At 41.1% G+C, this 54820-nt stretch carries 69 protein-coding genes, 1 tRNA gene and 1 riboswitch (2 of these 71 running past the window's edge); of the genes, 18 read left to right on the forward strand and 52 right to left on the reverse strand.

Annotated elements, in window-relative coordinates; translation table 11 throughout:
- From MHH54_RS11235 to MHH54_RS11245, 3 genes are all read right to left on the reverse strand, one after another.
- A protein-coding gene (locus MHH54_RS11235) for a Xaa-Pro peptidase family protein (protein WP_170966016.1) crosses the window boundary here: on the reverse strand, nt 1–442 show its 5' portion. Its footprint begins 623 nt before the window's first position; 442 of the gene's 1065 nt are visible here — the first part of the coding sequence; the start codon lies at nt 440–442; its stop codon lies off the left edge, out of view.
- On the reverse strand, nt 436–879 hold the full coding sequence (aroQ, locus tag MHH54_RS11240) for a type II 3-dehydroquinate dehydratase (RefSeq protein WP_003215787.1): 444 nt from the start codon (nt 877–879) through the stop codon (nt 436–438). Before aroQ ends, MHH54_RS11235 begins: the two co-directional genes overlap by 7 nt.
- A 108-nt stretch (nt 880–987) precedes the next feature.
- Nucleotides 988–1515 (reverse strand): YqhR family membrane protein, encoded by a 528-nt coding sequence (locus MHH54_RS11245; RefSeq protein ID WP_003215963.1) that lies wholly within the window; start codon nt 1513–1515, stop codon nt 988–990.
- Between the two features lie 222 nt (nt 1516–1737).
- Between MHH54_RS11245 and MHH54_RS11250 the strand changes: the two genes are divergently transcribed.
- Both MHH54_RS11250 and MHH54_RS11255 read left to right on the forward strand, forming a co-directional pair.
- On the forward strand, nt 1738–2694 hold the full coding sequence (locus MHH54_RS11250) for a DUF1385 domain-containing protein (RefSeq protein ID WP_003215983.1): 957 nt from the start codon (nt 1738–1740) through the stop codon (nt 2692–2694).
- Between the two features lie 38 nt (nt 2695–2732).
- The gene (locus tag MHH54_RS11255; RefSeq protein WP_003215754.1) at nt 2733–3128 is read left to right on the forward strand and encodes an SA1362 family protein; all 396 of its coding nucleotides are present in this window, start codon (nt 2733–2735) and stop codon (nt 3126–3128) included.
- Here the strand turns inward: MHH54_RS11255 and MHH54_RS11260 are convergent.
- The 3 genes from MHH54_RS11260 to MHH54_RS11270 all read right to left on the reverse strand — a co-directional run bounded on the left by MHH54_RS11260 (nt 3125) and on the right by MHH54_RS11270 (nt 5460).
- Nucleotides 3125–4000, reverse strand: a complete 876-nt coding sequence (locus MHH54_RS11260) for a patatin-like phospholipase family protein (RefSeq protein ID WP_003215585.1) — start codon at nt 3998–4000, stop codon at nt 3125–3127. The two genes, MHH54_RS11255 and MHH54_RS11260, sit on opposite strands and share 4 nt — an antisense overlap.
- A gap of 103 nt (nt 4001–4103) precedes the next feature.
- Nucleotides 4104–4538 carry a transcriptional regulator MntR gene (gene mntR, locus MHH54_RS11265; protein WP_003215946.1) on the reverse strand — a complete coding sequence of 145 codons (435 nt, stop codon included), beginning with the start codon at nt 4536–4538 and terminating at the stop codon, nt 4104–4106.
- An 85-nt stretch (nt 4539–4623) separates the two neighbouring features.
- The gene (locus tag MHH54_RS11270; protein WP_003216009.1) at nt 4624–5460 is read right to left on the reverse strand and encodes a biotin/lipoate A/B protein ligase family protein; all 837 of its coding nucleotides are present in this window, start codon (nt 5458–5460) and stop codon (nt 4624–4626) included.
- A gap of 220 nt (nt 5461–5680) precedes the next feature.
- Between MHH54_RS11270 and MHH54_RS11275 the strand changes: the two genes are divergently transcribed.
- Nucleotides 5681–6061: a rhodanese-like domain-containing protein gene (locus MHH54_RS11275; RefSeq protein WP_034620482.1), complete on the forward strand. Its 381-nt coding sequence runs from the start codon at nt 5681–5683 to the stop codon at nt 6059–6061.
- Between the two features lie 43 nt (nt 6062–6104).
- Here the strand turns inward: MHH54_RS11275 and gcvPB are convergent, their stop codons facing one another.
- From gcvPB to gcvT, 3 genes are read right to left on the reverse strand one after another with little or no spacing between them, the layout of a single operon-like run.
- Nucleotides 6105–7562 carry an aminomethyl-transferring glycine dehydrogenase subunit GcvPB gene (gene gcvPB / locus MHH54_RS11280; protein ID WP_003216118.1) on the reverse strand — a complete coding sequence of 486 codons (1458 nt, stop codon included), beginning with the start codon at nt 7560–7562 and terminating at the stop codon, nt 6105–6107.
- A complete protein-coding gene (gcvPA, locus tag MHH54_RS11285) occupies nt 7555–8901 on the reverse strand; it encodes an aminomethyl-transferring glycine dehydrogenase subunit GcvPA (protein ID WP_106033134.1) in 1347 nt (448 codons plus the stop codon). The genes gcvPB and gcvPA overlap by 8 nt, the downstream gene beginning before the upstream one ends.
- A gap of 16 nt (nt 8902–8917) precedes the next feature.
- A complete protein-coding gene (gene gcvT, locus MHH54_RS11290) occupies nt 8918–10015 on the reverse strand; it encodes a glycine cleavage system aminomethyltransferase GcvT (protein ID WP_342500259.1) in 1098 nt (365 codons plus the stop codon).
- 204 nt (nt 10016–10219) lie between these two features.
- Nucleotides 10220–10327, reverse strand: a riboswitch (glycine riboswitch).
- A 250-nt stretch (nt 10328–10577) separates the two neighbouring features.
- On the opposite strand from gcvT, the gene MHH54_RS11295 reads away from it, so the two are divergent.
- The 4 genes from MHH54_RS11295 (at nt 10578) to sinR (ending at nt 13776) form a co-directional block, all read left to right on the forward strand.
- Nucleotides 10578–12248, forward strand: coding sequence for an SNF2-related protein (locus MHH54_RS11295; protein WP_106035385.1), 1671 nt, complete (start codon nt 10578–10580; stop codon nt 12246–12248).
- A gap of 14 nt (nt 12249–12262) precedes the next feature.
- Nucleotides 12263–13060 (forward strand): YqhG family protein, encoded by a 798-nt coding sequence (locus MHH54_RS11300; protein ID WP_321999337.1) that lies wholly within the window; start codon nt 12263–12265, stop codon nt 13058–13060.
- Nucleotides 13061–13242: 182 nt separating this feature from the next.
- Complete coding sequence (locus MHH54_RS11305; RefSeq protein WP_003217357.1) at nt 13243–13407, forward strand: anti-repressor SinI family protein; 165 nt, start codon at nt 13243–13245, stop codon at nt 13405–13407.
- A 33-nt stretch (nt 13408–13440) separates the two neighbouring features.
- A complete protein-coding gene (gene sinR / locus MHH54_RS11310; RefSeq protein WP_012010555.1) occupies nt 13441–13776 on the forward strand; it encodes a transcriptional regulator SinR in 336 nt (111 codons plus the stop codon).
- Between the two features lie 67 nt (nt 13777–13843).
- Here sinR and MHH54_RS11315 read toward each other — a convergent pair whose 3' ends face one another.
- Genes MHH54_RS11315 through tapA form a run of 3 tightly spaced genes read right to left on the reverse strand, consistent with a single transcriptional unit; the run spans nt 13844 to nt 15853 of the window.
- Nucleotides 13844–14644, reverse strand: coding sequence for a TasA family protein (locus MHH54_RS11315; RefSeq protein ID WP_003217403.1), 801 nt, complete (start codon nt 14642–14644; stop codon nt 13844–13846).
- Between the two features lie 57 nt (nt 14645–14701).
- On the reverse strand, nt 14702–15274 hold the full coding sequence (locus MHH54_RS11320) for a signal peptidase I (RefSeq protein WP_003217306.1): 573 nt from the start codon (nt 15272–15274) through the stop codon (nt 14702–14704).
- Between the two features lie 51 nt (nt 15275–15325).
- Nucleotides 15326–15853, reverse strand: coding sequence for an amyloid fiber anchoring/assembly protein TapA (gene tapA / locus MHH54_RS11325; RefSeq protein WP_321999338.1), 528 nt, complete (start codon nt 15851–15853; stop codon nt 15326–15328).
- Between the two features lie 299 nt (nt 15854–16152).
- Between tapA and MHH54_RS11330 the strand changes: the two genes are divergently transcribed.
- Nucleotides 16153–16431: a DUF3889 domain-containing protein gene (locus MHH54_RS11330; RefSeq protein ID WP_003217457.1), complete on the forward strand. Its 279-nt coding sequence runs from the start codon at nt 16153–16155 to the stop codon at nt 16429–16431.
- 35 nt (nt 16432–16466) lie between these two features.
- Here the strand turns inward: MHH54_RS11330 and MHH54_RS11335 are convergent, their stop codons facing one another.
- The 9 genes from MHH54_RS11335 to MHH54_RS11375 form a co-directional block, all read right to left on the reverse strand.
- A complete protein-coding gene (locus MHH54_RS11335; RefSeq protein ID WP_034620826.1) occupies nt 16467–16661 on the reverse strand; it encodes a YqzE family protein in 195 nt (64 codons plus the stop codon).
- Between the two features lie 59 nt (nt 16662–16720).
- Entirely contained in the window at nt 16721–17104 is a 384-nt protein-coding gene (comGG, locus tag MHH54_RS11340; RefSeq protein ID WP_003217479.1) for a competence type IV pilus minor pilin ComGG, read from the reverse strand.
- The gene (gene comGF / locus MHH54_RS11345; RefSeq protein ID WP_226803663.1) at nt 17101–17631 is read right to left on the reverse strand and encodes a competence type IV pilus minor pilin ComGF; all 531 of its coding nucleotides are present in this window, start codon (nt 17629–17631) and stop codon (nt 17101–17103) included. The genes comGG and comGF overlap by 4 nt, the downstream gene beginning before the upstream one ends.
- Entirely contained in the window at nt 17540–17857 is a 318-nt protein-coding gene (gene comGE, locus MHH54_RS11350; protein ID WP_321999339.1) for a competence type IV pilus minor pilin ComGE, read from the reverse strand. Before comGE ends, comGF begins: the two co-directional genes overlap by 92 nt.
- The gene (gene comGD / locus MHH54_RS11355; RefSeq protein WP_003217424.1) at nt 17841–18287 is read right to left on the reverse strand and encodes a competence type IV pilus minor pilin ComGD; all 447 of its coding nucleotides are present in this window, start codon (nt 18285–18287) and stop codon (nt 17841–17843) included. Before comGD ends, comGE begins: the two co-directional genes overlap by 17 nt.
- On the reverse strand, nt 18280–18573 hold the full coding sequence (gene comGC / locus MHH54_RS11360) for a competence type IV pilus major pilin ComGC (RefSeq protein ID WP_003217322.1): 294 nt from the start codon (nt 18571–18573) through the stop codon (nt 18280–18282). The genes comGD and comGC overlap by 8 nt, the downstream gene beginning before the upstream one ends.
- Before the next feature lie 16 nt (nt 18574–18589).
- Entirely contained in the window at nt 18590–19630 is a 1041-nt protein-coding gene (comGB, locus tag MHH54_RS11365) for a competence type IV pilus assembly protein ComGB (protein ID WP_113387139.1), read from the reverse strand.
- Nucleotides 19611–20681: a competence type IV pilus ATPase ComGA gene (gene comGA, locus MHH54_RS11370; RefSeq protein WP_003217401.1), complete on the reverse strand. Its 1071-nt coding sequence runs from the start codon at nt 20679–20681 to the stop codon at nt 19611–19613. Before comGA ends, comGB begins: the two co-directional genes overlap by 20 nt.
- A gap of 177 nt (nt 20682–20858) precedes the next feature.
- Complete coding sequence (locus MHH54_RS11375; RefSeq protein WP_003217438.1) at nt 20859–21731, reverse strand: STAS domain-containing protein; 873 nt, start codon at nt 21729–21731, stop codon at nt 20859–20861.
- Nucleotides 21732–21829: 98 nt separating this feature from the next.
- Here MHH54_RS11375 and MHH54_RS11380 point away from each other — a divergent pair.
- Nucleotides 21830–21900 (forward strand) — tRNA-Gln (locus MHH54_RS11380).
- A gap of 54 nt (nt 21901–21954) precedes the next feature.
- On the opposite strand, the gene MHH54_RS11385 is transcribed toward MHH54_RS11380, so the two are convergent.
- Complete coding sequence (locus MHH54_RS11385; RefSeq protein ID WP_003217382.1) at nt 21955–22335, reverse strand: Spx/MgsR family RNA polymerase-binding regulatory protein; 381 nt, start codon at nt 22333–22335, stop codon at nt 21955–21957.
- A gap of 212 nt (nt 22336–22547) precedes the next feature.
- On the opposite strand from MHH54_RS11385, the gene MHH54_RS11390 reads away from it, so the two are divergent.
- Entirely contained in the window at nt 22548–22790 is a 243-nt protein-coding gene (locus tag MHH54_RS11390; protein WP_003217440.1) for a DUF2626 domain-containing protein, read from the forward strand.
- A gap of 244 nt (nt 22791–23034) precedes the next feature.
- Here the strand turns inward: MHH54_RS11390 and MHH54_RS11395 are convergent, their stop codons facing one another.
- On the reverse strand, nt 23035–23673 hold the full coding sequence (locus tag MHH54_RS11395) for an MBL fold metallo-hydrolase (RefSeq protein ID WP_003217463.1): 639 nt from the start codon (nt 23671–23673) through the stop codon (nt 23035–23037).
- Between the two features lie 157 nt (nt 23674–23830).
- Here MHH54_RS11395 and MHH54_RS11400 point away from each other — a divergent pair, with 157 nt between their 5' ends.
- Nucleotides 23831–24004, forward strand: coding sequence for a DUF2759 domain-containing protein (locus tag MHH54_RS11400; protein ID WP_003217333.1), 174 nt, complete (start codon nt 23831–23833; stop codon nt 24002–24004).
- 223 nt (nt 24005–24227) lie between these two features.
- On the opposite strand, the gene MHH54_RS11405 is transcribed toward MHH54_RS11400, so the two are convergent.
- The 11 genes from MHH54_RS11405 to rpmG all read right to left on the reverse strand — a co-directional run bounded on the left by MHH54_RS11405 (nt 24228) and on the right by rpmG (nt 34000).
- Nucleotides 24228–24542, reverse strand: coding sequence for an MTH1187 family thiamine-binding protein (locus MHH54_RS11405; RefSeq protein WP_342500260.1), 315 nt, complete (start codon nt 24540–24542; stop codon nt 24228–24230).
- A 78-nt stretch (nt 24543–24620) separates the two neighbouring features.
- Nucleotides 24621–25874, reverse strand: coding sequence for an MFS transporter (locus tag MHH54_RS11410; protein ID WP_003217413.1), 1254 nt, complete (start codon nt 25872–25874; stop codon nt 24621–24623).
- 351 nt (nt 25875–26225) lie between these two features.
- Entirely contained in the window at nt 26226–27350 is a 1125-nt protein-coding gene (locus MHH54_RS11415) for a M14 family metallocarboxypeptidase (RefSeq protein ID WP_003217367.1), read from the reverse strand.
- A gap of 86 nt (nt 27351–27436) precedes the next feature.
- On the reverse strand, nt 27437–29356 hold the full coding sequence (locus MHH54_RS11420; protein ID WP_003217406.1) for an LTA synthase family protein: 1920 nt from the start codon (nt 29354–29356) through the stop codon (nt 27437–27439).
- Between the two features lie 213 nt (nt 29357–29569).
- The gene (locus MHH54_RS11425) at nt 29570–30523 is read right to left on the reverse strand and encodes an ROK family glucokinase (RefSeq protein WP_003217302.1); all 954 of its coding nucleotides are present in this window, start codon (nt 30521–30523) and stop codon (nt 29570–29572) included.
- A gap of 13 nt (nt 30524–30536) precedes the next feature.
- Nucleotides 30537–30740 carry a YqgQ family protein gene (locus MHH54_RS11430; RefSeq protein ID WP_034620832.1) on the reverse strand — a complete coding sequence of 68 codons (204 nt, stop codon included), beginning with the start codon at nt 30738–30740 and terminating at the stop codon, nt 30537–30539.
- Nucleotides 30741–30810: 70 nt separating this feature from the next.
- Complete coding sequence (locus MHH54_RS11435; RefSeq protein WP_342500261.1) at nt 30811–32349, reverse strand: rhomboid family intramembrane serine protease; 1539 nt, start codon at nt 32347–32349, stop codon at nt 30811–30813.
- Between the two features lie 86 nt (nt 32350–32435).
- Nucleotides 32436–32609: a hypothetical protein gene (locus MHH54_RS11440; RefSeq protein WP_017367602.1), complete on the reverse strand. Its 174-nt coding sequence runs from the start codon at nt 32607–32609 to the stop codon at nt 32436–32438.
- Between the two features lie 89 nt (nt 32610–32698).
- Nucleotides 32699–33163, reverse strand: a complete 465-nt coding sequence (locus tag MHH54_RS11445; protein ID WP_003217369.1) for a hypothetical protein — start codon at nt 33161–33163, stop codon at nt 32699–32701.
- Nucleotides 33164–33241: 78 nt separating this feature from the next.
- Nucleotides 33242–33802, reverse strand: coding sequence for a 5-formyltetrahydrofolate cyclo-ligase (locus MHH54_RS11450; protein WP_106032759.1), 561 nt, complete (start codon nt 33800–33802; stop codon nt 33242–33244).
- A gap of 48 nt (nt 33803–33850) precedes the next feature.
- Entirely contained in the window at nt 33851–34000 is a 150-nt protein-coding gene (gene rpmG, locus MHH54_RS11455) for a 50S ribosomal protein L33 (RefSeq protein WP_012010579.1), read from the reverse strand.
- 421 nt (nt 34001–34421) lie between these two features.
- Here rpmG and MHH54_RS11460 point away from each other — a divergent pair, with 421 nt between their 5' ends.
- Both MHH54_RS11460 and MHH54_RS11465 read left to right on the forward strand, forming a co-directional pair.
- Complete coding sequence (locus MHH54_RS11460) at nt 34422–34769, forward strand: hypothetical protein (protein ID WP_003217285.1); 348 nt, start codon at nt 34422–34424, stop codon at nt 34767–34769.
- A complete protein-coding gene (locus MHH54_RS11465; protein ID WP_003217472.1) occupies nt 34766–35266 on the forward strand; it encodes an endolytic transglycosylase MltG in 501 nt (166 codons plus the stop codon). The genes MHH54_RS11460 and MHH54_RS11465 overlap by 4 nt, the downstream gene beginning before the upstream one ends.
- Nucleotides 35267–35309: 43 nt before the next feature.
- Here MHH54_RS11465 and pstB (MHH54_RS11470) read toward each other — a convergent pair whose 3' ends face one another.
- The 9 genes from pstB (MHH54_RS11470) to MHH54_RS11510 form a co-directional block, all read right to left on the reverse strand.
- Complete coding sequence (gene pstB / locus MHH54_RS11470; protein ID WP_342500915.1) at nt 35310–36092, reverse strand: phosphate ABC transporter ATP-binding protein PstB; 783 nt, start codon at nt 36090–36092, stop codon at nt 35310–35312.
- A 13-nt stretch (nt 36093–36105) separates the two neighbouring features.
- Nucleotides 36106–36909, reverse strand: coding sequence for a phosphate ABC transporter ATP-binding protein PstB (gene pstB / locus MHH54_RS11475; protein WP_003217465.1), 804 nt, complete (start codon nt 36907–36909; stop codon nt 36106–36108).
- A 32-nt stretch (nt 36910–36941) separates the two neighbouring features.
- A complete protein-coding gene (gene pstA / locus MHH54_RS11480; RefSeq protein ID WP_003217489.1) occupies nt 36942–37826 on the reverse strand; it encodes a phosphate ABC transporter permease PstA in 885 nt (294 codons plus the stop codon).
- A complete protein-coding gene (gene pstC, locus MHH54_RS11485) occupies nt 37826–38752 on the reverse strand; it encodes a phosphate ABC transporter permease subunit PstC (protein ID WP_342500262.1) in 927 nt (308 codons plus the stop codon). Before pstC ends, pstA begins: the two co-directional genes overlap by 1 nt.
- A gap of 79 nt (nt 38753–38831) precedes the next feature.
- Nucleotides 38832–39749 carry a phosphate ABC transporter substrate-binding protein gene (locus MHH54_RS11490; RefSeq protein ID WP_003217324.1) on the reverse strand — a complete coding sequence of 306 codons (918 nt, stop codon included), beginning with the start codon at nt 39747–39749 and terminating at the stop codon, nt 38832–38834.
- Between the two features lie 214 nt (nt 39750–39963).
- The gene (locus MHH54_RS11495) at nt 39964–42099 is read right to left on the reverse strand and encodes a penicillin-binding protein 2 (RefSeq protein WP_003217334.1); all 2136 of its coding nucleotides are present in this window, start codon (nt 42097–42099) and stop codon (nt 39964–39966) included.
- 122 nt (nt 42100–42221) lie between these two features.
- Nucleotides 42222–43508, reverse strand: a complete 1287-nt coding sequence (locus tag MHH54_RS11500) for an MFS transporter (RefSeq protein ID WP_003217361.1) — start codon at nt 43506–43508, stop codon at nt 42222–42224.
- 122 nt (nt 43509–43630) lie between these two features.
- A complete protein-coding gene (gene sodA / locus MHH54_RS11505) occupies nt 43631–44239 on the reverse strand; it encodes a superoxide dismutase SodA (RefSeq protein WP_003217313.1) in 609 nt (202 codons plus the stop codon).
- A gap of 187 nt (nt 44240–44426) precedes the next feature.
- Nucleotides 44427–44912, reverse strand: a complete 486-nt coding sequence (locus MHH54_RS11510) for a DUF456 domain-containing protein (RefSeq protein WP_003217408.1) — start codon at nt 44910–44912, stop codon at nt 44427–44429.
- Nucleotides 44913–45055: 143 nt separating this feature from the next.
- Here MHH54_RS11510 and MHH54_RS11515 point away from each other — a divergent pair, with 143 nt between their 5' ends.
- A complete protein-coding gene (locus MHH54_RS11515; protein ID WP_003217320.1) occupies nt 45056–45826 on the forward strand; it encodes a DUF1189 domain-containing protein in 771 nt (256 codons plus the stop codon).
- A 55-nt stretch (nt 45827–45881) separates the two neighbouring features.
- On the opposite strand, the gene MHH54_RS11520 is transcribed toward MHH54_RS11515, so the two are convergent.
- Entirely contained in the window at nt 45882–46427 is a 546-nt protein-coding gene (locus MHH54_RS11520) for a GNAT family protein (protein WP_034620838.1), read from the reverse strand.
- Nucleotides 46428–46617: 190 nt separating this feature from the next.
- Between MHH54_RS11520 and MHH54_RS11525 the strand changes: the two genes are divergently transcribed.
- Together MHH54_RS11525 and ispG are read left to right on the forward strand one after the other, a co-directional pair.
- Complete coding sequence (locus tag MHH54_RS11525) at nt 46618–46920, forward strand: hypothetical protein (protein WP_003217371.1); 303 nt, start codon at nt 46618–46620, stop codon at nt 46918–46920.
- A 105-nt stretch (nt 46921–47025) separates the two neighbouring features.
- The gene (ispG, locus tag MHH54_RS11530; RefSeq protein ID WP_003217392.1) at nt 47026–48138 is read left to right on the forward strand and encodes a flavodoxin-dependent (E)-4-hydroxy-3-methylbut-2-enyl-diphosphate synthase; all 1113 of its coding nucleotides are present in this window, start codon (nt 47026–47028) and stop codon (nt 48136–48138) included.
- Between the two features lie 43 nt (nt 48139–48181).
- Here the strand turns inward: ispG and MHH54_RS11535 are convergent, their stop codons facing one another.
- Nucleotides 48182–48544 (reverse strand): DUF308 domain-containing protein, encoded by a 363-nt coding sequence (locus tag MHH54_RS11535; RefSeq protein ID WP_003217474.1) that lies wholly within the window; start codon nt 48542–48544, stop codon nt 48182–48184.
- A gap of 139 nt (nt 48545–48683) precedes the next feature.
- Here MHH54_RS11535 and MHH54_RS11540 point away from each other — a divergent pair, with 139 nt between their 5' ends.
- Entirely contained in the window at nt 48684–49262 is a 579-nt protein-coding gene (locus MHH54_RS11540) for a nucleotidase (RefSeq protein ID WP_003217384.1), read from the forward strand.
- Between the two features lie 18 nt (nt 49263–49280).
- On the opposite strand, the gene MHH54_RS11545 is transcribed toward MHH54_RS11540, so the two are convergent.
- The 5 genes from MHH54_RS11545 to MHH54_RS11565 all read right to left on the reverse strand — a co-directional run bounded on the left by MHH54_RS11545 (nt 49281) and on the right by MHH54_RS11565 (nt 53389).
- Nucleotides 49281–50198 (reverse strand): ROK family protein, encoded by a 918-nt coding sequence (locus MHH54_RS11545; RefSeq protein ID WP_003217294.1) that lies wholly within the window; start codon nt 50196–50198, stop codon nt 49281–49283.
- 131 nt (nt 50199–50329) lie between these two features.
- On the reverse strand, nt 50330–50758 hold the full coding sequence (locus tag MHH54_RS11550; RefSeq protein ID WP_003217433.1) for a Fur family transcriptional regulator: 429 nt from the start codon (nt 50756–50758) through the stop codon (nt 50330–50332).
- Nucleotides 50736–51596 carry a metal ABC transporter permease gene (locus MHH54_RS11555; protein WP_003217436.1) on the reverse strand — a complete coding sequence of 287 codons (861 nt, stop codon included), beginning with the start codon at nt 51594–51596 and terminating at the stop codon, nt 50736–50738. Before MHH54_RS11555 ends, MHH54_RS11550 begins: the two co-directional genes overlap by 23 nt.
- On the reverse strand, nt 51596–52372 hold the full coding sequence (locus MHH54_RS11560; RefSeq protein WP_003217497.1) for a metal ABC transporter ATP-binding protein: 777 nt from the start codon (nt 52370–52372) through the stop codon (nt 51596–51598). The genes MHH54_RS11555 and MHH54_RS11560 overlap by 1 nt, the downstream gene beginning before the upstream one ends.
- A 135-nt stretch (nt 52373–52507) precedes the next feature.
- The gene (locus MHH54_RS11565; RefSeq protein ID WP_003217308.1) at nt 52508–53389 is read right to left on the reverse strand and encodes a YitT family protein; all 882 of its coding nucleotides are present in this window, start codon (nt 53387–53389) and stop codon (nt 52508–52510) included.
- A gap of 140 nt (nt 53390–53529) precedes the next feature.
- Between MHH54_RS11565 and MHH54_RS11570 the strand changes: the two genes are divergently transcribed.
- On the forward strand, nt 53530–53784 hold the full coding sequence (locus MHH54_RS11570; RefSeq protein WP_003217420.1) for a DUF2624 domain-containing protein: 255 nt from the start codon (nt 53530–53532) through the stop codon (nt 53782–53784).
- 48 nt (nt 53785–53832) lie between these two features.
- Here MHH54_RS11570 and MHH54_RS11575 read toward each other — a convergent pair whose 3' ends face one another.
- Together MHH54_RS11575 and MHH54_RS11580 are read right to left on the reverse strand one after the other, a co-directional pair.
- Nucleotides 53833–54726, reverse strand: a complete 894-nt coding sequence (locus tag MHH54_RS11575; protein WP_003217337.1) for a deoxyribonuclease IV — start codon at nt 54724–54726, stop codon at nt 53833–53835.
- Between the two features lie 9 nt (nt 54727–54735).
- Nucleotides 54736–54820: the final stretch of a DEAD/DEAH box helicase gene (locus MHH54_RS11580; RefSeq protein ID WP_065098411.1), read on the reverse strand. The gene runs 1235 nt beyond the window's last position; only the last 85 of its 1320 coding nucleotides appear in the window; its start codon lies beyond the right edge, outside the window; it ends in the stop codon at nt 54736–54738.

The raw sequence follows: 54820 nt of genomic DNA on the forward strand, positions 1-54820 counted from the left end.
AGGCGTGATCTGCAATCTTCGCAGCTTCCTCTAATATCTTAATCTCTTCACTAGACTTAATCAAGCGCAACTTTTCAACTGATTCTGAGACCGGAACAAGCTCAATATCACCTGCTTTACCTGCATACTGCTGGTAAGTGGCAAATGTCATATGGTTTTGTTCAAACCCAAGGCGTTTGATCCCAAATTCCTTTGCCGTTTGAGCTGCGGTTTCTACGATGTTTCCTTTATGTTCAATAATGTCGAAGCCTTTTACTTGGTCCTTCGCTTGCTCTGTATAACGGAAATCCGTGATAAAAGCTGCCCGGTCCTTTGAAACAACGGCGAGACCGGCTGAGCCAGTAAAGCTGGTCATGTACTGTAAATTAAAGCTGCTCGTAATGACTAGACCATCGATCTCTAATTCAGATAAAAGTGTTCTTAACTTTTCAAGTTTCATGATACTGCTCCCCCTTCACTCACTAAATAACGAATCGCCAATTTATACCCTTCTAAACCAAGACCAACGATTTGCCCTTGGCATACTGGAGCAAGTACAGAATGATGGCGGAATTCCTCTCTCTTATGAACGTTTGAGATATGTACTTCAACGACGGATAAAGAAATACTTGCAATGGCATCTCTCAGGGCATAGCTGTAGTGTGTAAAAGCCCCCGGGTTAAACACGACTCCATCGTACTGGTCTTCTGCTTCGTGGAGCGCATCAATCAAATCTCCTTCGTGATTTGATTGAAAGAACGTTAACTGGATATTGGCTCTTTCTGCAAACTGGAACAAATCTGTCTCTAAATCTGTCAGCGTCTTACTTCCGTAAACAGCCGGCTCTCTTTTGCCAAGCCTATTTAAATTGGGCCCATTCAGTACAAGAAAATGAGGCATACAACCACTCCTTCACCCTAATTCAATCTATATCGAGATCTGTTTCTTTTTCCTTAGAAACCTTTCGTTTCCAAAAATATTTTATCATATGAATAGGTGATTTACACTTTATTCTGTCTTTTTCCCGAGTGCCCTCGCAAGCTTTTGGCTCGTTAATTCATTATATTCAAACGAAATACTGTATCCGACAAACATGCCGTATAAAATATATAGGCAAAATGTTGTGACGATGGTGCTTTGCTGCAAATCCTGGACTTGCTTTACATCTGGGAAAATGGGATTAAATACGTAAAAAACGAGCAGCCATAAAAGCGCGCCATATATCAGCCCCATCCAATAGCCTTTGATCCGTTTCAAAAGCCCATAATAAATAAAGGCTGCTCCGATCGATAAAACCCCTAAAAGTACAATACTGATAAAAGTACCAAGTCCGCCCTTTTTCCACTCTCCGAGCACAAAAGGCTGAAGGAGCATATTGGGACTCACCTCTGAGAAATGAAACATATGGGTCAGAAACCCGATAAAGCCCCAAAAAACACCGCCAACAAAGCCTGTCGCAGCTGCTCTTGCCAACAGCGATGACGTTTGTACAGCCTGATTTTTTTCTTCTTGGTTTTTCTTTTCATCACGTTTCATTTGTGAACACCTCCAGCAAGTAGTATGTCCAAAATGTCATAAAAAAAAGGATTTCCATCCGTGAGTGTAAAATTTTTATAACAGGGTATACTGGCTAAAAAGAGGTAGATAGAATTCTAGTAGATAATCGACCTGTGCGCTAGTGATTTCCCCTCATTTCCTGTACAATAAAGGTATAAGGAAATGCATGTAAATTACAGGAAACAGGCAGGTTGATGAAATATGTCCAATCAAACAAAACCTCCAGCATATGGAGGGCAGGCAGTTGTCGAAGGTGTCATGTTCGGAGGTAAAAAGAACTATGTGACAGCGATTCGGCGTAAGGATCAGTCCATTGAGTTTTTAAAGCTTCCCCGGACCTCCAATAAACGAACCGCCTTTCTCAAGAAAATCCCCTTTGTCAGGGGTGTTGCTGCACTTGTTGAAGCAAGCGCAAATGGCAGTAAGCACTTGAACTTCTCCAGCGAGCGCTATGACTTAGATCCTTCAGAAGATCATACTCTTGAAAAAGAACAAAAAAGCTCGAAATTATCTATGATTTTCGGCATTGCTGTGATCGGAGTTCTCTCTCTTCTCTTTAGTAAATTTGTCTTTACCCTAGTACCTGTCTTTTTAGCTGAACTTGTGCGGCCCGTCTTTTCAGGGAATTTCGCACAAATCGCAGTGGAAACATTCTTTAAACTGGTCCTGTTATTAGGCTATATTTACTTTATTTCCATGACCCCTTTAATTAAAAGGGTATTTCAATATCATGGCGCAGAACATAAAGTCATAAACTGCTATGAACAGAATCTTGACATCACAGTGGAAAATGTCCAAAAACAATCACGGCTTCATTATCGATGCGGTAGCAGCTTTATTTTATTCACTGTCATTGTCGGAATGTTCGTCTATTTACTCGTACCGACAGATCCTTTATGGGTGAGAGTTCTGAATCGCTTGGCGCTCATTCCGGTTGTTCTCGGCATTTCATTTGAAGTGCTTCAGCTTACGAACAAACTCCGAGAAGTGCCTGTGCTGAAAGCGCTTGGCTATCCTGGCCTTTGGCTGCAATTGCTCACAACAAAAGAACCCTCTGACGATCAAGTCGAGGTAGCCATTGCAAGTTTTAATGAACTTCTTCGTTTAGAGGAAGCATCTGAGAAACAAGCGTCAGATTCTGCTCATCAAGTGATCTAACTTATAAATCCGGTAAATTCCTTCGGAGGTGGACAGTTATGAATCGCCGAGTACATCCTGCTTTTACCATTATTTTCGCTTTAGGTGTTTTGGGATTTGTGTATTTACTCACAACGAATCCAGGCAGACTTTTTACAATGCTGCTATCAGTTGTGATCATTGGAGCGGTTATGTTTTTCCTATTTAGATGGCTGATGAATCGAAGAACTGGAACAGAAGGCAATCTTTATCGTAAAGCAGTCAAACAATCAAAACGTCGCTACCAGCAGCCTAAACCAAAAACGAAAAGCCAGATGAAAAATCGGGTCACTCATTTGCGAAGCGTGCCGACTGACCACAAGTCTAAGCCCGTCCTTCTCAAAAAGAAAAGCCAAACACAGTTAACTGTGATTGAAGGCAAGAAAAACAAAAAGAAGAATCGCGCTTTGTTTTAAAATGTCCAGCTTTTTAAAAATTGCTCGGCCTTCTGTCTGCCTAGATCGACGAGCGCCTTTTTCTTTTCTGTCATCAGCTGAAAATCAGTGGCAATGACGTGTTCTACTGGAATAAAAATAACATGACGTTCGTGTTTTGTGGCAATGTGTCTTTCGTCATGAGCACCACGCATCGTTTCAAAAAGAGCGCCAAACAGTTCAAACGCATTGCGGATGGAGTGTTGAGGGCGTTCTTTTTCGTTTGGGGTTAATGTGACACCGACGAATGGTCTTTTTTTCTCTTCGGCAAACAACCAAATTGGAAAATTGCTAAGCACGCCTCCATCCACAATGGTACAAATGCCTTTCGATGACTTTAGTTTGACAGGCTCGAAAAAATACGGCAGACTGCAACTCATCCGGATTGCCCTTGCAACAGAAAAGCGCTCTGGATTTAAGCCGTATGAAGGAAGGTCGTCTGGCAGAACGAGGATTTTCCCATTTGTTAAATCAGAGGCAACAATTTTCAGCGAATCTTTTTTGAGATCCCCAAATACGGTGACCCCCTTTCGTTTCAACACATCTGTCAGCCATTTTTCCAGCCGGTCGCCTTTGTACAGACCGAGGCGCCAGTAAATGGAGACCCACCTAAGCATTTTAAACGGAATGAATTGACATCTCCTATCAAGCAAGTGATGTTCATCCATTTCATCTAAAAGCTCCCGAATCTCCTGACTTGTAAAGCCTGCTGCGATGAGTGAAGCAATGATCGCTCCAGCACTTGTACCAGCAAGGCGGACAAATTGATATCCTCTTGCTTCAAGCGCTTCATAGGCACCCGCAAGTGCTGCCCCTTTAATGCCTCCACCTGAGAACACACCATCTATCTTCATCAAGGAGCCCCCTTTGATATCACGCTATTAATAGTGTAAGAGCATATGCTTTCAATTAGAACTTTAATCAAAAAGGACACCCTCTGCATGGGTGTCCTTTTTCTTAAGATTCTTGATTTGTTTGTTCGTTTTTCTTTTGAATCGCTTTCAGCTGAACAGATCGCTCGTCGTTTTCTTCAAAGAATTGAACGAGATCGCCGATGCGGTCAATGCTGTTCCAGCTGAGATGATGTTCAATGCCTTCTACATCATCATAAATTTTCTCTTCGTCTACACCAATGATTCTTAAAAATTGCTCTAGCAGTTCATGTCTGTATACGAGACGTTTTCCAATTTTTTTGCCTTTCGGGGTTAAAATTAGACCACGATACTTCTCATAAATGAGGTATTCATCTTTATCTAGCTTCTGAACCATTTTTGTTACAGAGGAGGGATGGACAGCGAGTGCTTCTGCAATATCAGAGACTCTGGCATATCCTTTTTCTTCTATCAGCATATATATTTGTTCAATGTAATCTTCCATACTAGGTGTAGTCATAAAACCCCTCCATAATGCACCTTTACTTAATAATCATAACAATTCTACACCATCGCCCTTTAAAAAACAAGGAGTGTCCTTTGTCCTAACGCTTGTAATTCCACTCGTCTGAGGCATATTTCGTTTTGGCAAGATGGTGGACAAATGCTAACTCTTCATCTGTCAGCTCATAAGGCACAAGCTCAATATTTAATCCTTTTTCAAATCCTCGTTTAAACGCCACACGCGCATCGTCTATTGTACAAGTTCGGTCTGAGATTTCATTGATGGCGACCGCTTTGTTTTTAAAGCTTCTCTGCATCCGCTCTCTCACACGGTCGTTTGGATAAAGAAATAAATCGAACAGTTTGTCCTCATCAAGGTCAATTAAGATGGAGCCGTGCTGGAGGATCACTCCTTTTTGTCTCGTTTGAGCACTGCCTGCTACCTTTCTGCCTTCTACGACAAGCTCGTACCAGGAAGGGGCATCAAAGCATACAGACGATCTTGGATTTTTTAAGCTTTCTTTTTCTTTATCTGTTCGAGGAATGGCAAAATACGCATCGAGTCCCAGTTCTTTAAAGCCCTCTAAAATGCCTTCTGAAATGACGCGGTACGCCTCTGTCACCGTCGCCGGCATTTCTGGATGTTCCTCTGACACAATCACGCTGTAGGTCAGCTCCTGATCATGAAGAACCCCACGCCCTCCAGTTGGTCTGCGGACAAACCCAAGGCCATAGCGCTCGACTGCTTCCATGTTAATTTCTTTTTCAACATGCTGAAAATACCCAACAGACAATGTCGCAGGATTCCATCCATAAAAGCGGATGACAGGCGGGATCAGCTTCTCACTATGCCAATAAAGCAAGGCTTCATCCATTGCCATGTTAAAGGCAGGGTCTTGATTTCCTGTATCAATGAAACACCATTTCTCTTTTTGCATATAAAAATCCCTTCTCTTTTACGTAGTCAATGTTAGATGATGGTCATGACCACCGATATTCTCTCTCCATCAGTCTATCAAATAGGGAACGAATTGAAAATAATTCTTACCATTTATGATGACAAGTTTCTTTTGCTTTACTATAATAGTATTTGTCTAAAACGTACCATCAGACAGGCCACTGTGCTGATGCTCAAGAAGGAGTCGAGTTGTATTGTCAATGTTCAACTATATCGTCCTCTCACTTTGTGGACTTTTCGTTCTTTATTCTGTCGGCAGCTACATTTATCAGCAGCGTATTATGAAAACGCTGACGGAAGAAGAATTTATTAAAGGTTACCGCAAAGCTCAACTCATTGATGTGAGAGAGCCAAATGAGTTTGATGGCGGACATATTTTAGGGGCAAGAAACATCCCCCTTTCCCAGCTAAAGCAGCGCAAAAATGAAATTCGTCCTGACAAGCCTGTTTATCTTTATTGCCAAAACAATTTGAGAAGCGGAAAAGCAGCGCAAACGTTACGTAAAAACGGCTGTCGTGAGATTTATAATTTAAAAGGCGGCTTTAAAAAATGGGGCGGCCGCATTAAAACGAAGAACTAACAAAAAAGACTCTGGGAGCATGATCCCCCTGAGTCTTTTTTCTTTATCTTTCAAAAACGAGAACTGGATTCCGGGCAGCCTTTGTTTCGTCCATTCGTTTGACGACCGTTGTATGCGGCGCTTCCTGCACGACTTCTGGATTCTCTTCCGCTTCTTTTGCAATCTGAATCATCGCTTCGATAAAGGCATCAAGTGTTTCTTTTGATTCTGTTTCAGTTGGTTCAATCATGATGCATTCCTCTACATTGAGCGGGAAGTAGATCGTTGGCGGATGATAGCCAAAATCAAGTAATCGCTTGGCAATATCCAGTGTGCGTACACCTAATTTTTTCTGACGTTTACCTGAAAGGACAAATTCATGCTTACAGTGACGGTCAAATGGCAAATCGAAATGAGTACTTAAGCGGCGCATCATATAGTTCGCATTTAACACGGCATTATCAGTGACAGCCTTTAAGCCGTCTGGGCCCATAGAGCGAATATACGCATATGCTCTGACGTTAATGCCGAAGTTACCATAGAACGGCTTCACTCGGCCAATTGATTCTGGTCGATCATCATCGAAGTAAAAGCGGCCTTCTTTCTTCACAAGCACCGGCTTTGGCAAGTACGGAATCAAATCCTTTTTTACGCCTACAGGACCTGAACCAGGGCCTCCGCCTCCATGTGGACCTGTAAAGGTTTTATGAAGATTTAAGTGAACGACATCAAATCCCATATCCCCCGGTCTTGCTCTGCTCAAAACGGCATTCAAGTTCGCTCCATCATAATAAAGCTTGCCACCAGCTCCGTGAACGACTTCAGCCATTTCTAAAATATTTTCTTCGAATAGGCCGAGTGTATTCGGATTCGTCAGCATTAAAGCCGCAGTTTCTTCATTGACAACACGGCGCAGGTCCTCTAAATCAACAAGCCCATTCTCATCAGATGCGACGGTAATGGTTTCAAACCCAGCCACTGTCGCAGATGCTGGGTTCGTTCCATGAGCAGAATCCGGCACAATGACTTTTGTTCGTTTATGATCTCCTCTTGCTTCATGGTACGCACGGATCATCATGAGTCCTGTCCATTCCCCGTGTGCCCCTGCCGCAGGCTGTAATGTCACAGCGTCCATCCCCGTAATTTCTTCAAGATGATCACCTAGATCATACAGCAATTCTAATGCTCCCTGCACAGTGTCTGCCTCTTGTAGTGGATGGACTTGCGCGAAGCCTGCAAGGCGTGCAACCTTTTCATTAATCTTTGGATTATATTTCATTGTACAAGAGCCAAGAGGATAAAATCCGGAATCGACCCCGTGATTACGTCTTGATAATGCTGTATAATGACGCATAATATCAAGCTCAGATACTTCAGGAAGCTCAGCATCATCATGACGGATATACGTGTCATCAAATAAAGCTGGGATCTCCTGTTCAGGTACATCTAAATCAGGCAGGCTATAACCAATTCTTCCTTCTTTGGATAATTCAAAAATAAGCGGCTGATCTTGTTTATTCATGGCGATCCCCCAATTCCTTCATGAACGTATCAATTTCTTCTTTCGTTCTTAGCTCTGTCACGGCGACAAGCATGTGATGTTGAAGCTCTGGGAAGTCTCTCCCTAAGTCATAGCCGCCGATGATTCCTTTTTCAAGCAATCGTTTATTGGCTTCTTTTACAGGTTCTTGTAATTTGATTACAAATTCATTGAAATGGGCCCCTTCTACATCAGCAAGCAGTCCATATGCTTTTGCCTGCGTCTTCGCATAGTGGGCTTTTTGTACGTTTTGATAGGCGATGTCTTTGATGCCTGTTTTTCCGAGTGCTGTCATGGCAACGGAAGCGGCTAATGCATTTAATGCCTGATTCGAACAAATATTAGACGTCGCTTTATCTCTCCGAATATGCTGCTCACGCGCTTGAAGGGTTAGTACAAACCCACGAACACCATTTTCGTCTTCTGTCTGCCCGACTAAACGACCTGGCACTTTTCGCATCAACTTTTTCGTCACAGCAAAATATCCGCAATGCGGCCCGCCAAACGCTGCTGGAATACCAAACGGCTGTGCATCACCAACGACAATGTCTGCTCCAAGTTTTCCTGGCGGCGTCAGTAACCCGAGTGCAAGTGGATTACTAGAGACAACGAACAAACTTTTCCCTTGATGGGCAATAGGTTCAATGTCTTTTAACGGTTCGACGACACCAAAAAAGTTTGGATATTGCACAAGAACTGCTGCTGTATCTTCGCAGACAGCTTTTTCTAATGCTACTAGGTCCGTCTGCCCTTTTTTCGCAGGCACTTCAACAACTTCGATGTGCTGTCCTTTGGCATATGTTTTTAGCACGGCTCTTGCTTCAGGGTGAACCGTTTCAGAAACAACCACTTTTTTCTTTTTTGTATGCCCAGCAGCTAGCATTGCCGCTTCAGCTAATGCTGTCCCGCCATCATACATCGAGGAGTTAGCAAGATCCATACCCGTCAGCTCAGCAATCATTGTTTGAAATTCAAAAATGGCTTGTAGTTCACCTTGCGAAATCTCCGGCTGATAAGGTGTGTATGCTGTATAAAATTCAGAACGTGAGATGACATGATCCACAATGACAGGCTGGTAATGATCATATACACCGGCACCAAGAAACGATGCATAGGAAACCGTATCTTTATTCTTTGCAGCTAATCGGGATAATTCCCTTACAAGCTCTGTTTCAGATGCGGCTGGTTTAATGTTGTATGCTCCTTTAAATCTCACTTTTTCTGGGATATCTGAAAAAAGCTCATCAATCGACTGAACGCCGATGACATCCAGCATTTCTTTTTGATCTTGCTCGGTTTGCGGCAAATACCTATGCTTCATCCTCTATTCCCCCTCGTTATTTGGCTCTTTTATAAAATGGTGTTGCGACGATTTTCGCTTTTAGACGTTTTTTGCGAACTTGTACTTCTACCTCTGTTCCAAGCTGCGCCTGAGAAGATTCAATTAAAGCAAGCCCGACATTTTTCTTTAATGTTGGGGACTGTGTGCCCGTTGTGACTACCCCAATCTGCTTTTCTCCTGAAAAGACCGGATAGTCTGTGCGCGGAATCCCTTTATCTATCATTTCAATGCCGACAAGCTTTCGCTTCGGCCCTTCTTCTTTTTGCTTCTTGAGCGCTTCCTTGCCAATAAAATTGGCTTCTTTATCCGTTTTGACAGCAAAGCCAATCCCGCCTTCTAATGGAGAGATATCCTTTGATAGCTCTTGCCCATAAAGCGGAAGTCTTGCTTCAAATCTCAAGGTGTCACGTGCACCGAGCCCGCACGGTATTAATCCTTTTGATGCGCCTGCTTTTAATAAAGCCGACCAAATGTGGACCGCATCTTCTGACTGGCAGTAGATTTCAAAGCCATCTTCTCCTGTGTAGCCAGTTCTTGAAACAAGCACCTCTTTTTGAGCAACCTCAGCTCTTGATAAAAATGTAAATGGCTTGAGCGATGTCACTTCTTCATCCGCCACATCTTTCATGATGTCAGCGGCAAGAGGTCCTTGAAGGGCTAGCAAGGCGATTTGATCAGAGACATTTTGGATCAATACGTCGTTCTCACCTTGATGCTGAAGTAGCCATTCCACATCTTTTTCAATATTTGATGCATTAATGACAAGTAAATAATCGTTCTTTTCTTTTTGGTAGACGAGCAGATCATCCACTGTCCCGCCATCTTCATAGCACATGGCTGTATATAGTGCCTTGCCGTCTGTCAGCTTAGACACATCATTGGTTAATAACCTTTGTAAAAAAGGAAGGGCATCTTGACCTTTGATTTCCACCTCACCCATGTGAGACACATCAAAAAGCCCTGCCTTTGTTCGAACAGCTTCGTGCTCTTCTTTAATGGAAGAAAATTGGACAGGTAATTCCCAGCCCCCGAAGTCAATGGTTTTTGCGCCAAACGTTTCATACGCATGAAAAAGCGGTGTTCGTTTCAACATCAATCGTTTCCCCCTTTTTTCTTTCAGTGCAGATCACAAGCTGAATTTTCAGAAAAAAATCACAGCAAAAAAGGACAGAGCGCTCCCTTTTATCAAAAAGGAGTCTCTGTCCTTGCACCTGAAAGTTTACAGCACAACATCATTGTGCGTTTTCCCCTTTGGTGGTTTGCTAAAAAAACGATGAGCAAACACTCTCCAGAGTTGCGTCCGGTAAGAGTACTTTTGCCTGAGAGATTCACTGAAACGATTCAGCTTGCTCCTTCGGCGCCTGCCAGTGCTAAATAACCGCCAAGTCTCTCCCCATACCATCATCCGCTCATATTCTTCACATTTATTGGACATACTATCAAAATGGGTGACTTATTTGCTAGATCACTTACCAACATCCTACCATTAGAAACGGATGAAGAGCAACAGAAAAATCATTAACATTTTTTAAACAACCATTCATTATCGTTCGCTTTTATTCAAATATCTAGTCTTTTCAAGACCTCTTAAAAAATGAAGCGTTTAAATACAGAACAATTTTATCCTCAACCTACTAGAAAGGCAGGCGACCACATTGAATATTCAAACGATTTTTGATCAGGATTGGGCAAGTGAATTTCAGCAGCGGCTTGCAGGAGACGGACCCTGGGCGAACTGGGAAATGTACCGTTTAGCGACGCAGGTCCAAAAAGTCACAGCCATTGATTCATTTGAAGGACTGCAAGCTCCTGCCCATTTGCCTGCATTCACGCCTTTAAAACATCAGCTTGAAGTAGCCAGAAGAGTCGTAGAAGAGATGAACGGAAAAGCCATTTTAGCAGATGAAGTGGGACTTGGAAAAACCGTAGAAGCAGGACTTATTATCAAAGAATACATGATTCGTGGACTTGCCAAAAAAATTCTCATACTCGTCCCCGCCTCTCTCGTATCTCAATGGGTACAGGAGCTGCGGACGAAATTTTATATTGATGCTGTCGAACAAAAAAAGAGCTATGTGTGGGAGCAGTGTGACGTCGTGGTTTCCTCCATTGATACAGCCAAAAGACAGCCGCATCGAGACACTATTTTATCCATTGCCTACGATATGGTCATTATTGATGAAGCACACAAACTGAAAAACAATAAAACGAAAAACTATGAATTTGTGAGAAATCTAAATAAGAAATTCTGCTTGCTGCTGACAGCGACGCCTATCCAAAACCGTATTGGAGAAATATTTAATCTTGTCTCCCTTCTGAAGCCAGGTCACCTAGGGAATGAACATCAGTTTAAAGATGTCTTTGCCAAAAAGGATTTACAGCTAGAAGACCATGATCGTTTAAAACAGCTTGTGAATAAAGTAATGATTCGTAACCGAAGGCAAGACACGGGCATCGAGTGGACAAAACGGCATGTCAAAACGATTTCCATTGATTTCTCTCCGACGGAACAAGCATTATATGATGAAATCTGCAAGCTGAAAGAGAACCCGTCCTATACTAAACATATGTTTTCCATCATGACCTTGGAACGAGAATGCTGTTCAAGCCGCGAGGCGGTCTATATGACAATTAAAAAAATGCAGGAAGATGAAAAACATATCCTTGGATCCTCTGCTATAGCGGAAATTATGGAGAAAATCAATCAAGTGCAGCAAAACACAAAGGCGCTTGAAGTCGTTAGGCTTATTCAACAGTTAAATGAAAAAGTCATTATTTTCACCGAATACCGCGCGACACAAATTTATTTACAATGGTTTCTTCAGCAAAATGGCATCAGCTCCGTTCCTTTTCGGGGCGGCTTTAAGCGGGGCAAAAAGGATTGGATGAAAGATTTATTTAGAGAACGGGCGCAAGTGTTAATTGCTACAGAAGCCGGCGGCGAAGGAATCAACCTTCAGTTTTGTAACCAAATCATCAACTACGATCTTCCGTGGAACCCGATGCGTTTAGAACAGCGGATTGGACGTATCCACCGCCTTGGACAAGAGCGAGATGTCCACATTTACAATATGGCAACTAACGGTACCGTTGAGGAACACATCTTAAAGCTTTTATATGAAAAAATTCAGCTGTTTGAAAACGTCATTGGCGATCTAGATGATATTTTAACGCGAATCGATATCAAAGATGCCGAATCAGAACTGCATCAGATTCTCTTTCAGCACGAATCAGACGGTGACATGAAAAAGAAATTAACTCAGTTTGCTTCCTATTTAACAGAAGCAAAAACACCGCTTTTAGAAAAAAGACAGCAAGGCTCATAAAGGAGAGTTGATCAATGAAGCAGCGTGACATACATACCTTTCTTCTCCGTTTCTTTCAGGCAAATCAATGCGACATACTAGAAGAAAGTGCTGGACATATGACCGTACAACTAACCATCGATATGGATAAATTGATTATGAACCGCCCTTTTTATTGGCACTGGCTTGAAAAAACTGGTGGTGTTCCGGAGCCGCGGCAATTGACCCTCATCACCGATCAAAAAAAAGTGGATGATACCATTGAGGGTGAATTTATCCACTTCGGCTCCCCTCGTTTATTCCAAATTTTTGAAGCCATCAAGCAGCAGGGCCGATTTATCCGTCTCTATGAACGAGTCACCCCGCTCATGGCCAACCAGATCGCACTCGAGCCCTGGCTTGGTCTCAATGTGAAAATTTCTTATCTGGCAGATCGAAAGAAGGATAAGCTTTTATCACTAGGACTTCATCTAATACGCGGAGAAGTCGTTGAACAATTTCAAGAAAAGCTGGAAACCCGTGAGCTGTCATCTCAAATTCCCGATTACTGCTTTACGATGAGTACAATGATCAAGCCAGAAAGCGGCGTCAAACGGCTCTACAGTTTAATGGAGCATTACGCCCATGAGGAACCAGATGATTGGGCGGTAAGAGCTGTTCAAAAATGGAAAGAAGACACTGAACTTTTAAACCAATTTTATGAAGGGACTTCAGACACGTCTGTAGAATATGAAATAGAAAGACAAGCACTCAAAACTTTATACGAACCAAAAATCAGTCTAACGATTGAAAATGGCGGACTTTTTTACTTACAGCAAAAAAGAGGAGGTTGACCTATAGGTCCCCTCCCTTTCATGTGACGTACAATTTTCGATCAGCCAAAAGCAACGTTTGTCTGTTTGTATTGGGCGGAAAAATGACGCAAGCAAACTATGAGGTCTTACCACCTGTGTCTTTCCATTTCATGCGTTAAGTGCCTGAAATACATGATTCAGTATTTTAGGAGGGTATTTGTATGGAAAAGAAAACGAACATATTAGACAGTGAATGGGTTCAATTATTACTTGAAGCTCGTAAAGCAGGGCTAACAGTAGAAGAAGTCCGTCAATTCCTCAAATCAAGTGAAAAGTCCTCTGAGTCTCACCCTCTGGTAAGAAGTCATTCTATCAAACCTTTCTGAATGTGCTATAATATCGAAAGGAAGGTGATGACATTGATTGGCCAGCGTATTAAACAATACCGCAATGAAAAAGGCTACTCACTATCAGAACTGGCCGAAAAGGCTGGGGTAGCGAAGTCTTATTTAAGCTCAATAGAAAGAAACTTGCAAACAAACCCCTCCATTCAATTTCTTGAAAAAGTCTCCGCTGTTCTGGACGTCTCGGTTCATACACTGTTACACGAAAAAGATGAAACCGAATACGATGGTCAATTAGATAGTGAATGGGAAAAACTAGTTCGAGATGCAATGACATCAGGGGTTTCGAAAAAGCAATTTCGTGAATTTTTAGATTATCAAATCTGGAGAAAAAAGCAAGAAGAGGAGTAAAGCGCACATTTTAGCGCATACTCCTCCAATTGCTATGCAGAACTTGATATCAGTCTAAAGACTGACTTTATTTTTTATCTTCGCTGTGTGCTTTTTCGTTTTCTTTCACGTAGCCTTTTTCATCCGTATGCTTTTTGGGATTGATCGTTAAACCATTCCACTGAGTCGCTTCGAAGGAAAGATCAATTTGAATCGCATCGCCTTGGTATTTATTTTGGATATAGTGACCAGCTTTATCCTTCGTCTGGTCATTGACAAATTCAATGATCATTTCCATTTTATCGTAATCAAACGGGTTCTTTGGTATGCCGTCATACTCTGGAGCCACTGTTCCATCAACAGTTGCTACATTAATCTTCCCACTTTCATGTAAAAACTTCTCATCGACGGCATGACGAAGCTTTTCAAATGCAGTCTGATCCTGTTTTGCCGTTAGTTCATGCAAGTCAAGCAGGTTTGCAGCATCTAAGATAATATTTTTCGGATAACCATTTCCACCTTCGGCTCCAACCGTCAGAACACTCACCTGAAACTGACTGAGAAATTCTTCAGCTGTATTCTTACCGCCATTTTTCGAGGAAGCTCCATCTTGAAACTGGCTGTAATCAAGACTCATCAGCACTTGATTGATCGCAAGTGATCCTTTATTTTCAAAATTAAATTCTTTCTTGATGCGATCACCAGGTTTTAAGTTTGAAAGGTTGATGGCGCCGGAGTTCTCTTTTGCAGATAAATCCAGCTCTCCTGTCGAGTAGACCGCATTTGCCGTTTCTACATCGTTAAACGCCGCCCATGTCCCCCCACCAATTAATGCCAGGCCTAAAGCCCCTGATAATACACCTAAACGAATTGATCTTTTCTTTGCCATGAATGAACCCCCTAATAAATTGTTTTATTGAAACCTAATTAGGTTACAAACGAAAATTTAAGCTTGTTCCTCTGACATCTGTAAATCGGCCGTGTGTCTTCGGTGTTTTGCAGCGCCTACAAAATGAAGAGTCGAATAAACGAGCAGCATCACACCTGGTATAATGAGCAGCAACGCGGTTCCAGCCGAAGTCCCTGCATACGAAAGAAGCTTTCCTGCATATGGAATGGTCACACCCGTATACTGCGCAGCCACCTGATCCGCTTTTACTAGCGTGCCGTCCTGATACATATTGTGGTCACCTTTCGTCTCAAAGGCTTTATTTGCTCCCTTTCCTTTCACCCCAACAATTCGGTGGGTCACATAAGACTGGTCCTGCTTCGTTTGAAATGTGATAATATCCCCTTTTTTAAGTGCCTCCGGTGAAGTCACTTCTTTTACGACAATGAGTGAGCCAGTCGAAAATTCTGGTTCCATTGAGCCAGATAATACTTGCTTGAATTGATAACCGAAAATTTGAGGATCTCCCCCTGTAGTTCTTGATGACAATACGACAATAATACATGCAATCATCACCGTGAACACCACCACATAAAGAATACTTCCAGACATCTTCATCCATTTCTTCATGACCTCTTCTCCCCTTCGCCTATCATTGTTTCATTTAGAAGACAGCTCCATTTAGGATGCCTTTTCTTGACACTTTGCGAGCTGCATATGTTTAGACCATATAAATGCTTCTCCAGATCCTTCAAAACCTTTAGGGTAATAGATTTTAAACACATAGATTCCATTCGTTTTTGCTTTATCTGTCGTGACAGTCGTTGTTTGTTGAGAAAGAAGGGACTGTATAGAGCCTTTTTCAAGAATATGACCATCTTGTAACGGCTTCTGCTCACTTTTCACTTTATGTAATTCCCATTTCCATTCAGAGTGTGCAATAGGTTGTCCACTATTTTTTAATGTCATGCTCAAGCTTTGAGGCGCGCAGACTGTTCTTTTGATCATCGTTTGATCAATGAGCTCCAAATGACTTCTATCCCATTTGGAAGGCTGACAATGCTGGTCCGTCTGTTCAAAATTTTCGCATGTTTTCATGACAAAATTTGAGTGCTCAATATCGTTAAAAGAAGCGTTCGTTTTTGAGATCAAGAGTGACGTGAAAATCAAACAAATGGCACAAAAAAGTACAAAGAACGACTGTTTCATTCATTCTCCAACTCCTTGAACGATTGTTCTTTAATAAGAACGATTACATACAGTATAAGGAAATACCTATAAAACCCAAAACGTCAAATTAGTCCATTTTGTTCTTAAACAAGAATGATTACGAGAAAATTCTTCCATTTTCTCATTCTTTCGCCGTATTCAATATTTTTTTGTGTGACATTTGTACTTCTTAAAAATTTACATAAAAGTGCAGCATTTGGTCAGAATAATAGCAGGTGAGGTGATGTGAAGTGAAATATGGAAAGATGATAATCATGCTCAGTTTACTGTTGGGTCCTATGATACAAGACGCCAATCCTGCGGATGCGAGAGGTTTCACTGCCGCCGCAGATCAATGGGAAACGCGGGCAGTCAAAGAAGCAAAGAAACGATATCCGCTAACGCAAGTCTTATTCAAACAAAAAGTATGGGACCGTCATCGTGAGAAGGAATCTGTGAAACAGTATCATATTACGTTAAAAGACCACACCAAAGAATTTGGGGTATTTGTCACTATTTCTTATAACCCTTACTCAAACAAGGTCAATAAAGTGATTGTTGTGGAAGAATACAGCTAATGGGGCATAAAAAAACCGCCTCTGCTGGCGGCTTTTTACTTTTGTCGATGTCGCTTACGTTTTTTTAGCATCATTGAAAACCCAAACGGCAGAACCCCAAATAAACGCTGTGAAAATGGCGGTTTCGTTTCCATTCTCTCTTGTTTATGTTCTTTCCGTTCGTCACGTGGTGTATTCATATATTTAATGATTTCCTGTGTCATATATTTTACATAGTCATTTGTTTTCAAGCACATTCACCTCTTCTTTCTTCAAGTGTTACCAGGAAGAGGATCATTTTATACACTGGCTATTCACGGTTTGCCCATTTCATGATTTCACGGGTCTTCCAATTCAGCACGAGTTCCCGTTCATCTGATAAACCATCTTTTGTTTTCACCCTGACTAACATGTGGATACGCTTTTTCTTTTGATCGCATGTTATCTTCTTTAATGTCACGCGGCCTTCTTCAGTGTGAATATGAGTTTGCTGCTGTTCACACAAACGATGGAATGTACGGGCAGCTTCACTCGCACCCACCCTGAAAAGCTGCTGTTTTTTATAAAACGAAATCGTCAGCTCTGCACTTCTCAGCTCTTTTTGAAACCCTATCGTCATCGCCCCTAGGATCAAGAGAAAAAATAGAATTGCAGCCAGTACATGCGGATAGATAAATCCTCCTTCCCTTTTCACGATGTAGGAACCACCCCTTTATATATGAAAAAAACAGCTTCATACACCTTACCAGACTCATCTGTGACTTTAAGGATAGCTCTATGCTGATTTGTTCTCACGCGAAATTCTTTCACCTTTTGCAATAAAGGGAGATGGCCTGCTTGATCCATTCGCTTCCGAAGCATCTCTTGATATGGCTCAATCGTTACGACTCGCCCTTGATCAGATACATACTCTAACGCTTTACCTCCTTGCACCGATCGAACAGCCGTTGCTCGGCTTAATTCCTCATCTAATTGCAGAACAGTCTGTTTCCACTCCATTTGCGAAAATCGGTTAATCTCTTCAAAAGGACGGGCTTTCTCAGCTGTAGAAAAGATCAGTACACAGCCAAAAGAAAGGAACAAAAATAGCTGCAATTGCCATAAAGCCTGGACAAAGGTAAAACCTTGTTCACCGTTCAGCAACCTGGTGAAAGCATATGGTCTGCTTTTTTTGTATGTTGTATGATACACATCCCTTCTCTTTACTCCAATTGAATACATATGTGATGTCGCCTCGCTTCTTTTTGACAGAAGATCTTGTACCCTCTATGAACGATTCATTCATCTGTTCATGCAAAATTTGATAAGCCTCAAGTTTGGCTCTTACTTCATTTTTCCCTATTATGATTTTTTCATAGGCCGGCATAAGCACAAGGGCTGCAAATAGGAAGATATGACAAGCAAACAGCGCTTCTATCGTAATAAACCCTCTATTGCTTTTGAACATGGATTCGCCCGCTTCCTAAATAGATCGTGAGCTTATACGTTTGACTGCCAAATTGAATGATGAGAGACCCGCCGCTGCTTGGATGTCCGTTTACATTAAAATAGATACCTTGTGGAAATGTAGAAGCCTGAATGCTTCCCTTTTGTTGCTGAAAAGAAGCAATGACTTCGCCATCCTTTTGATCGATTACTTGATACGATACATGTGGCGGATGGAATTCAACATATACACGTGTTTTTTTGACAAATGCAGTATTAGCAGCCAATTGAAAATCTTGTTTCATGATGTTCACTTGTTTTTTGGCTTCAGCGTCTTCTATTAAATTTGGGATTTTTACTCCTATGATCGACAATAGAATTGATAGAACCAGTAAGATCATTAGCTGTTCTATGAGGGTAAAACCCTTTTCATGAAAAATTAATTTATTCATGCTTCACATGGCCGTTTTGAATGACAATCGCTTTTCCATTAGGACACGTTAATCCCTTTTTAACATAGCCTTCTTTTTCTAATTCAGCTAAAGATGGTGTCTTGCCATCGTGCTCTAATTCATATGCCATCACCTGAGTGCTCACCATTGATTTAAGCCCTTCACAGCCCTTTGCTTGAATCGTTTGGTGGTGACGAGTAATATTCGGAATGGTAATAAGTAAAAGAATCGAAATCACAAGCATGACAATTAACATTTCTAACAGAGTAAATCCTTTATCATTCATGTCTTTGCCCTCCTCCTTACACTTGCTCCATCAGTTGATACATTGGTAAAAGAATAGATAAATACACAATGAGTATAAGAATTGCCGTCAGTCCATAGATAACCGGCTGCAGCCACGACATCCATTTTTCAATTTTCAACTCTGCATTCTCTAATAGAAATTGACTGTACGTGTACATTTCTCTTGCAAGCATCCCGCTCGCTTCACCATGCTCGATGACGGCTGCAAAACGTTTTTCAAAAAAAGGAGACAGGCTCACTTGATGTGCCATTCTCTCTCCTTTTCTTAACTCTTTAATCATCTGTTCTGATATTTCTTGAAGAAAGGGTAAGTAGCTTTGCTGCTTAAAAGCTAGCAAGCTCTCGTACATCGATAATCCAGCCTGAAGCAGTCCGCTTAACTGTAGAGAGAAAAGATACGTATGCATCAGCCGCATTCCTTTATATAAAAAAGGAAACCTGCTGATCACCCTCAGCTTCTCAAGGGTAGATTTTTTCCTAAAAAAGAAAGCATAGTATCCAGTCAGACAGATACACACACAGCCGATGAGGAGGAGAGATACATGCAGCAATTGAAAGAGTCCAAACATACCTTGAATCAGCCATGACATTCGGGTATCCATCGAGGAGTACAAGAGAGAAAATTGAGGAATAATCATTTGCTGAACGAGTATGAGCACGATCAAAACTGTAAAGATGAGGAAAATCGGGTAACGTAATATGCGTTTAAACGTATCTACCTGTTTAATTTTTTTCTCTAAAAACCGTGCGCTTTGTTCAAGTGCTTTTGCTAGACTTCCATGCTTTTCGGAGAAGCTTAAAATGGCGATGACTTCCCGCTGAAAATGGAGTCTTTCTAGCACCACATAAAAAGGCTCCCCTTCGAGCAGCCACTGAATGCCCGGTGCTAATTGTTGCTGCTGCTTGTTCGACAACTGGATATTCAACATCGTTAATGCCTCAATCAGTGTATATCCAGCCTGAATCAATTGAGCAAGTTTTGATAGACATTCCGCTTGATCCTTTTTAGACCATGCTTTAGAGGCTTGCTTCTTCATAAACCCAGCGATGATAGGTGTTTTTCGATAAATAGCCTAGTGCCACTCCTTTACGAATTAATCTTTGCAGTGTTTCATATGACGAGTGAGCATATTCTCCTTTAGCCTCCTTGATACACTCACGAAGCTCCTTTCCGAACAGCAGTTCAAATACATTTGTTCGTCTGACCGGTCGATTTAATTTACAGTAAAGCTGGCATGTTTCTCCGCAAAAAGGACAGGTGAGCTCGATTAATCGCTGCGCAGCAATCGCCACCATCGTTTGTTCGAGTTCATTCATCGTGACACCAAATTCAAGCATACGATAAAGGGCTCCTTTTGCATTTTTCGCATGGAGTGTACTCATCACTAAATGGCCTGTCAGTGCTGCTCTAATTGCCGTTCGAGCCGTTTCAGCATCTCTTATTTCTCCTAGCACAATCATATCTGGATCATGTCTTAAAATAGCGCGTAATCCTGCGGCATATGTGATACCGGCTTTTTCATTTACTTGAACCTGCAGCACTTCTTCATTTCTCGTTTCCACAGGATCTTCAAGTGTAATAATATTTCTGTTGAAATTCTTTTTTGCAAACTGGATCAATGAATAAAGGGTTGTTGTTTTCCCTGAATTGGTTGGACCGGTAAATAAAATGAGCCCATGCGAATGATTCAAAAATGATAATAACCTGGTGGAGGCTTTCGGAAATAGTGACAGATGTTTTATTTTTGGAACATGATCCTGCGGTAATATTCTAATCACTAAGCTCTCATCATTTACAGTTGGTAGGGTAGACATCCGAATAAACACCTGACCCCTTCTTAGCATCACAGCTAATGACCCATTTTGCGGTCTCCGTTTTTCTCCGATATCCATGGATGATAAAAATTTAAAATGAGCAATGAGCCGCTCGCCGCTTTTTTTATCAATGGTTCGCTGCTGAATTAAATCTGAGTCTACGCGGAAAGATACCGACGCTTTCTTTTCCTTTGGAACAATGTGCACATCAGATGCTCTCATGCGGCATGCTTCTTCTAGCAGCTCTTGTCCCAAGTATTCAATCCCATACAAATGGTCCACTCCCTTCTCTGACCATATTGTAAGTCAGAGGAACCTGTCTGACAAAAGAGCAATTTATCATTTTAATGCCTAATCAATCGAAAAAATCATCAGCTTGCGATGGAAAACGTGGTTTTTTAAAAAAGTGCATATAAAAAAACCTGACTTTTACAAGTGCAGGTTTTTTAGTCATGTGGCTTCTTGCGGCTGTTCTTCAAAAATACGAAATCCTCTTTTTTCCAAGGCTTTTGCAAGGCTGTGTTCTGTATTTACTTTTGAGAAATCAATGCCGAGTTTCACAACGGTTTGAGCAATTTCTGGGCGGATGCCTGAAATAATCGTCTCAATGCCTAGAAGCTTCGCACTATCCACCACTTTAAACAGCTGATAAGCAACCATCGTATCAACGATCGGTACGCCTGATATATCAATAAACAAATGCGTTAGACGCAGTCTTGAAGCCTGTTCTAGCACGGATTCCAAAATAATTTTGGCCCGGTACGTATCAATCTCCCCGATGAGCGGCAAAATTCCGATTTCCTTTGAAACTGGAATAACAGGAGCACTCAGTTCCTGAATCATCTCTCTTTGTGCATTGAGCTGACTCAGTGTCACGCGGTCGTATTCCTCTGATAAACGCTCGATCATATCATCAAACGTTGAATGAAAATGCTGATTCCACCCGCATACATCTTGGAGCGTCACTTCAAGCTCAGTTTCTAGTATGAATTTCTCGATTCTCGAACAGAAAATCTGACGAAATATCTTAAATTGTCCAATGATTTCATATAAAGGCACTTCGTGAACGGCTCGATCACGTGCGATATCAACAGACCACTTTTTCAAATGATTTTCTACTTTGTCTGACAGCGTCACAAGCGTTGCTGCAATGGTTTGAATAAACGCTGTGTTCTGTTCCTTCAACTTCATTTCCGTTTCCTCTGAAGCATGTTTGGAATATAATGAGCCTTCTTCTGTTCTTGTTTTCAGCCATTCTTCGGTCATGACGGGGGCTTCTTTTAGGATAAATTCATATAATTGCTTAGATTTTTCATTTTTCATTTACTTCTTCCGCTCCTTTTTCACTTAAAACTCGTGACATACAACTTTTATGTATAAATGACCGCAGATGGTGAACAATATCATTACACGTTTGATATTGGGCTATAGCCAAGTGGTAAGGCAATGGACTTTGACTCCGTGATCGTTGGTTCGAACCCAGCTAGCCCAGTTCAGCACAAAAACGAAGACGGCTGAAGCATGTTTCAGCTGATCTTCGTTTTTATTAGGAAACTGATTGATGTATCGCTTTCTTTTTTGATAATTTCATGAGTTCGCCTGGATTATAGCCTACTACTAATTTATTTCCATCAATGATAATTGGTCTTCGGAGCAGTTTTGGTTTTTCAATAAGAAGCTGAAGAACCTCGTTTACTTTTAAATCATTAATATTTAAATTTAAGCTTTTAAAAGCCTGACTTCGTGTGGCTAAAATTTCATCCATTCCTTCTGTTGTTAAGGAAAGGATCTTTTTTAATTCTTCTAGTGTTGGCGTTTCTCTGAAAAGGTGACGCTCTTTAAAATCAATTTGATTCGCCTTTAACCAATGTTTTGTTTTGCGGCAAGACGTGCAGCTCGGGTATGAATAAAAAGTAATGTCACTCATTAGTCTTCCTCCTTAGGTCGTTAACCTTTTCTCTTATGGAGTAAGTACCCTCATGTATTTCAGCATAAACACGTTTTGATCACTTTTTCAAAAAAATTTTTCTACTCGTAAAATAAATGTTCACACGTTGTCAAAAATGTAAATGTTTACATAACAAGTGGTGATCAGCTATAATATGAATCAAAGGGGTTTTTTTAAGGGGAGGGAAAGAAATGAATCGCATGTTCCGCGTGCTTGGCTTTTGGACGGGTATTTTTGCTGTCATGTTCTATTTAGGGCATATGAAAGATGCATCGTTGCTGTTCTTCGGTCAAACCGTTCTTTTTGTATTTTTATCCTACTTGAATTTATCCGAAAGAATGTATATTTACATTTTCGGAGCGTACTTGACGATTTTCTTTGCCGGATTTACATATTATTCGATTTTCATCATGGTTCCCGGTACCGGACATTAATTGAAAAAAAGCATCGCTATAAAAAGAGATGCTCAGATTGTTGACAAAGGGCTAAAATGATTTTATTTTAGCCCTTTGTCTTCTTTTCAGCGTGATAGAAAACCTTTGAAGTCTAGGAAGGACGAGCATCGGAGCGGAGCGAATTTGACATTCGTGAGCACCGGAGCGCAGACCTGACAACGAATGCGAGGGTTTGTCTACACGCTGAGCATCTCTATAAAAAGAGATGCTTTTTTTCATACGTTTAAAGAGAAAAGCCATTGATAAATGGATTTTGTTCCTGCTCCGTAAGTACAGTGGTTTCTCCGCCATGTCCACTTAAAACAAGAGTTGATTCTGGTAAAGACAATAATTTGTTATGAATTGATTGAAGCAGCACTTCTTGACTGCCCCCTACTAAATCTGTTCTCCCGATGCCGCCTTCAAATAGCGTGTCACCAGAAATCACAAATCCTTCTTCCGCCGAATAGTAAGACACACTGCCTGGTGAATGCCCAGGAGTGTGGAACATCTCTAATGTAAACGATCCAATTTGAAGAGTTCCTTCTGACGTAATTAATTTTTCAGCTTCTTTGACCGTAATTCCATTTCCAATCAATCGAGCTGAACCGTTTAATTCAGCGTTCGTGAGCCATTCTTTTTCATTCTCGTGTACATAGAGTGGCACTCCCCACTCTGCGCGCACTTCATCTGCGGCACCGATATGATCAAAATGAGCATGTGTCAGTAAGACCGCAAGCGGTGTGAGCTGTTTTTCTTTTACATAGGAAATTAGCTTTTGTGCTTCACCGCCTGGATCAAAGATTAAACATTCTCCGTGCTCATTTTTCCAAATATACGCATTCGCTTGTACATAGCCTAGTGGCATTCTTCTCCAATTCATTTTCATCACCTACTTTATTCATTCTTTTTTATTATGAAGGCTACACAATAAAAATTCAAACAATCGTCAACTGGAATCTACTCGACAAGCTTTATGAAAACGGTTAAAATGAAAAGAAAGGAAATCAAGGGGATTGATGACAAAGGGGGACTTTCACATGATGCTCGTCATTATTTTTGGTCTAGTCACGATTTTAGCTGCACTCGGGATCTATCGCTCACTTAAAAAAGTGAACGTACTTGCCATCGCTTTTGCTGGCGCGACATTTTTGGTTTTTGGCTGGTTTACTGTCATGACCATCATCTATAGCGGTTATCCAACTGCACATTAAAAAGCCTGCATATGGCAGGCTTTTAGATTATTGACAAAGGGCTAAAATGATCTTGATTTTAGCCCTTTGTCTTCTTTTCAGCTTGATAGAAAACCTTTGCAGCCTAGGAAGGACGAGTACCGGAGCGGAGCGAATTTGATATTCGTGAGCACCGGCACGCAGGACTGACACCGAATGCGAGGGTTTGTCTACACGCTGAAAGCCTGCATTTAGCAGGCTTTTTTTATTGATTCAAGTGCTTATTCACGCTTTCTATTTTACTTGTAAGCGTTGTGGTTTGATCCCGCCTGTCATCAATGCGGATATTGGTCGCTACGCGGTGCAGTCCCTTTTCAAAAGGTGCTTCATGAATGTGCTGAATGACTTCAAATAAAACGGATAATTCACCTTCAATTAATGTATTCATTGGTGTTAGTTGATAATTAATTTTCCCTTCTTTTTGAAAGCCTTCTAAAATTCTTTGTACATTTGCTACATAAGCACTGACACTTGGTGTTTCCGTGCCTATTGGAATGATAGTGACATCTGCTATGGCCATGTTTATTGCCCCTTTCCACTCAAATCCTCATGTTTTCTCGTCCTCATTGTAACCTATTCGCAATCCATCATGCCATGCTCACGTTGCATTTAAAGAAGGTTTGTCCCGTTCTATCGTCAAATCCGCCCTCTCTACCTTCCCAATTTTTGTGAATAGCAGCAGGCATATCCCTGATACAGCTTCAATGATGCCTCCAGCCGCAATGACATATCCGGAACCAAATAATGTCGCCATATAGCCGCCAATGAGAGCGCCTAACGGGATCATGAAGAAGGAAATCATATTGATAATTGCATACACTTGCGGCTGATCCTCTGCTTTTACTGACAATTGAATCATTGTATGTTCAGGCACGTTGACTGCACTGATGGCGGCACCTAATGCAAAAGCTGATATAAACACAAGTGGTAAAAATGCGTTCATACCTGTGATGAAAAACGAGATTCCATCAACAATCCCGGCACCTATAAACAGCAGCCCATACCGGTTCACTTTTACCTTTGTCAAAACAAACCCCATCAAGAATGCACCTAGTGCCGTTGTGACTTTAATAAATGAATAGATCACGGGTCCACTATGTAAATCCTCTGTTAAATAAATAACAGACAATGCTTCCCATGGTGCGGCAGCAAAGTTTGAGCAGACACAAAAAATCGCCAATGGGAACAAAATATGATGCCTTCTCACAAGTGAAAATCCCCGAATCAATCTTTTGCCGTATGATACCCCTTTTTTGGCTTTATCAATGATGATTTCTGTTTCATATGTAATGATTAATACAAGTAAAGCGGACAAGAGATAAAGAGGAATAATCACAAGCATTGTATATCCTACCCCTACAAACGCAATCATGACACCACAAACCGTGACCGTCACAAGCCTGACTACATGACTTGCTGATTGAATAGTTGCATTCGCTTTTTGTATGAGGTCCTCATGGACAAGCTTTGGAATAATTGATACAGACGCCGGTTCGTAGGAGCCACCAGTTGCCGAATGAAGCAGCATACACCCAATAACAAGTGCTAATGGCGTGAAACCATAAAAGTAACTGACCACAATCACAAGAATTATCGCTCCTCTTGTTAAATCAGCAAAACACATCCAAAATTTCAATTGATGCGGCTTCATCATTGGGGTAATTAGCGGCCCAACAATGGCTTGCGGAACAAAGCTGACCGCAATAAAAAAGGCTGTTCCAATTGCCCCTTTTCCGCCTAGTACTAAAAGCCACAAGATGGTGTTGAAAGATAAACTATCAGCTGTTATTTTGCACATTTTAGACATAAATAAGTAAGTGAAATTCCTTTTCCACAGGCTTTGAGCACTCAATGATCGACATCTCCCTAAAACATATCCTTTTTTTTACATCCATACCTTTCACAATAGCTCACAATTTGGCCTTCGTCAATTGCCCTAACATTATTTTTATTGACAATAAGAAATTGCTTCATGTTCAAATGTAAAAAGCACCTGACAGGTGCTTTTAGATTGTTGACAAAGTGCTAAAATGATTTTTATTTTAGCACTTTGTCTTCTTTTCAGCGTGATAGAAAACCTTTGAAGTCTAGGAAGGGCGAGCACTGGCGCGGAGCGAATTGAACATTCGTGAGCACCAGCGCGCAGACCTGACAACGAATGCGAGGGTTTGTCTACACGCTGAAAGCACCTGACAGGTGCTTTTTAACACTTACATGCTTCCCATAACAACCGCTTTGTTTTCTCATAGATCGTGTCAAATTGATTCATGGAAAGAGGATTTTTTCCTAGGCCAAGCTCGACTGTATACCCCTCATTGTGACATTGATAAATAAACCAATCGCGATAGCCTGCATAGCTGTCAAGATATTGAACCGGTTTATAGCCGCTTACTTGTTCGAATCGTTTGACCGTTTCTTTTGAGATGGCTGGTTCATGACCAAGAAACCCCCAGTATATCTCTTCCCCTTGTGTATGGAGAGCAACAAGCCTGTCAAAGCGTTTTCGTAACGCTAGATTTGCCATCGCTTTCGCTTCTGGCTCTGTTAGCGGCTGATACCCAGGAAAACCTCGATTGGACGGAGCCTTAGTTTCATAACGGTAGTATTCGATCTCCCAATAAGCAGGAAATTGATTGTTCAAATCCACCCCTCGTATATTTGCTTTCCACTCCTGATAGTCAGCATATCCATCATGTAGCGGTGTGAATTCTTCACTGCTCAGACCAAGTGACTCTGGTCCATTTCGTACGAGGTCCACACCATCTGGATTCACCAATGGTACGATAGAGAGAGCTGTGGTTCGCAGAATATGAACGGCTTCATGATGCCTTGCTTGCACCGGGTCAGATGCAGCCAAACACAGCGATTTCAGCCATTTTATTAAAACAGACGTCGTGATCCATTCATTTGCATGAAAAGAGGCATTCAAATGAATAGAATGTAAATGCTGAACAGGCTCTGTTCGGATTTCATAAATAGGTGTATCAAGCACTGAATGACCTATGATGCTCATTTGAAGAAAAGGAAATGCGGCTTTCAAGTGGCTCAACTCTTCTTCTAATTGAGCACTATCATATTCAAAGGTTCCATTGATCCAATCATCGGATTGCTGCAGCCTGTATGGCGCAATAAATTTCTGCAGCTCACCTATGGAAGAAAATGAATGGATGCCTTCCGGAAGTCGATATCCCGGTAAAAGGAGGTACTCATTGCTGATTTGATTGGATAAATGGAAAGCTGCATTCCCTATCCCTAACTGCTTTGCTACATGATCCTTTTCCTCTCCATCTAGCTGCCATTCAATTTTCCCAAACGACGTTGTCTTCATTTACATCCCTCCTCTCATACTATATGAGCCGGCAGACCAAAAAAGAAAACCTCTGCATGTAAAAATAACAGAGGTTTTCTCGTATGTTAGGACGCCTTTTTTAGCTGAGTTTCATCTTCTTTTTTGGATGGAGAATGGTCCGGGCTATTCCGGTCATAAAATCTAAGGAGATCCCCATAGATGATTTGATCAGAGAATTGGAGCTCTTGCTTTGCCTTCTCTTCATAAGACTGACACACAGTCTCATCATCTCTTGGCTCACCCGTTTTTTTATTGTAGCAAACACCATCTGTGAACACACTGTCCTTCGTAATAAAACTGCCATCACGAAGCACGGTAAAATCATTCGTATCTTTCGATAAAAGGTCATGGCCAAATTGAATTTGTTTACTTGTATCAATTCCTAATAGATTGAGTACAGTTGGGCGGAGATCGACCTGACCACCTACCGTATCAATTTCTTTTGGATGTTGGTCTGTGATCCCTGGAATGTGTACAACAAACGGGACTTTTTGAAGCTGCACTTCTTCAAATGGCGTAATCTCTTTATTTAAAAATTGCCCCATGGCTTCGTTATGGTTTTCCGAAATTCCATAGTGATCCCCATATAAAACAAAGATGGAATTTTCGTACAAACCTGTTTCCTTCATTTTTTCAAAGAAAATCTTCAGCGCCTCATCTTGATATCGCACTGTAGGAAAGAACTTGTTTAGCGTTTTGCTCTTAGAATCATATTCATCAATGAGCTTATCTTCTTCATCTAGATCAAACGGAAAGTGATTCGTTAATGTAATCAATCTCGTATAGAAAGGCTGCGGGATCGATTTCATCAATTCCGCTGACTGTTCGAAGAATGGACCATCTTTCAGCCCCCAGCCAACTGAATTTTCTTCATTTACATCAAATGATTTAATATCAAAAAACTTATCGTAGCCAAAGCTATCGTAGATCAGGTCACGGTTCCAGAAACTTTTGTTATTCGCATGAATGACAGAAGAATGGTACCCCTCATCCTTTAACAGCTCAGGTGTGGCTGTAAACTCATTGCTTGGATTTGTGAAGAACACAGCCCCTCTTCCAAGTGGATAGAGAGAGTTATCAACAATAAACTCTGAGTCAGATGTTTTCCCTTGACCTGTTTGATGATAGAAATTAGTAAAGTTGTAGCTTTTCTTGATTAATTTGTTTAAAAACGGGGTGATTTCTTTCCCGTTTAGTTTTTCATTGATCACGAAACTTTGTGTAGATTCAAGTGAGACAAGAATGACATTTCGTCCTTTTGCTTGACCAAACGTCTTTTCATTACGGTCGGTTTGATTTGCACTTATATAGTTTTCAATTTCTGTTAAGCTATTGCTGTCAGCAAGGGCTCGTTGAGCAGACTGCTTCGATTGCAGCACTCCATCATAAATATGGAAATTATATAAGCTGATATTTTTCACCAGCATCTCACGGTCAAATGAGCGAGTGAGCAGTTCTGGTCTCTCTGTTTCAGCCAAACCAAGGTTAAAGAAGAAAGTCGCTGCCACAAATAAATAATAGGCTGCTCGTTCTTTTCGTGAAATGGTGACATCCGTTCTAAAGGAAGGCTGCTTTTTATAGAGCCACATTAAAATGATAATATCAACGAACATTAGAAAATCGACTGGTTCAATTAAAGAGGTAATACTTGACCCGAGGTCACCCATATTGTTTGTTTGAAATAGGACGGGGATGGTTAAAAAGTCACTATAGAATCGATAAAACACAATGTTAGCTAACAAAATAAATGTCAGAATAAAGCTCGTCACGATGATATATCGATTGCGATTTTTTTCTTTCATAAATAAACCGATTCCGAAGATAAACAAGATAAAGCTAAGCGGATTAATAAACAGGATGAACTCCTGCATGAAATTTTCTATTTTAATATTGAAGCTAGATTTATAGATAACATAGGTTTTGACCCACATGAGCAATGTCGCAATCAGTAAAAATGAAATCGCCTTTAATCTTTTCTTTCGCATTGTAACCTCCTTATGCTAAGCGAGCACTCAAGCTAGGGATACACCCTAATTATTGGTGCTTCTTCAAAAATAACTAAACTATATCTTATCCTGTATGTGCTGGAAAATCAATGTCTTTTTCCTCATGACAAACTTATGAATATGCTAAACATTTCATTTCATGCCCATCTATCGCTTTTTTTAATAAAAATGACATCATGATGACTTTTTTGTTTAAGACAACCATTTGTTTTTTGCCATCCATGCACCGCCGATGACTCCTGCATCGTTTCCGAGAGAGGCAATCACGACTTCGACATCATCAGCGCAAGGCGGAAATGCGTGATGCTTAACAACGCGTTCTACTTTACTGCGAAGGAGCTCACCTGCTTTTGAAACACCGCCGCCAATCACGATTTTTGTTGGGTTTAACGCACTGGCAAGATTCGCTAACACAAGCCCAAGATGAGTCGTCACTTCTTCTACGACACGCATGGCAAGATCATCTCCACTTTCAGCGGCCTTAAACACTTCCTTTGCAGTCAGCGAAGTGAGCGTGCCAAGTGAAGATGTATGCTGCTCTGTTACTAATTTATCCTTTGCAAGCCGGACGATGCCAGTCGCAGATGCAATGGTTTCAATACAGCCTGTTCTCCCGCAATTACACGGTGCTCCTTGGAATGGAACGGCACAAATATGGCCAATTTCTCCGCCAGCCCCTGTCTCACCTTGAACAACTTCACCATTTACAATAATGCCGCCGCCAACACCTGTGCCAAGTGTGACCATCAGGATGTTTTTTGCGCCATCGCCTGCACCCTTCCACATTTCACCGAGTGCAGCAATATTCGCATCATTTTCGATGACAGATGGAAGTCCGGTCTCTGCCTCTAGGTGATCTTTGAGTGGATAGTTTGTCCAGCCGAGATTCGTTGTTTTATAGACAATCCCAGATACTTTATCTACAGGCCCAGGTGCACCCATTCCAATCCCAATCAGCGCTGATTTGGGCATACTGATTTCGACTAGTTTGTGGTCAATTGATTTGGCAATATCGACTGTGATCGTCTGCCCTGATTTATCCGTAGGAATCTCCCACTTATGCTGAATTTCACCATATAGGTTAATGAACGCAAGCTTAATTGTCGTACCGCCAAGATCAACTCCTACAAACCAATCCCCGATCATATGCCCTCCACCTTCACATTGTTTTTCGATTTAATTTGGCTAGTTCCATTTGAAGAATCGTCATTGCGTTTAACCATTCTGTCCGGTCAATAATGCCCGATGTATACATTTCCTTCAGTTCATCTGCCATAAAATCTAATTCCACTTCACGATCTCCGAAATACACATAATTTCCAAATCTCATGAGCAGCTGCTGTACATCATATAACGTTTTCATTGTTTCCACCATTTCTTCTCATCAACAGATAGGATAAGCGTATTCATAAATGCGCTTTCAGTCAAGTCATTCAATGTGTTTGCGTGTTTTCAATATATTGTTTCAGCTTTAAAAATTGATCATTTTTTGGATCTTGGTCTAACCCTTTTTCTATTAGTTCCTCTGCTTTCGCTGTCTCTCCTTTTTCTACGTACAACAACGATAAATGATACAGTTTATTTGGATCATCTGGATTTTTTTTAAGCGACTTTTGTAAAAATCCAATCGCTTTGTCAAGGTGTCCGAGCTGGGCTTCCGATAGTGCATATATATGTAGAGCCTCAGCTGATGCATCCTTTTGATATACATATTCCTCTAGACGTTTACTTGCTTCGTTATAGTTCTTGTCATCAAATAAACTTGCTGCCTCACTTACTGCTGCCGCTTCCTTTTGATCGTCTGAATGAAACCCTGTATACAATCCAAAACCACCAATCAACAGTAGAACAATACTAGCAAGAAACATTTTGACAGGCTTCACCTGTTTAGGAAGCCGGACAGCTAAAGCCGCTAAAAAACCGCCAACCAGACCGCCAAGGTGCCCTGCGTTATCAATACCTGATACGGTAAAGCCGATCCCTAAATTGATGAGGATGATCACAATAATATTTGTCCCCATCGTCCGGAAGAAGAGCTTGCGGTTAGAAATTGCCAAATATAATAGTGCACCTAAGCATCCAAAGATCGCGCCTGATGCACCGGCTGCGATGGCCGTATTAAAGACAAAGCTCGCTATGGAACCAAAAGTGCCGGAAATGAAATAGATGAGCAAAAATCTCCATGAGCCATAAATTTTCTCAACAGCCGCTCCGACAGACCAAAGAGCAAATGTATTAAAGAGTAAGTGTGTCAAGCCAATATGCAAAAACATTGGTGTAATCAGACGCCACCATTCTCCATCTAAGATCAGCCCATTATTTTTAGCACCAAACGCTGTCAAAGTTGCCGTATTGGTACTTCCGCCAAATAGTTCAAGTAAAAGAAACATCACCACTTGAACAGCGATGAACAGGTAGGTGAAAATCGGTCTGCCATTTTGAAAAACGGCCCGTTCTCGTTCACGCTGCTTTTCCTGATCATCAAATGCTTGAAGTACGCTCACTTTAAGCTGGATGACATCTTCAGCTGTGTCTCTTTTTGCCTCTTCTACATCCACTGTCAGAGATGTATTGAGCCATTTTTGCAGCTCATTTACGTCGTGTTGAAGAGTGTCTGCATTCAGTAATACAGGTGTAACCGTCACCTTTTGCTTTTTTTGCGGTTGACCGTTTAGGTCCTCCCAATCATCTACAGGGTCGTCAGCTGTAAATTGGAGCTGTAAGAGATGCAGAGAACGTTTACGCATGGCCTCTCTCAGCTGATCCATCCGATACGTCTGTTCTTCGATATCTCGAACGATCTCCTGTTTAAAATTCACATCTTTTCTAGATAGACGGATGAGATCATACCCTGAGTTTCGTGGTGCTTCAAAAAATATTTCATCTTCTGGAAACGGACTTTGAATCATCTCGTACCCTTTTTGTCTTAATTCATCAACAACTCGCCAAAATAAACTATCTATGACATTCATTCATTCGCGCTCCATTTTTTACATTATTATAACAAGAATCGTTCTGATCCGCATTTCTGAACAAAAAAATCCCGGCGTCTGCGGGATTAGAATGCTTGGCGAATAAATTTCGTCCGAAAATATGGGATTTTCATCAGCCACTTAATAAAAAAGTGACGCACTTGATTTTGACCTAAGATCAAATTCATCAGCCGGTAACGATTTTGCACGAGAACGAATGCAAACAATGTGAACACAATGCTCCAAATCATTTTATTCATCATATTCCCTCCTATGTTCGTATCGTGGCTTAAATAGGATGTGTTTATGCATGAACCATCATTTTTATCGCTTACCATGTGATATGCTTTCACACTCTAATCCCTTGTTCTTTTGATTGAATATAATAGACCTCTTCACACTCAGATTGATCATAAGAAACGTCAAATTGATGAAGATCGATTAAATCCTTGAACGTATGAGGCAGCTTACAATTCTGCTCTACCTCTTCTATCTTGTGAGGGAAGTAATTGTCGTATGGATTTGGTGTATGAACATATACAGCGTCTAAACCAGGGTCATGTTCGTGAATACAAATCCATGTTTGGTATGGCTTTTCAAAGCCTTCAAGCTGTTTTAACAGCCTATGATATAAAGCGATATGGGCTTTGATATGCTCTCTTCTTATTTTTAAGCTATTTTCCCCGACCCCAAAAAAATCAAAGTGCGTATGCCAAAAATAAAACCATGAATCCTGATCGAGTTTTAGGTCACAAGTATTCACTTCCTCCCACATATTGCGGAAGTATCTTTTCTTTCCACGAAATTTTTTCAAAACGGACCTCCTATCAGCTAAAATGCCATGACCTTATGAAACAACAAAAAGCCCGTTCTTTGGACAATGAGCGGACTTTTACTTTTGATATAACGTGCCTTTTTCACTGACAATCATAGACACCGGTATGTCGTGCGCTTCAGTCGGCACATGCCTGATTTGCTGTAAAGACAGACAAAGTGCAATGGTTCCCCCGTGATAGTCAGCTAAGTAGCGGTCATAATAGCCGCCCCCAAATCCAATCCGGTAGCCTTTTTGATCGAAGCATACCCCAGGCACAATGATTAAATCAATGGTTTCTTTATGTACAGCTGTTGATACTTGAGGGTCTGGTTCCAATAGCCCAAAGTAGCTGGGTGTCATCTTTGTTTCGGGTGTATATTCATAAAACATCATCTCTTTTGTTTTCGGAAAACAGGTAGGGATACATACTGTTTTTCCTTCTTCCCACGCTTTTTCAATTAAAGGCATTGTCGGTATCTCTTTTCCTCTAGACATCGTCAAAGCGATCGTTTTCGCCTGTTTCCATGCTGGCAGCTGCAATAAGTGCTCATGAAGTAAAGCCGTGCTGCGCTCAAATTCTTCAGCGCTTATTTGATCAAGCTTGGCTAATGTTTGAAGGCGAAGCTCCTTTTTCATACAGATCATCTCCCATCATAAAAAAACAGCAGGAAAATTCCCTGCTGCTTACTTTGTTTCACGATGTACAGTTTGTTTTTTATCACGTGAGCAATACTTTTTGAATTCAACGCGATCTGGATTGTTTCGCTTATTCTTTTTAGTAATATAGTTACGCTCACCGCATTCAGTGCAAGCTAGAGTAATATTTACGCGCATATTTTTCCCTCCAAACTAAAATCAATTCACATTCAGACCTAACTATAATACCACTTCTAGCTTAGGAATGCTAGAATGTTTTTTCACCAATTTCAATTTGAGTGCATCCACTTACATATCGCATGCTTATGTCATGAAAAATCGTCTGCTCCCCTATAAAACCTGATCCTTTGTCGTACTGTATACATGAGAGACCCTCTTCTCCCCGCCGCTTTCATTTATTTTGACAGCGAAGCAAGGTTTTCATACCCGTTTTACATATAAAAAGAAAAAAGATGAAAAAAAGGTGATTTTCTTCAGCAATTCCTTTTGAAACTAGCTTTTTTATGGTATAAAAAAGAAGGGTCGAAAACTGTCTGAAACAATCTTGGAAGCCTTTTATGGCTTTCAGCATTAAAATATGAATAAAAGGTGATGAAACATGGAAATTGCAATTATCGGATTGCTTGTTGTCAGTATTGTACTGATCGCATTCTCATATTTTCAAAGAGAGCCGATTAAAGAAGTCGAGCAGGAACTTGAAACACTTCAACTATCTGCAATGCAAGAAATCTATAAACTGAAAAAGAAAATGAAAGTGCTTGAAGAAGAATTACTTGAAACAAACATCGTCGTCCGCAAGCATTCAGAAATTGATCCATCCATCGCAAGACAGATCATTTCAAAGCACCAAAATGGCATGTCTCCTGAGGCCATTGCGCGCGCTGAGCATGTATCTGTAGAAGATGTCAACATGATCATTAAAGACAACGAGAGGGTGCTTGTATGACGAAAAAAAGCATCCAAACGTTTGCAGCAGGTATGATTCTTGCAACTGGGGTTCTTGCGATTGTCTTTTTCCTCACTGGGAAAGACGAGGCAGCAGCTGATACAACAACAAAAGAAACCCTCGCACAGAAAGTAACAGACACTGACGTGAAAAACTATTTAGACTCCAAAAAAGAAGTCACTGTCAGCCGTGAAACGTACCAGCAGCTTCTTGACTATAAGGAAAAAGCGCTGAAGGCAAATGAAGACGGAGATTCTAAAAGTGATCAACAAAAAGAGGACAAGCCTAAAGGCAAATCGATCAAATTTGTGATTAAAAACGGTATGAGTACAAGTGATGTTTCAGACATGCTTGAAAAGGACGGCATCATCAACTCGTCTAAAGATTTTAATGATTACGTAATTGACGCCGGCTACCATAAAGAAATTCGTGCAGGCAAGTTCAATTTAAAAACAGGAATGACATTCAAACAGATTGTCAAAGCCTTAACAAAATAACAACAAAACCCCCCTGGCGGCACTGACCTCCAGGGGGGTTTCCTTATCCAAATCGACCAGATATATAATCATTCGTTCTTTGATCGTTTGGCTCAGAAAACATCACATTCGTATCATTGACCTCAACAAGCTCCCCCATTAAGAAGAATGCCGTTCGGTCTGATACCCGAGCCGCTTGCTGCATGTTATGCGTCACAATGGCAATCGTATATTTCTCTTTCAATTTCATAATCAATTCTTCAATCTTTAATGTTGAGACAGGATCAAGCGCTGATGTTGGTTCATCCATTAATAAGATGTCTGGGCTTGTAGCAATGGCTCTTGCGATACAAAGACGCTGCTGCTGACCGCCAGAAAGGCCTAGAGCGGGAGCACTTAATCGATCTTTCACTTCATCCCATAGGGCAACATCTCGAAGCGCTTTTTCCGCGATTTCTTTCAATTGCTGCTTGCTCTTAACTCCATGAATTCTTGGTCCGTATACGACATTACCAAAAATTGACTGAGGGAATGGATTCCCTTTTTGAAACACCATGCCGACATTTTTACGCAGCTCCACTAAATCGACACGACCTTTTAAAATGTTGTCATCTTTATACATCATATCCCCAGTGATTTTCACACCTGGCACTGTTTTGACCATAAGATTTAACGTTTTAATAAACGTTGATTTTCCGCAGCCGGACGGGCCGATAATCGCTGTAACTTCATGCTCTCTAATCGCTAAGTCAATATGCTTCAATGCATGATGCTGTCCATACCAAAGATTCATATCATTCACACGAAACACTTCTTTTTTTGCTGCTTTAGTTGCTACTGCATTCATCAAATCACCCGCCTTATCCAAATCGACCATTGATATAGTCTTCTGTTTTTTGCTGTGCAGGACGTGTAAAGATACGTTCTGTGGCATCATATTCTACTAGATCTCCGTTTAAGAAAAAGGCCGTACGATCTGATACACGGAGCGCTTGCTGCATGTTGTGTGTCACAATGACGATTGAATAATCATTTTTTAATTCGCCTAATAGCTCTTCAATTTTCGCATTTGAGATAGGGTCTAGGGCAGAAGCCGGTTCATCTAATAATAAGACACTAGGTTTCATCGCAAGTGTACGTGCAATACAAAGTCGCTGCTGCTGACCGCCTGACAATGACAAAGCAGATCGGTGCAGACGATCTTTGACCTCATCCCATAACGCCGCCTTTGTTAAGCTTTCCTCAACCGCATCATCAAGCACAGATTTTCTTTTTTCCCCGGCATACTTTAACGCATGGGTGATGTTATTGTAGATAGATTTAGGAAATGGATTTGGTTTTTGGAAGACCATGCCGATTTCTCTTCTTAAATTCACCACATTAATACGGTCATCCAAAATATTTAATCCTTCGTACATGATCGCCCCTTCACTTCTCGCACCTGAGATTAAGTCGTTCATGCGGTTAATACTGCGTAAAAAGGTAGATTTCCCGCAGCCGGATGGGCCGATTAATGCGGTGATTGCATTCTTCTCAATCTCGAATGAAATGTGATTGACCGCTCTTTTTTCACCATAATAAATGCTTAAATCCTGCACCTGTAAAATCTGTTCCGCTTGAAGTGGAGCCTTTTTCGCTGCAATCTCTTTTTTTTCTGCTAGCATTTGAACCATATCCCCTTCACACCTCTCTCACATTATTTTGACGTAAGCTTTTTATGAATAAATGAACCAAGCCATCTAGCAGCTAGGTTGAACAATAAAACTGAAAGCACAAGTACAGCTGATGCACCATTTGCAATGGCCTCTGCATCTGGAATGATTCCTTGTGTATTGACGTTCCATATATGAACGGCTAATGTTTCTGCCGGTCTAAACACATTCAGCGGTGACGTATCAGAAAAAGGACTCCAGTTTGTGAAATCAAGGCGCGGTGTGGAGAGACCTGCTGTAAAAAGAAGAGCAGCCGCCTCACCAAAGACTCTTCCTGATGCTAAAATCGCACCAGTGATAATAGACGGAAGCGCACCTGGAATAAGGACCGTTTTGACTGTATGCCACTTCGTTACACCAAGCGCTAGTGATGCTTCCTTTTGATCCTTCGGTACAGAGCGCAGCGCATCTTCTGTCACCCTGACCATCACCGGCAGGTTAAACACAGTGAGCGCAAGAGCTCCTCCAATAATCGTATAGCCCCAGCCTGTTAAATTCACAAACATGAGTAAACCAAACATACCAATGACGATAGACGGAAGTGAAGACAGCACTTCGATACATGTACGAATAAAGTCTGTGACTTTGTTTTGAGGAGCGTACTCTGCCATATACACTCCGCCGCCGACGCCAAGCGGTACTGTAATCAGCATCGTAATAAACAAAATATAAAACGAGTTAAACAGCTGATCCCTGATGCCGCCGCCAGAGCCAATCGCACTTGAGCGGGTTGTCAAAAAGTCGAAATTTAATTCTTTTGCACCGTTGAAAATGATATAAGAAAACAAACCAACGAGAATCGCCGTAATAATGGCAGCACATAATCCAAATATAAATGTGGCAAAACGATCGGTCATTTTGCTATTCATTAAATCTTCCTCCTAGACGACAAGTATCTGATAATGAGTATGAACATAAATGATACAACTAGAAGGACAAGTCCCATTGACCAAAGTGTATTGTTCTCAACACTTCCATACGTTGTGTGACCCATGTTTAACGTAATAATGGTTGTTAATGTACCAGCTGTATCCATAATGCTCTCTGGTAAATTACGCGTGTTTCCAATGACCATCTGTACAGCAAGGGCTTCTCCAAATGCTCTAGCCATGCCAAGAACGACCGCTGTCATTAATGTTGGCAGAGCTGCTGGGACAAGCACACGTCTAATCGTTTGCCATCTTGTTGCACCTAATGCGTACGATCCCTCTCGTAAACTTTTTGGTAGTGAACCCATTGCATCAGTCGCAATGGATGTAACGGTTGGCAGGATCATAATAGACAGGACAATCGTTCCTGCTAGCACGCTATGCCCTGAGCCGCTTGACTTAAAATGTCCGATAAACGGCACCAATACTGTAAGACCTATGAATCCGTAAACAACGGATGGAATCCCTACAAGCAATTCAATGACTGGCTGGAGGATTTTACGTCCCCAAGCAGGTGCAATTTCTGTCATAAAGATTGCGCCTGCGATGCCTATCGGCGCTGCAATGAGTGCCGATAGGAGCGTGACGGCGATTGATCCGAAAATAAAAGGAAATGCGCCGTACTGCGGGTTTTCTGCTGTTGGGTTCCAATTGATACTGGTTAAGAACTCAATTGGGCTTACACCATTTACGATGAAAGATTGTAAACCCTTAATGCCAAGGAAGATGGTAATGGCGATAGATACAGCAATCATTAAGAATGCGCAAAATCTCACCAAAATACTTCCTCTTACTTCATCCATTTGCCTATTTTTCTTCGAGCTGATCAGTCGATCGCTCGCTTCTGTATGTTCTATCTGCTTCATCTTTTTCTACACTCCTATGAATGTCATAAAAGGAAAAGTGAAAAGCTCCACTTTTCCTTCATCAGCAATTCAAGACCTCTTACTTATCTGTTTGTTTGCCTGTTGCGTCTCTTTCTACTTTCATATTAGCAACTGAGATGTAGCCTTGGTCTTTGACGATTTCTTTTTGTACTTCATCACTCATGAGGTAATCTAAGAATTGTTTTGCTAGACCATCTGGCTCACCTTTTGTATAAGAATGCTCGTAAGCCCAAATTGTATATTTACCGCTTTCTACATTGCTTTCTTCCGGTTTCACACCATCAATGCTAAGCGGTGTAATTTTGTCATCTGTTAAATAAGAGAATGCTAGGTATCCAATCGCACCTGGCGTTTCTGCAATCAGTTTTTTCACTGTGTTTGAAGAATCTTCTGTGATTCCTTCTGCAGGTGTTGCTCCATCAAGTGCATATTTCACAAATGTTGCACGAGTTCCTGAAGAGTCAGGTCTGTTGACAAGAGTGATTTTTTGGTCTTTCCCGCCAAGCTCTTTCCAGTTTTTGATTTTACCAGTGAAGATTTTTTTCAATTCGTCCTTTGTGATGTCCTTGACACCCACTTCAGGGTTTACAGCTGCGGCCATTCCAACAACTGCTACTTTGTGGTCTGTTAAAGCTTTTGCGTCGATTCCGTCTTTCTCTTCTGCGAATACATCTGAGTTACCAATTTGTACAGATCCTTCTGACACTTGAGAAAGTCCTGTTCCTGAACCGCCGGCTTGTACTTGAATATCGGCTTTTGGATGTTTATCCATGAATTTTTCTGCTGCCGCAAGAACTAAAGGCTGCATCGCAGATGATCCTGAGATGGTAATGGAACCTGATGCCTCATCTTTGTTTGAAGCATTTCCTTTACTGTCTTTTGAATCTCCGCTTGAGCTGCTGTTTCCGCATGCTGTGACGAATGCTAACAATGCGATAGTAAGGAAAGTAAGCAGCCATAATTTGTTCTTTTTCATTTCAAGAATACCCCCTGAATAATTTGTCCTACGAGTAATACATTAAAGGTTCTTTATTAATTTCGTTTAAATGGAATGTTAAGGTTTTGTAAATGTCGAAGTTTTGTAGAGATCTTGCGATGTTTTTTATGTATTTTGTCAATTTATCTCGAAAATTTTGAAGAAAACGTAAAAAAACGCCCACAAAAAGTGAGCGTTTTTACCTAGAAAAGGTCTAGTCATTTGTTTCTGCTTCATTTTCAATTTTATTTTTGTTCTTCGCTTGTGTATCATTGCTTTCCTGTTTTGATTTTAGCTCAAAGTATTTGTCTAATACTTGTTCACCGATATCATTTGTAATTGGATAGCGCTGATTGTAGTCTTGATACACCCATGGTACAACGACGGAAATGGCCACTTCTGGATTATCAGCAGGCGCATACGCCACAAGTGTTGTGTTATATGTTGGTGTGCCGCGTTTGCTTTTAATTGGGCCGTCATAGAATGATTGAGCGGTTCCTGTTTTGCCAGCTGGGTTATACTTTTTGTTACCAAAGTTCGAGTAGGCCGTCCCTCTTGGGTTCTGCATGACAAGCTTGAAGCCTTGCTGAACACGCTTGATCTCATCACCTGTCATGTCTAGCTTATTCAATACGTCCGGTTTGACGGATTCTGTTACAGCACCAATGCCGCGCTGCGGATCTGGCTCTCTCACTTCTTTAACAAGCTGCGGACGTAAACGATATCCGCCATTGGCAATCGTTGAAACGTATTGCGCCATTTGCAGCGGTGTAAACGTATCATACTGTCCAATTGCATAGTCAAGCAGGAGACCAGATTGTGTAGACGTTCCCCGGTAGCCTGTCGCTTCGTTTGGCAGGTCAATCCCTGTTTTGACACCAAGACCAAATTTACTGAAATTATAACGGAATGTATCAAAAGCTTTCGGATCGATTGGGAGCGGCTGGTTCTTACGATACTCCCCTTTTCCAACGGCAATCGCTGTTTTAAACATATACACGTTAGATGAACGCTCGAGTGCCGTTAAATCATTAATGAGTCCCATATTTTGATAGGATTTCTTAGGCGGTGACTGCGCGATATACAGCGGTTCATCGTACTGGGTACTTCCAATATGAATCACGCCTGTTTTATATCCCGTCAGTACAGTGGCCCCTTTTACAGCTGAGCCCATCGCATAGGATGAAGTCATCGTTCCTAATGCGTAGTCATCAAATTTGTATTTTCCGTTTTTGTTTGAAATCTGTTTCCCCGCAACGGAGAGAACTTCTCCATTTCTAGGGTCCATCATGACAACAAACGCACGATCAAGAAGCTCTGTCCCGCCTCTTTGTTTCGCACTTCTTAAGTTCTTTTCAACGATTTTTTCTACTGCTTTTTGCAGCTGAATATCAATGGTGAGCACTAGGTCTTTCCCGCTCTTTCCTTCTGTTAGCACTTTAGAGCTTGTCACATTGCCCTCTTTATCAGTTGTACTCTGCTCTTTTTCCTTTTGGCCTTGCAGGACATCTTCATATTGATATTCTAGATAGCTTTTTCCTACACGGTCATTTCGGCTGTAGCCGAGCGATAAATAATGTTCAAGAAGTGACTGCGGAAGTCCTTCATCACTTGAGGACACGCTGCCGAGCATACTGCGAAGCAGTCCTTTATACGGATAGCTGCGTGACCAGTCTGTTGTGACATCCACACCTGGCAGCTCGTCCAAATGCTCAGAGACGTAAGCAATTTCGCTTGGCTTCACATCATCATTTTTAATGAATTGAGGCGTAAGTGCATAGCCTGCATCCATTTGTCTTTTAATCGCAAGCACTTGTAAGTCTTTTTTCGTCAGTTGATTTAATTCCTTGTCCGTGATGCGTTTCAGCTGAAGCTCATATAATTTATCATCAGCGACCTTATCGTCACCCTTTAATTCCGATTCCTTTTGAACAAGCTTTTTCGCTTCATTCGGGTGCGTTAAAATCCAGAAATCTTTTTTGTCACGATCTGTGATTTTTTTCGTACTCACATGAATCATATCCGCTAATTTTGTAGCCACTTTGAGCCGCTCTTCTTGTGAAGTCGTCGAGGTTCTCGTATATGTAATGGCATTTAGCGCTTTATTGTTGACAATCGTATTATAGTTTCGATCGTAAATTTTTCCGCGCGGAGCAGATGAGCTGACATTCACATCCTCTTGTTTTTCTGCCTGCTTTTTATAATCTTCTCCATTGACAATTTGTACAAATCCGAGTCTTACAACAACACCGGTAAAAATAATAAACGCAGCTAAAAATAGTAAATTCAGCCGAAGTGGAAGTGTTTTGCGCCCTTCCTTCGCGTCTTTTTTGTTTTTCTTGTTTCTCATCACATCACCTTTTCTATCAAGAAAGAAATGGCACCCCTTTTTGTGTATAAAAGGTGCCATCATCATTTTAGCGGTTTTTCTATTATTTATCTAGAAATTTGATGTTCCATTGGTAAGAAATTTTACCTTTCTCCCTTAATAAGGTTCGTCTGAGAAACTGGCTTTTGACCGTCTGCCTCTTTCATATCAGCAGTTTTTTCTTTCAAATGAATATCTTTTACAAAGAAATAAATGAGGGTATGTCCCGCTCCAAGCACAACAAGAGATGCAGGTATCCCGAGCTCATCACCAAGTAAAGTGACAGACAAAAGAAACAACACAATGGAACAAATACGGCCAGCATTTAAAAACAGCTCCCTGACCACAATATATTCAATTCGGGCTTTCCTTGCATACCTTGCATGACCGATGACATCGTATGTTAAGGATACATATGGAACAAGCAGAAGCGGATATCCTATCGCGATGGCTACCGCATACATGAGAAGTGATACATAGGACAAGTGAAAGACGATTAAGAACAAGGCGCCGTATAAAATCAGCCCGCCAAGCATAATGGCTTTCTTACGCCATTTTTTCTTAATCAAACGCGTAGCGAAGAAATAAGCGAAAAAGGCAACACCTGAGTTCACCAAACCAAATGTCCCGAGAGCAAGCTCACTGTTTGTTGCGATAAACACAAAGACACTGATTAAGAAGACAAAGACCCCTTCACGAAGCCCTTGAAAAAAGTGAGCTGTTGTAATCTTACGCCAATTCTCGTCGGCATGGCGTTCTTTCCATATTTGCTTGATGATAAATTTTCCTTTGGACTGCCTTCTCTTGAGGAAAAAGCTCATCACAACCGCTAATGAAAACAAAATTAGCGATAAAGTAAAAATCACTGTATAGCCCGTATCATCTGTTAATTGAGAAATGACAATACCCGCGATCAGTGGACCGATCATGCCAGCTGTAGAGGTGAGGACTCCGAGAAACCCATTAAAGAAATCTCTTGTTTCAGGCTCGGTGATCTCAAAGGTAAGTACGTTAAAAGCAAGCCAGTAAAAACCATAGCCGATCCCAAGGACACTCCCTAATAAAACAAGCCGCGCGGCCGCGTGCTCTCCTGCTATTAAGACAATTAAGTAAAAAGCGGCTAAGAAGATCACGCCGAAACGAAGGACAAACGCCCGGTCTATTTTTTTAGCAAGCCGGCCTGCGAATAAAAATGTAATGGGCTGAAGCACAACAATAGCCAGATTGTAAATCGCAAGATCTGTGAATTTCCCAGACTGTTTCCATAAATACACGTTTACAAACGTATTAGAAAGTGCAATGGCAAGTGCGTATAATCCGCCAATCGTGAGGAGGAGCATTAAATCTCTTGTAACATCCATGTCCCCGAACATTTTCTTTAATCTGCTCATATATTTCATTCTCCTTTTCTACACAATAGTCTGTCTCATCAAAAGGCAGATATGTAAAAAAAGGAGGGAAAATATAAAAAGACCTGCTTCTCTAAAGAGCAGGTCTTTTCAAATCAAATGGTTTATTTAGCTTCGCTGTAAAGGCGAGCCACTTCATCCCAGTTCACAACATTCCAGAAAGCTGAAATGTAATCAGGACGACGGTTTTGGTAGTTTAGGTAGTAAGCATGCTCCCAAACGTCAAGTCCTAGAATTGGTGTTTTTCCTTCAGTTAAAGGAGAATCTTGGTTTGGCGTGCTTGTGATTTCAAGTTTGCCATTGTTCACAACAAGCCATGCCCAACCAGAACCAAAGCGTCCTGCAGCTGCTGCAGCGAAATCAGATTTGAATTTTTCAAATCCGCCTAATTCTTTTTCGATTGCATCTGCAAGTTCACCAGTTGGTGCACCGCCACCGTTTGGTGAAAGAAGCGTCCAGAATAATGAGTGGTTAGCATGTCCTCCGCCATTGTTACGTACAGCTGTACGAACGTTTTCAGGTACAGAGTTTAGGTTAGCCACTAGCTCTTCGATTGATTGATCTTCAAGAGCTGATACACCTTCGATTGCTTTGTTTAAGTTTGTTACATATGTGTTGTGGTGTTTTGTGTGGTGAATCGTCATTGTTTCCTTGTCGATATGTGGTTCTAATGCATCGTAAGCATATGGTAATTCTGGAAGTTTAAAAGCCATGGTTAAATTCCTCCTTAGAAATGTATGTACTGAAATGCTTCCTTAGGTCGTAAGCAAGCAATTCATCCTACTCAAAGAGTATCAAAAGAATTGGCTTGTTTCAACGTTATTGCTCATGATCTGAAACATTTCAGTGTTTATTTTGTATTTAGCCCTTTAGAAAGAGTTTTAAACGCCCTTTTTCTATTTATCGAAGGACATAAAATAAAAAGATGCCCAGCATCAGCGCTTGAATCAATCCTTTGGCAAATACACCTGATATAAATCCGATTAACGAGCCTAATCCTACTTTCACACTTGTCTTCACATCTTTTTGATGAACAAGGAGCTCTGCTATAACACTTCCGATAAATGGACCAATGATAATTCCTGCAATCGGAATCACAAAAGGACCGACTAATAACCCAATGGTGCTTCCCCAAATAGCTGCACGGCTGCCGCCAAAACGCTTGACCCCAATCAGGTTCGAGACATAATCTGCCGCAAATAATACCGCGGTAAATACGGCTTGAATGAGCCAAAACGTCAGTGTCAGCGGCTCGAAGCTGAAAAAGAAACCATATAGAATAAATCCGAGAACCATAAAAACCACACTAGGGATAATTGGATAAACAAGTCCAACAAATGCAATGATAAATGCACAAATGATGAGAATCCAATACAGCACGTCCAAGTCACAGCCGCCTCCTTTTTATTTGCTGTATACATTATGCCTCATTCCCTCTATCTTAACCAGCAATGAAGGCCATACTTGTACTTGTTAGATAGACATTGATACAATATGAGAAATAGAAAAGAATGTAGGAAGTGAATTGATTGAACGTATTTAAACTATTATTAAAAGGCATTTATTCACCAAAAGATATTGCGAAAGCACGGTTTACAGGGATTGGCAAAGCGATTTTATTCATTTTTATCCTTTCGATCATCGCAGCAGTTCCTCAGGGTTATCATATGAGTCAAGAGATCTCGAATGCGATGTCAGGATTTCAGCATGTGATCAAAAAAGATTTACCTGATTTCTCAATCGAAAAAGGAAAGCTTCAAGCGGATCAAAGTGAACCGATAGAAAAAGAAGAAAACGGCATTACGATCATTTTTGATCCTGCTGAAAAAATAAAAGCAAGTGAGCTTGAATCAAAGCAAACGGCCATCGCATTATTAAAAGAAAAAGCTGTGATTGCCATTGATGGGCAAATGACAGATATCCCGTATCAGCTGCTTGGTGGGACACTGACAAAAGACGAACTTGCCCGCGTCACAAATCAGAATCAAGCGATTATTATCCCAGTCATCTGTGTGCTGTTATATCTATCAACTGCGGCTCTCATGTTCATTAGCGCAACTTTCCTTGCGATGCTTGGTACATTTATTAAACGCATGCAGCAAAAAGAGCTGTCCTTCCAAATGCTATGGAAGCTCTCTGCTTACTCACTCACATTAACAACAGTCTTTTTCGCCATCATGAGTGCATTAAACACGCCTGTTGCGAATTCATTTTTATTAAATTGGGTCATTAACTTTATCTTCTTATACCTTGTTGTAAAGGAAATACCCGCTAAACATAAACCACTTGTCAAAAATTAATTTAGTGTATGAAAGCTCCCCCAACTTGGAGGAGCTTTTTATGTATGTGCATGCTCTATGATTCATCCGGATGAATGATCGCAAACAAATAATGATCTTCCCATACGTCATTAATCTTTACTTTTTTACGATTGAGTCCCTCATTTTCAAAACCTGTCTTTTCAAGCACACGAATGGAACCTATATTACTCGGCTTTACTCCAGCTTCAATACGATGCAGGTGCAGCTCATCAAAGGCATAATCGATGATTAAACGAATGGCTTCTGTCATATACCCTTTCCCGCCATGCTTTTCATCAAGTACATACCCCAGCCAAGCTCCTTCTACCGGGCCTCTTACGACAGAATTTAATGAGATTGTCCCAATTAAGGCATCTGTTTCATTTAAGAAAATACCGTGCATGTAGGCTTCATCCTGTACGCATTTTTCCACACTGCGCTGAATTCGTTCAATTTGACGAGATAACGTGAAAAAATCATCTTTGACCAAAGGTGTAAATTGCTGAAAATATGAGCGATTCTCAAGTTCAAGTGCGAGTAGTGATTGTGCATCTTCTTCTGTTAGCGCTCTCACATATATATGCTGACTGATTTTCTTCATAAACTCTCCCCCCTGCTTTTATTTTATCATAATCGTGATAGAAGCTTGAAAAAGCACCGCCGAGCGTAAATTCAATACAAGACACACTAGAACGAACTAGAACCTCCCTTTCCAGCTTTTCTCCTCATGTTGGTTCTATCATTTCGGGACATGCATAGACTGAAGTAAACTCTTAAAAGCGGTGAGTGAAATGCGGCGTATTATTTTTTTGCTAATCAGTTTGTTTGTCCTCTTTATTATCTTTTTTGATTTAAAAAATGGCACCATTCCCGTTGAAGAAGGTCCAGCTGTCCCTGCAAATGCCTTTCAAACACCTGAGAAAAAAGCATATAAGAACGTCACAGTGAAACAAGGTGAAACTGTCGTCTCTATCGTCCATACAAGCAAGCCACTTGATGAAGTCATTGAGGATTTTGAAGAGCTGAATCAAGGCGTCAAAGCAAACGAAATTCGGGCAGGCAGCACATATAAGTTTCCGGTATATAAGAGATAAAACGTTAATTCCTTGTCATTCATACAAAGAGACTGTTACAATATGAACTGTAAAACAAGACGTACATGGCAAAGAATTGCTTGTACACTAAGGAGCGATTGACAAGTGAGTGAAGTCACACATCGTACTAAAACACGTCCCGTCAAAGTGGGACCTTTAACTATAGGTGGAAATAATGAGGTTGTCATTCAAAGTATGGCAACAACCAAAACACATGATGTCGAAGCGACAGTAGCTGAAATTAAGCGTCTTGAAGAAGCTGGCTGTCAAATCGTGCGTGTCGCATGCCCAGACGAGCGTGCAGCAAATGCGATTGCAGACATAAAAAAACAGATCAACATCCCGCTAGTTGTCGATATTCATTTTGACTACAAGCTTGCACTGAAAGCGATTGAAGCAGGTGCAGACAAAATTCGAATCAACCCAGGAAACATCGGAAGACGAGAAAAAGTCGAAGCGGTTGTGAAAGCAGCAAAAGAAAAAGGCATTCCAATCCGTATTGGGGTAAACGCTGGTTCATTAGAGAAAAAAATTCTTGATAAATACGGCTACCCAACAGCAGATGGTATGGTCGAAAGTGCACTGCACCACATTAAAATTCTTGAAGATCTAGATTTTCATGATATCATCGTCAGCATGAAAGCATCTGATGTCAACCTAGCGATTGAGGCGTACGAAAAAGCTGCAAAAGCATTTGACTACCCTCTTCACCTTGGAATTACAGAATCAGGTACATTATTTGCAGGTACGGTCAAAAGTGCAGCTGGTCTCGGTGCTATCTTGAATATGGGGATTGGGAATACACTCCGCATCTCATTAAGTGCTGATCCAGTTGAGGAAGTAAAAGTAGCACGTGAACTGTTGAAATCATTTGGTCTTGCAGCAAATGCAGCCACACTGATCTCTTGCCCAACTTGTGGACGAATCGAAATTGACCTCATTAGCATTGCAAATGAAGTCGAAGAATATATCTCCACGATTAAAGCACCGATTAAAGTAGCTGTTCTTGGCTGTGCTGTAAACGGTCCAGGTGAAGCGCGTGAAGCTGATATCGGAATTGCCGGAGCTAGAGGAGAAGGCCTATTGTTCCGTAAAGGTGAAATTGTTCGTAAAGTGCCAGAAGAAACAATGGTCGAAGAACTGAAAAAAGAAATCGATAAAATTGCTGAAGAGCATTATGCAAAAATGGAAGCTGAAAAAGCAAAAGCCAACGCATAACAAAAAACGCCTGACGTCACTGTCAGGCGTTTTTCTGTTCTTGTTAAAAGAACGGGGTGATAAATATGCCAAGGATGACGGAAACAATTCCGATCCCGATTGACCATGCGCCAAGCGCATGTGCTCCTTTTCTTCTTGCAATATAACCAACGACGATTGCCGCTACTCCTAATAGCACCGGCAAGACAAATAACGAGATAATCGCAATCGCGAGTGCTGTATAGCCTATCCCCTTACTGCCTGAATCGTCACCAACTTGGTCACGTTCTCGTCTGTCTACTCGATCTCTTGAAGCCTGATATGGCTCTGCAATTTCAGCAGCTGTTTCCTCTAGATAGCCATCATCATTACTAAAGTGTGTGTCGATTTCACGATCATTTCTTCTGAAATCTTCGTCTCTTTCCATGATCAATTCCCCCTTTTGGTTAATAGAAAGGAGCTTTTTTAGTATGAGCAAAAATGTCTGTTTCATGTTTGCTAAAACTTGCTGGAATTGTGAATTGATTATGTTACACTTTAAGAGTATAAAAATGAGGAGTGTGGGCATGTTACATTTAGGAATTGATATAGATGGCACAGTGACGGCGCAGGACACCTTTGTTCCCTATTTAAATGAGTCGTTCCAATGTGCCATGACACTAGATGATATGACAGAATATGATTTGACGAAGCTTTTAAATATTTCTCAAGAAGAGTTTTGGGGCTGGATGAATCAGCATGAGCCTCTTATATATAAACAGGCAAAGCCTGCTAAGGACGCAAAAGAGATGCTTGATCAAATGAAACATCAACACAGGCTGATCTATATTACAGCGAGAAGGCAGCATCATGCGGATATCACCTACGAGTGGTTTCACAAACATCACGTGCACTATGATGACATTGAGCTGGTTGGCGGTCATCATAAGCTCGAAGCTGTTCAAAAGCACAAAATTGATGTGTTTTTCGAGGATCATCATGGAAATGCCACAATGATTGCAAAAGAGGCTGACATCCCGGTTATTCTTTTTAACTCCCCATATAATCAAATGCCCATTGACGACAGGATTATACGTGTCAACAACTGGCAGGAAGCATCTCAATGGATTAAACAATACGAGCAGCGTTTGGAAACTGCTTATTAATACAGAAAAGCCGATACTCTAATGTATCGGCTTTTTTGATGGAGCAAGCTTCCCTTCTGTCATGAGAAAATGGTACAGCGCTCCCTTCATGCCTGCCTGATTCAAGTAATAGCACGTTTCCACCTTCACTTGAATGTTCTTCCACGCAGGCAGAGTATGTAAATGTTTCTCAATATTTGATAGCAAATCTGGTCTTGCACTTACACCGCCACCAATGAGGATTTTCTCAGGATTAAGGACAGTTGCTACATTGTAAATACCAATGGCGATTCGCTTGTACCACTGATCCACTAGCTTTTCAATGGACGGATCATGCTTTGCCTTTTCAAAAATGGCTTGACCGTCTATTTGCGTACTTTGCGGAATTCCTTGCTTTTCTTTATAGCTCCGAATTAAACCAGCTGTTGAAGCACTGCTGTTGAGTGTTGTAAATTGTCCATTGTCTGTCTCTGTCAGCATCATGCCAAATTCACCGCCGCGGAAGGAAGCCCCGCGTACAAGCTGACCGCCAGCGAAAATACCACCGCCAACACCTGTGCCAAGCGTCATACAAATAAAACTGTCACACTCTTTCGCATGGCCACTGTATTTTTCTGCAAGAGCTGCACAGTTCGCATCATTTTCGACTTCAACACGAAGAGAGGTTTTCTCTTCTAAAAGAGTTTTTACATTTTGACCATTTAAGGCAATGATGGCTCCTGCAAATTCTGTATAACCTGTTTCACTGTCCACAAAGCCCGGAAGACTAATGGCGATTCCGCTAACATCTGACGTTCTCTGATATTGTTTGACCACATCCGCCATCGCTTCTAAAAACGGTTCAAGCTGACGGCAGTTCGTTTCATAGTCACCGCTCGTGACCAGCTCCCCATCCCGATCCATTAATCCATGTTTTGTTCTCGTCCCGCCTACATCAAACACGACATAATACGCCATTTTTGACCCTCCCTTTACTCCAAAAGACACAAATTTCTTCAGTACCTTGTTCTCATTTTAATGAAACAGCCGCCCTTTGTAAAACGTTTTCAAAAAGACAAGAGAAAAAGCCAGCTCTGCGGCTGGCTGTTTTATGAGTGAACTTCCTTCGGTTCGCAGGAAGGACATGTTCCGTATATTTCGAATTTATGTCCGCTAATGTGATAATCCTCTAGATCGGCGTCTAACTTGTCCATAGGGCAGGCATCGATCTCCTTTGTTTTACCGCATGTCAGACAAATAAAATGATGGTGGTGATGAGAAAAGGAACATTTAAAACGAAAAAGCTTCTCACCTGACAATTCCGTTGTTTCTAATATACCTAAGTCTTCATATAGCGACAGGTTTCGGTAAATCGTATCAAAGCTAAGACCCGGGTAGTCTTCACTTAGTGCCGTCAACACATTTTTAGCAGTCAAATATTTATCAGAATCAGAAAACAGTTGAAGCATGTCTTCACGTTTGCTTGTATACTTGTAGCCTTTTTCCTTTAATAAATCAAGCGCTTCTTGTACGTTCATGATGATTCCCCCTTTTGAATTTTCCAATAAAAATACATCCGATTAAAATCAAAATGGACAGCATCACAATGGTTCCGCCTGGCGCTAAATCTAGATAATAGCTTAAGATCAATCCCGCCAATACAGACAATTCACCGAACAAGATCGAAAGGAAAATCGCCTGTTTGAACCCTTTGGCAATGCGGATACTTGCCGCAACAGGAAGTGTCATGAGCGCAGAGACAAGTAGTGTACCTACGATACGCATCGATGCCGCAATGACAAGTGCGACAACTAAGATAAAAATAAAATGAATCCATTTCGCTGAAATACCAGAAGCCTTTGCATGCTCTTCATCAAAAGAAAGTAAAAATAATTCTTTATATAAAAGCACGACAACTAACACCACAACGAGTGAGATCCCAACAACAATCCAAAGATCTAATCTCGACACCGCACTGACACTTCCGAACAAATAACTAAACAAATCTGTATTAAAGCCATTCGCTAGTGAAATGAAGATGACGGAAATCCCGATACCGCCTGATAAAATAATAGGTATCGCCAGCTCCTGATAATGCTTATACACAGAGCGCAGGCGTTCAATAAATAACGAACCGGCAACAGAAAACGCCATCCCTAAGTACAGCGGGCTTACCCCTGTCAAGAGGCCAAACTTTTTATCAAGAAATAAACTAGCTGCAATACCGGCAAGTGATACGTGACTGAGGGCATCTGCAATCAGCGAGAGCCTTCTCACGACGATAAATACACCAAGCAAGGGCGCAATAAAACCGATCAGCATTCCTGCGATAAACGCATTTTGTAAAAATTCATAATGAAAAAATGGAAATAGCATTATTCATGTCCCCCATGATGGTGATGATCGTGATGAATCACTTGAATGTCATGTCCGTAAAATTGAGATAACGCCTGATCATCCATTGAATCAAACGTTGCTGCATCTCCGTGGAAATGAAGTGTCTGATTTAAACAAGCCACATGGGTGACTTTATCAGAAACGGTGCCCACGTCGTGTGTGACGAGAATTAAAGACATTCCTTTTTCTTTGTTTAATGTTTCGAGCAGCTGATAAAAGCCTTCTACTGTCCGCTGGTCTACCCCAACCGTCGGTTCATCTAAAATGAGCAGCTTCGGCTGACTGACGAGCGCACGTGCAATAAAGGCACGCTGCTGCTGACCGCCTGAAAGTTCCCCGATGTTTTGGTGCTTTAAATCTTGTATCCCAACTGAACGAATGGCTTCCTCAACTTGCCATTTGTCCTGCTTGTTCATTCGTTTGAATAAACCTATTTTCGCCGTCAATCCACTTGCGACGACTTCGTAAACAGAAGCAGGGAAACCTGTATTAAAACTATTCGCCTTTTGAGAAACAAATCCAATTTGATCCCAGTCTCTAAATTTTGAAGCAGGCGTGCCAAATAGCTTTAATTCACCTTGCTGTGGTTTAATGAGCCCAAGCAGGCACTTTAATAAGGTTGTTTTACCAGATCCATTCGGTCCAACAAGTGCTAGAAAATTTCCTTCCTCGACTGTTAAATGAATGTGATCTATGACATTTCGCTGTCCATAAGAGTACGAAATGTCCTTCATTTCAATAATTGGCTTTGCCATGAATCTTTCCACCTTTAATCAATATAAAAAGAATGATTACGATTTATACAACAAAAAGAAAATGGCTTTTGCCATTTTCTCTGTCCATACATACATTTCATTATATAAAAGAAAGATTAAAAAGTAAAATAAAAGCTAATGAATGGCTGTTTTGAACTTACCGCCTTTTGTTTCATGCGTATCCATAATCGTAATAAATGCTTGACTATCAATTTCAAATACAATGGATTTTAGCTTTGTGATTTCAAGTCTTGTGACAACGGCGTAGATGACATCTTTTTCTTCATCTGTATAACCGCCTTTCCCTCTCAGCTTTGTCGTTCCCCTGCCAAGTCGATGAAGAATCGCATCTGAAATTTCATCATAATAATCTGACACGATAATGACAGCTTTTGTTTCATCAAGCCCTTGAATGACAGCATCAATTGTTTTCATTGCCAAATAATATGTCATAACAGAATACATAGCCTGCTCTGGTCCGAAGACAAAGCCTGCCCAAATAAAAATGAACACATTGACGATCATGACAAACTCACCGACGGAGAATGGAATTTTTTTCGTTAGCAGAATGCCTAAGATCTCTGTTCCATCCATTGAGCCTCCATTTCGAATGACAAGTCCCACACCAAAACCAAGTAATAGCCCGCCAAATACAGTGGCTAAGATTGGCTGATTTGTAAATGCCTCTACATGATGGAGCGAAGATTCAATCACGGCTAAGCTGACAATCCCAATTACTGTGGAAACCAGAAAGGTTTTCCCAATATGTTTGTATCCTGATATCATAAATGGAATATTCAAAATGACAACAATCGTCGCAAAATTGATGAATGGGTTATCTGTAAAGAGATAATCCAAAATAAGCGAAATGCCGATGATGCCTCCATCGATAATATTGTTTGGCACTAAAAATAATTCAATGCTGACTGCTGCGCATGTAGCTCCTACTAGAATCAGGAAAATTCTAAATATAAAATGAGGCACTGATTCCTTTCTATGCTGTTTACTATTTGCCATACGTTCTCCCCTCTACACAACTTAAATTTTCAATGAACATTTTATTCACTTTACTATTTTATCATTTCAAAGGGTAAAATAAAATTTTTTGCACATTTTCCGTTTTCGCCCATACATTGTTACAGAGGGGAGGAATGGAATTGATTTTAATTCAAAAAATTGTCCTGCAACGGCTCAATCAGATCACAGCAAATGATCTGTTAAGGTATGCGAAGCAGTATGGTGTCAGTTTAACGTCAAACCAAGCTGCTGAGGTGGCCAAACTCATGAATGGGAAGAACATCAATATTTTTAATGATGCAGAGCGGAGCCGGCTTCTTAAGCAAGTAGAAGCGATTACATCTAAACAGACAGCTCAGACTGTCAATGATCTGTTTAATCAGTTTACAAGTTAAACAAAAAAGGGCCGCATTTAGCGGCACCTCATGATGTTATATGCTTTTTTACTGATTCTTAATTTTATCTAGTAAGCCTTCGTCAAATTGCTTTTCTTTTAGCATTGCAATTTCGAATTTGTAAGGTGGCTTTTTGTTCTTTTTATCTTCACCTACATAAGGCGTTTCTAAGATTTTGGGCACATCTTGAAGCTGCGGATGATGCACAATATTGTTCAGTGCATCGAAGCCAATTTCACCAAAGCCGATATTTTCATGTCGGTCTTTTCTTGCGCCTTGTACGTTTTTACTGTCATTAATATGAAGAACCTTGATTCGGTCAATACCAATGATTCGATCAAATTCTTCTAACACCCCATCAAAGTCAGTCACAATCGGATAACCAGCATCGTGTGTGTGACACGTATCAAAGCAGACAGAAAGTGCTTCGTTATGTGTCACTCCGTCGATAATTTGGGCAAGCTCTTCAAAGCTTCTTCCGCACTCTGATCCTTTGCCAGCCATTGTTTCAAGTGCAATTTGAACCTTTTGCCCTTTTACGATGACTTCGTTTAAACCTTCAATGATTTTTTGGATCCCTGCTTCTGGTCCTGCTCCGACATGTGCACCTGGGTGGAGAACAATCTGCCTCGCACCTAGCGCTTCTGTACGTTCAATCTCAGAGCGAAGGAAGTCCACACCAAGCTCAAAGGTCGCTGGATTGACGGTGTTCCCAATATTAATAATATATGGTGCATGCACGACGATATCTGTCATACCATGCTCTTTCATATGCGCTTGTCCAGCTTCAATATTGAGGTCTTCAATTTTTTTACGGCGCGTATTTTGCGGTGCACCTGTATAAATCATAAACGTATTCGAACCATAAGAGGCAGCTTCTTGACTCGCTGCAAGAAGCATATGTTTTCCGCTCATGGATACATGTGAACCAATCTTCAACAATGTTTCCCCCTACTTTCCATTACGCTTTGACTTTCTACGTTCCTGTCTTTTGATTTTGTCCATCTCACGTGTCATTTTCTTTTTATATCCAGGT

Source organism: Bacillus sp. FSL K6-4563 (genome assembly GCF_038630405.1).
GTDB lineage: Bacteria > Bacillota > Bacilli > Bacillales > Bacillaceae > Bacillus > Bacillus pumilus.

Coding starts and splice junctions, on each gene's coding strand:
- MHH54_RS11425 (WP_003217302.1), bottom strand. CDS start 30,523: ATGATCGGGGATTGGTTTGTAGGAGTTGATCTTGGCGGTACGACAATT.
- MHH54_RS11300 (WP_321999337.1), top strand. CDS start 12,263: ATGAAGCAGCGTGACATACATACCTTTCTTCTCCGTTTCTTTCAGGCA.
- rpmG (WP_012010579.1), bottom strand. CDS start 34,000: ATGCGCGTAAATATTACTCTAGCTTGCACTGAATGCGGTGAGCGTAAC.
- MHH54_RS11400 (WP_003217333.1), top strand. CDS start 23,831: ATGATGCTCGTCATTATTTTTGGTCTAGTCACGATTTTAGCTGCACTC.
- MHH54_RS11435 (WP_342500261.1), bottom strand. CDS start 32,349: ATGAATGTCATAGATAGTTTATTTTGGCGAGTTGTTGATGAATTAAGA.
- MHH54_RS11375 (WP_003217438.1), bottom strand. CDS start 21,731: ATGAAAAATGAAAAATCTAAGCAATTATATGAATTTATCCTAAAAGAA.
- MHH54_RS11450 (WP_106032759.1), bottom strand. CDS start 33,802: ATGAAAAAGGAGCTTCGCCTTCAAACATTAGCCAAGCTTGATCAAATA.
- MHH54_RS11495 (WP_003217334.1), bottom strand. CDS start 42,099: ATGAGAAACAAGAAAAACAAAAAAGACGCGAAGGAAGGGCGCAAAACA.
- gcvPB (WP_003216118.1), bottom strand. CDS start 7,562: ATGAATAAACAAGATCAGCCGCTTATTTTTGAATTATCCAAAGAAGGA.
- MHH54_RS11540 (WP_003217384.1), top strand. CDS start 48,684: ATGTTACATTTAGGAATTGATATAGATGGCACAGTGACGGCGCAGGAC.
- MHH54_RS11270 (WP_003216009.1), bottom strand. CDS start 5,460: ATGCAAAAAGAGAAATGGTGTTTCATTGATACAGGAAATCAAGACCCT.
- MHH54_RS11405 (WP_342500260.1), bottom strand. CDS start 24,542: ATGGCCATAGCAGATGTCACTATCATTCCAATAGGCACGGAAACACCA.
- MHH54_RS11305 (WP_003217357.1), top strand. CDS start 13,243: ATGGAAAAGAAAACGAACATATTAGACAGTGAATGGGTTCAATTATTA.
- MHH54_RS11320 (WP_003217306.1), bottom strand. CDS start 15,274: ATGAAGAAATGGATGAAGATGTCTGGAAGTATTCTTTATGTGGTGGTG.
- MHH54_RS11550 (WP_003217433.1), bottom strand. CDS start 50,758: ATGAACGTACAAGAAGCGCTTGATTTATTAAAGGAAAAAGGCTACAAG.
- gcvT (WP_342500259.1), bottom strand. CDS start 10,015: ATGTTGAAACGAACACCGCTTTTTCATGCGTATGAAACGTTTGGCGCA.
- MHH54_RS11465 (WP_003217472.1), top strand. CDS start 34,766: ATGACGAAAAAAAGCATCCAAACGTTTGCAGCAGGTATGATTCTTGCA.
- MHH54_RS11275 (WP_034620482.1), top strand. CDS start 5,681: ATGTTCAACTATATCGTCCTCTCACTTTGTGGACTTTTCGTTCTTTAT.
- MHH54_RS11490 (WP_003217324.1), bottom strand. CDS start 39,749: ATGAAAAAGAACAAATTATGGCTGCTTACTTTCCTTACTATCGCATTG.
- MHH54_RS11440 (WP_017367602.1), bottom strand. CDS start 32,609: ATGAATAAAATGATTTGGAGCATTGTGTTCACATTGTTTGCATTCGTT.
- MHH54_RS11255 (WP_003215754.1), top strand. CDS start 2,733: ATGAATCGCCGAGTACATCCTGCTTTTACCATTATTTTCGCTTTAGGT.
- MHH54_RS11395 (WP_003217463.1), bottom strand. CDS start 23,673: ATGAATTGGAGAAGAATGCCACTAGGCTATGTACAAGCGAATGCGTAT.
- aroQ (WP_003215787.1), bottom strand. CDS start 879: ATGCCTCATTTTCTTGTACTGAATGGGCCCAATTTAAATAGGCTTGGC.
- MHH54_RS11330 (WP_003217457.1), top strand. CDS start 16,153: ATGATACAAGACGCCAATCCTGCGGATGCGAGAGGTTTCACTGCCGCC.
- MHH54_RS11315 (WP_003217403.1), bottom strand. CDS start 14,644: ATGGCAAAGAAAAGATCAATTCGTTTAGGTGTATTATCAGGGGCTTTA.
- MHH54_RS11565 (WP_003217308.1), bottom strand. CDS start 53,389: ATGGCAAATAGTAAACAGCATAGAAAGGAATCAGTGCCTCATTTTATA.
- gcvPA (WP_106033134.1), bottom strand. CDS start 8,901: ATGAAGCATAGGTATTTGCCGCAAACCGAGCAAGATCAAAAAGAAATG.
- MHH54_RS11555 (WP_003217436.1), bottom strand. CDS start 51,596: ATGCTATTTCCATTTTTTCATTATGAATTTTTACAAAATGCGTTTATC.
- MHH54_RS11525 (WP_003217371.1), top strand. CDS start 46,618: ATGCGGCGTATTATTTTTTTGCTAATCAGTTTGTTTGTCCTCTTTATT.
- comGD (WP_003217424.1), bottom strand. CDS start 18,287: ATGAATAAATTAATTTTTCATGAAAAGGGTTTTACCCTCATAGAACAG.
- MHH54_RS11385 (WP_003217382.1), bottom strand. CDS start 22,335: ATGAGTGACATTACTTTTTATTCATACCCGAGCTGCACGTCTTGCCGC.
- sodA (WP_003217313.1), bottom strand. CDS start 44,239: ATGGCTTTTAAACTTCCAGAATTACCATATGCTTACGATGCATTAGAA.
- comGF (WP_226803663.1), bottom strand. CDS start 17,631: ATGTATTCAATTGGAGTAAAGAGAAGGGATGTGTATCATACAACATAC.
- comGC (WP_003217322.1), bottom strand. CDS start 18,573: ATGAATGATAAAGGATTTACTCTGTTAGAAATGTTAATTGTCATGCTT.
- MHH54_RS11250 (WP_003215983.1), top strand. CDS start 1,738: ATGTCCAATCAAACAAAACCTCCAGCATATGGAGGGCAGGCAGTTGTC.
- MHH54_RS11430 (WP_034620832.1), bottom strand. CDS start 30,740: ATGAAAACGTTATATGATGTACAGCAGCTGCTCATGAGATTTGGAAAT.
- pstB (WP_003217465.1), bottom strand. CDS start 36,909: ATGCTAGCAGAAAAAAAAGAGATTGCAGCGAAAAAGGCTCCACTTCAA.
- MHH54_RS11415 (WP_003217367.1), bottom strand. CDS start 27,350: ATGAAGACAACGTCGTTTGGGAAAATTGAATGGCAGCTAGATGGAGAG.
- tapA (WP_321999338.1), bottom strand. CDS start 15,853: ATGAAACAGTCGTTCTTTGTACTTTTTTGTGCCATTTGTTTGATTTTC.
- pstB (WP_342500915.1), bottom strand. CDS start 36,092: ATGAATGCAGTAGCAACTAAAGCAGCAAAAAAAGAAGTGTTTCGTGTG.
- MHH54_RS11545 (WP_003217294.1), bottom strand. CDS start 50,198: ATGGCGTATTATGTCGTGTTTGATGTAGGCGGGACGAGAACAAAACAT.
- comGE (WP_321999339.1), bottom strand. CDS start 17,857: ATGTTCAAAAGCAATAGAGGGTTTATTACGATAGAAGCGCTGTTTGCT.
- MHH54_RS11520 (WP_034620838.1), bottom strand. CDS start 46,427: ATGAAGAAAATCAGTCAGCATATATATGTGAGAGCGCTAACAGAAGAA.
- MHH54_RS11245 (WP_003215963.1), bottom strand. CDS start 1,515: ATGAAACGTGATGAAAAGAAAAACCAAGAAGAAAAAAATCAGGCTGTA.
- MHH54_RS11560 (WP_003217497.1), bottom strand. CDS start 52,372: ATGGCAAAGCCAATTATTGAAATGAAGGACATTTCGTACTCTTATGGA.
- MHH54_RS11420 (WP_003217406.1), bottom strand. CDS start 29,356: ATGCGAAAGAAAAGATTAAAGGCGATTTCATTTTTACTGATTGCGACA.
- MHH54_RS11460 (WP_003217285.1), top strand. CDS start 34,422: ATGGAAATTGCAATTATCGGATTGCTTGTTGTCAGTATTGTACTGATC.
- pstC (WP_342500262.1), bottom strand. CDS start 38,752: ATGAAGCAGATAGAACATACAGAAGCGAGCGATCGACTGATCAGCTCG.
- comGB (WP_113387139.1), bottom strand. CDS start 19,630: ATGAAGAAGCAAGCCTCTAAAGCATGGTCTAAAAAGGATCAAGCGGAA.
- MHH54_RS11500 (WP_003217361.1), bottom strand. CDS start 43,508: ATGAGCAGATTAAAGAAAATGTTCGGGGACATGGATGTTACAAGAGAT.
- MHH54_RS11260 (WP_003215585.1), bottom strand. CDS start 4,000: ATGAAGATAGATGGTGTGTTCTCAGGTGGAGGCATTAAAGGGGCAGCA.
- mntR (WP_003215946.1), bottom strand. CDS start 4,538: ATGACTACACCTAGTATGGAAGATTACATTGAACAAATATATATGCTG.
- MHH54_RS11535 (WP_003217474.1), bottom strand. CDS start 48,544: ATGGAAAGAGACGAAGATTTCAGAAGAAATGATCGTGAAATCGACACA.
- MHH54_RS11390 (WP_003217440.1), top strand. CDS start 22,548: ATGAATCGCATGTTCCGCGTGCTTGGCTTTTGGACGGGTATTTTTGCT.
- pstA (WP_003217489.1), bottom strand. CDS start 37,826: ATGAATAGCAAAATGACCGATCGTTTTGCCACATTTATATTTGGATTA.